Origin of the sequence: Williamsia muralis (assembly GCF_051487485.1) — a bacterium.
Taxonomy (GTDB): Bacteria; Actinomycetota; Actinomycetes; order Mycobacteriales; family Mycobacteriaceae; genus Williamsia; species Williamsia muralis_B.
Genome location: NZ_JAHVCV010000001.1, coordinates 515,278 through 570,565, shown reverse-complemented (window position 1 = coordinate 570,565; position 55,288 = coordinate 515,278). Strand labels below are relative to the sequence as shown.

The 55,288-nt window shown below is 64.0% G+C and carries 62 protein-coding genes and 1 pseudogene (2 of these 63 running past the window's edge); 30 read left to right on the top strand and 33 right to left on the bottom strand.

Features of this window, described 5'->3' with window-relative positions; all coding sequences use genetic code 11:
• The 3 genes in view from KXR83_RS02820 to KXR83_RS02810 are tightly spaced (at most 15 nt apart) and all read right to left on the bottom strand, a layout consistent with a single transcriptional unit that may run on beyond the window.
• A protein-coding gene (locus tag KXR83_RS02820) for an FMN-binding negative transcriptional regulator (RefSeq protein WP_437423493.1) crosses the window boundary here: on the bottom strand, positions 1-432 show its 5' portion. It extends 231 nt beyond the left edge of the window; only the first 432 of its 663 coding nucleotides appear in the window; it begins with the start codon at positions 430-432; its stop codon lies beyond the left edge, outside the window.
• A 15-nt stretch (positions 433-447) separates the two neighbouring features.
• Positions 448-1,170, bottom strand: a complete 723-nt coding sequence (locus KXR83_RS02815) for a B3/B4 domain-containing protein (RefSeq protein ID WP_437423492.1) — start codon at positions 1,168-1,170, stop codon at positions 448-450.
• Positions 1,167-1,769, bottom strand: coding sequence for a helix-turn-helix domain-containing protein (locus tag KXR83_RS02810; protein WP_437423491.1), 603 nt, complete (start codon positions 1,767-1,769; stop codon positions 1,167-1,169). Before KXR83_RS02810 ends, KXR83_RS02815 begins: the two co-directional genes overlap by 4 nt.
• A gap of 79 nt (positions 1,770-1,848) precedes the next feature.
• On the opposite strand from KXR83_RS02810, the gene KXR83_RS02805 reads away from it, so the two are divergent.
• A complete protein-coding gene (locus KXR83_RS02805) occupies positions 1,849-2,406 on the top strand; it encodes a GrpB family protein (RefSeq protein ID WP_437423490.1) in 558 nt (185 codons plus the stop codon).
• Positions 2,382-3,326: pseudogene (locus KXR83_RS02800) on the top strand (DAPG hydrolase family protein). Before KXR83_RS02805 ends, KXR83_RS02800 begins: the two are co-directional and overlap by 25 nt.
• A 16-nt stretch (positions 3,327-3,342) precedes the next feature.
• On the opposite strand, the gene KXR83_RS02795 reads toward KXR83_RS02800, so the two are convergent.
• The gene (locus KXR83_RS02795) at positions 3,343-3,918 is read right to left on the bottom strand and encodes a CGNR zinc finger domain-containing protein (protein WP_437423489.1); all 576 of its coding nucleotides are present in this window, start codon (positions 3,916-3,918) and stop codon (positions 3,343-3,345) included.
• 101 nt (positions 3,919-4,019) lie between these two features.
• On the opposite strand from KXR83_RS02795, the gene KXR83_RS02790 reads away from it, so the two are divergent.
• Positions 4,020-5,186 (top strand): epoxide hydrolase family protein, encoded by a 1,167-nt coding sequence (locus KXR83_RS02790; protein WP_437423488.1) that lies wholly within the window; start codon positions 4,020-4,022, stop codon positions 5,184-5,186.
• Between the two features lie 70 nt (positions 5,187-5,256).
• Here KXR83_RS02790 and zapE read toward each other — a convergent pair whose 3' ends face one another.
• Positions 5,257-6,273: a cell division protein ZapE gene (gene zapE, locus KXR83_RS02785; protein ID WP_317712684.1), complete on the bottom strand. Its 1,017-nt coding sequence runs from the start codon at positions 6,271-6,273 to the stop codon at positions 5,257-5,259.
• Positions 6,274-6,316: 43 nt separating this feature from the next.
• On the opposite strand from zapE, the gene KXR83_RS02780 reads away from it, so the two are divergent.
• The 4 genes from KXR83_RS02780 (at position 6,317) to KXR83_RS02765 (ending at position 8,772) form a co-directional block, all read left to right on the top strand.
• Positions 6,317-6,928 (top strand): class I SAM-dependent methyltransferase, encoded by a 612-nt coding sequence (locus KXR83_RS02780; protein WP_437423487.1) that lies wholly within the window; start codon positions 6,317-6,319, stop codon positions 6,926-6,928.
• 172 nt (positions 6,929-7,100) lie between these two features.
• Positions 7,101-7,715, top strand: coding sequence for an O-methyltransferase (locus KXR83_RS02775; RefSeq protein WP_317712682.1), 615 nt, complete (start codon positions 7,101-7,103; stop codon positions 7,713-7,715).
• Positions 7,716-7,739: 24 nt separating this feature from the next.
• Positions 7,740-8,453, top strand: a complete 714-nt coding sequence (locus tag KXR83_RS02770) for a carbon-nitrogen hydrolase family protein (protein WP_317712681.1) — start codon at positions 7,740-7,742, stop codon at positions 8,451-8,453.
• A gap of 121 nt (positions 8,454-8,574) precedes the next feature.
• Complete coding sequence (locus KXR83_RS02765) at positions 8,575-8,772, top strand: hypothetical protein (RefSeq protein WP_317712680.1); 198 nt, start codon at positions 8,575-8,577, stop codon at positions 8,770-8,772.
• 69 nt (positions 8,773-8,841) lie between these two features.
• On the opposite strand, the gene KXR83_RS02760 is transcribed toward KXR83_RS02765, so the two are convergent.
• Both KXR83_RS02760 and KXR83_RS02755 read right to left on the bottom strand, forming a co-directional pair.
• The gene (locus tag KXR83_RS02760; RefSeq protein ID WP_317712679.1) at positions 8,842-9,300 is read right to left on the bottom strand and encodes a VOC family protein; all 459 of its coding nucleotides are present in this window, start codon (positions 9,298-9,300) and stop codon (positions 8,842-8,844) included.
• A gap of 819 nt (positions 9,301-10,119) precedes the next feature.
• Positions 10,120-10,266: a hypothetical protein gene (locus tag KXR83_RS02755; protein ID WP_437423486.1), complete on the bottom strand. Its 147-nt coding sequence runs from the start codon at positions 10,264-10,266 to the stop codon at positions 10,120-10,122.
• A gap of 153 nt (positions 10,267-10,419) precedes the next feature.
• Here KXR83_RS02755 and arr point away from each other — a divergent pair, with 153 nt between their 5' ends.
• Complete coding sequence (arr, locus tag KXR83_RS02750) at positions 10,420-10,848, top strand: NAD(+)--rifampin ADP-ribosyltransferase (protein ID WP_437423602.1); 429 nt, start codon at positions 10,420-10,422, stop codon at positions 10,846-10,848.
• 16 nt (positions 10,849-10,864) lie between these two features.
• Here the strand turns inward: arr and KXR83_RS02745 are convergent, their stop codons facing one another.
• Positions 10,865-11,356: a hypothetical protein gene (locus KXR83_RS02745; RefSeq protein ID WP_317712677.1), complete on the bottom strand. Its 492-nt coding sequence runs from the start codon at positions 11,354-11,356 to the stop codon at positions 10,865-10,867.
• A gap of 205 nt (positions 11,357-11,561) precedes the next feature.
• Here KXR83_RS02745 and KXR83_RS02740 point away from each other — a divergent pair, with 205 nt between their 5' ends.
• The 3 genes from KXR83_RS02740 (at position 11,562) to KXR83_RS02730 (ending at position 13,299) form a co-directional block, all read left to right on the top strand.
• A complete protein-coding gene (locus KXR83_RS02740) occupies positions 11,562-12,044 on the top strand; it encodes a DUF1877 family protein (protein WP_437423485.1) in 483 nt (160 codons plus the stop codon).
• Between the two features lie 236 nt (positions 12,045-12,280).
• A complete protein-coding gene (locus KXR83_RS02735) occupies positions 12,281-12,664 on the top strand; it encodes a hypothetical protein (RefSeq protein WP_437423484.1) in 384 nt (127 codons plus the stop codon).
• A 176-nt stretch (positions 12,665-12,840) separates the two neighbouring features.
• A complete protein-coding gene (locus tag KXR83_RS02730; RefSeq protein WP_437423483.1) occupies positions 12,841-13,299 on the top strand; it encodes an acetyltransferase in 459 nt (152 codons plus the stop codon).
• Between the two features lie 47 nt (positions 13,300-13,346).
• Here the strand turns inward: KXR83_RS02730 and KXR83_RS02725 are convergent, their stop codons facing one another.
• From KXR83_RS02725 to KXR83_RS02685, 9 genes are all read right to left on the bottom strand, one after another.
• Positions 13,347-14,300: a diguanylate cyclase domain-containing protein gene (locus KXR83_RS02725; protein WP_437423482.1), complete on the bottom strand. Its 954-nt coding sequence runs from the start codon at positions 14,298-14,300 to the stop codon at positions 13,347-13,349.
• Positions 14,301-14,456: 156 nt separating this feature from the next.
• A complete protein-coding gene (locus KXR83_RS02720; protein ID WP_437423481.1) occupies positions 14,457-15,263 on the bottom strand; it encodes an ABC transporter ATP-binding protein in 807 nt (268 codons plus the stop codon).
• The gene (locus KXR83_RS02715) at positions 15,260-16,300 is read right to left on the bottom strand and encodes a FecCD family ABC transporter permease (protein ID WP_437423480.1); all 1,041 of its coding nucleotides are present in this window, start codon (positions 16,298-16,300) and stop codon (positions 15,260-15,262) included. Before KXR83_RS02715 ends, KXR83_RS02720 begins: the two co-directional genes overlap by 4 nt.
• Positions 16,297-17,238 carry a FecCD family ABC transporter permease gene (locus KXR83_RS02710; protein ID WP_437423601.1) on the bottom strand — a complete coding sequence of 314 codons (942 nt, stop codon included), beginning with the start codon at positions 17,236-17,238 and terminating at the stop codon, positions 16,297-16,299. The genes KXR83_RS02715 and KXR83_RS02710 overlap by 4 nt, the downstream gene beginning before the upstream one ends.
• Before the next feature lie 148 nt (positions 17,239-17,386).
• Positions 17,387-18,409 (bottom strand): iron-siderophore ABC transporter substrate-binding protein, encoded by a 1,023-nt coding sequence (locus tag KXR83_RS02705; protein WP_437423479.1) that lies wholly within the window; start codon positions 18,407-18,409, stop codon positions 17,387-17,389.
• A 2,295-nt stretch (positions 18,410-20,704) separates the two neighbouring features.
• Entirely contained in the window at positions 20,705-21,727 is a 1,023-nt protein-coding gene (locus tag KXR83_RS02700; protein WP_437423478.1) for a hypothetical protein, read from the bottom strand.
• Positions 21,728-21,834: 107 nt separating this feature from the next.
• Positions 21,835-22,236 carry a hypothetical protein gene (locus tag KXR83_RS02695; RefSeq protein WP_437423477.1) on the bottom strand — a complete coding sequence of 134 codons (402 nt, stop codon included), beginning with the start codon at positions 22,234-22,236 and terminating at the stop codon, positions 21,835-21,837.
• Between the two features lie 115 nt (positions 22,237-22,351).
• The gene (locus KXR83_RS02690) at positions 22,352-22,792 is read right to left on the bottom strand and encodes a hypothetical protein (RefSeq protein ID WP_437423476.1); all 441 of its coding nucleotides are present in this window, start codon (positions 22,790-22,792) and stop codon (positions 22,352-22,354) included.
• Between the two features lie 249 nt (positions 22,793-23,041).
• Entirely contained in the window at positions 23,042-23,638 is a 597-nt protein-coding gene (locus KXR83_RS02685; RefSeq protein ID WP_437423475.1) for a hypothetical protein, read from the bottom strand.
• Positions 23,639-23,816: 178 nt separating this feature from the next.
• Here KXR83_RS02685 and KXR83_RS02680 point away from each other — a divergent pair, with 178 nt between their 5' ends.
• The 3 genes from KXR83_RS02680 (at position 23,817) to KXR83_RS02670 (ending at position 25,080) form a co-directional block, all read left to right on the top strand.
• Positions 23,817-24,206: a nitroreductase family deazaflavin-dependent oxidoreductase gene (locus tag KXR83_RS02680; protein ID WP_437423474.1), complete on the top strand. Its 390-nt coding sequence runs from the start codon at positions 23,817-23,819 to the stop codon at positions 24,204-24,206.
• A 191-nt stretch (positions 24,207-24,397) separates the two neighbouring features.
• Entirely contained in the window at positions 24,398-24,802 is a 405-nt protein-coding gene (locus KXR83_RS02675) for a VOC family protein (protein ID WP_437423473.1), read from the top strand.
• Positions 24,799-25,080 (top strand): winged helix-turn-helix transcriptional regulator, encoded by a 282-nt coding sequence (locus tag KXR83_RS02670; RefSeq protein WP_437423472.1) that lies wholly within the window; start codon positions 24,799-24,801, stop codon positions 25,078-25,080. The genes KXR83_RS02675 and KXR83_RS02670 overlap by 4 nt, the downstream gene beginning before the upstream one ends.
• Positions 25,081-25,167: 87 nt before the next feature.
• Here the strand turns inward: KXR83_RS02670 and KXR83_RS02665 are convergent, their stop codons facing one another.
• From KXR83_RS02665 to KXR83_RS02640, 6 genes are all read right to left on the bottom strand, one after another.
• Complete coding sequence (locus tag KXR83_RS02665; RefSeq protein WP_437423471.1) at positions 25,168-26,007, bottom strand: helix-turn-helix domain-containing protein; 840 nt, start codon at positions 26,005-26,007, stop codon at positions 25,168-25,170.
• A 58-nt stretch (positions 26,008-26,065) separates the two neighbouring features.
• The gene (locus tag KXR83_RS02660; protein WP_437423470.1) at positions 26,066-27,148 is read right to left on the bottom strand and encodes a winged helix DNA-binding domain-containing protein; all 1,083 of its coding nucleotides are present in this window, start codon (positions 27,146-27,148) and stop codon (positions 26,066-26,068) included.
• Positions 27,145-30,603: an ATP-binding protein gene (locus tag KXR83_RS02655; protein WP_437423469.1), complete on the bottom strand. Its 3,459-nt coding sequence runs from the start codon at positions 30,601-30,603 to the stop codon at positions 27,145-27,147. The genes KXR83_RS02660 and KXR83_RS02655 overlap by 4 nt, the downstream gene beginning before the upstream one ends.
• A complete protein-coding gene (locus KXR83_RS02650; protein ID WP_023955078.1) occupies positions 30,600-31,370 on the bottom strand; it encodes a DUF4194 domain-containing protein in 771 nt (256 codons plus the stop codon). The genes KXR83_RS02655 and KXR83_RS02650 overlap by 4 nt, the downstream gene beginning before the upstream one ends.
• A complete protein-coding gene (locus KXR83_RS02645) occupies positions 31,367-32,893 on the bottom strand; it encodes a DUF3375 family protein (protein ID WP_437423468.1) in 1,527 nt (508 codons plus the stop codon). Before KXR83_RS02645 ends, KXR83_RS02650 begins: the two co-directional genes overlap by 4 nt.
• 161 nt (positions 32,894-33,054) lie before the next feature.
• Complete coding sequence (locus tag KXR83_RS02640; protein WP_437423467.1) at positions 33,055-34,215, bottom strand: iron-containing alcohol dehydrogenase; 1,161 nt, start codon at positions 34,213-34,215, stop codon at positions 33,055-33,057.
• A 307-nt stretch (positions 34,216-34,522) separates the two neighbouring features.
• Between KXR83_RS02640 and KXR83_RS02635 the strand changes: the two genes are divergently transcribed.
• The 5 genes from KXR83_RS02635 (at position 34,523) to KXR83_RS02615 (ending at position 38,531) form a co-directional block, all read left to right on the top strand.
• Positions 34,523-34,687: a hypothetical protein gene (locus KXR83_RS02635; protein WP_157366777.1), complete on the top strand. Its 165-nt coding sequence runs from the start codon at positions 34,523-34,525 to the stop codon at positions 34,685-34,687.
• 224 nt (positions 34,688-34,911) lie between these two features.
• Positions 34,912-35,541: a superoxide dismutase gene (locus KXR83_RS02630; RefSeq protein ID WP_030167355.1), complete on the top strand. Its 630-nt coding sequence runs from the start codon at positions 34,912-34,914 to the stop codon at positions 35,539-35,541.
• 216 nt (positions 35,542-35,757) lie between these two features.
• Positions 35,758-36,315, top strand: coding sequence for a hypothetical protein (locus KXR83_RS02625; protein WP_023955086.1), 558 nt, complete (start codon positions 35,758-35,760; stop codon positions 36,313-36,315).
• 617 nt (positions 36,316-36,932) lie between these two features.
• Positions 36,933-37,712: a TMEM165/GDT1 family protein gene (locus KXR83_RS02620; RefSeq protein ID WP_437423466.1), complete on the top strand. Its 780-nt coding sequence runs from the start codon at positions 36,933-36,935 to the stop codon at positions 37,710-37,712.
• A gap of 57 nt (positions 37,713-37,769) precedes the next feature.
• Positions 37,770-38,531, top strand: a complete 762-nt coding sequence (locus tag KXR83_RS02615; protein WP_437423465.1) for an SDR family oxidoreductase — start codon at positions 37,770-37,772, stop codon at positions 38,529-38,531.
• A gap of 44 nt (positions 38,532-38,575) precedes the next feature.
• On the opposite strand, the gene KXR83_RS02610 is transcribed toward KXR83_RS02615, so the two are convergent.
• The 3 genes from KXR83_RS02610 to KXR83_RS02600 are packed head-to-tail and all read right to left on the bottom strand — an operon-like array spanning position 38,576 to position 40,795.
• Positions 38,576-39,733, bottom strand: a complete 1,158-nt coding sequence (locus KXR83_RS02610) for an MAB_1171c family putative transporter (protein WP_437423464.1) — start codon at positions 39,731-39,733, stop codon at positions 38,576-38,578.
• Positions 39,724-40,236, bottom strand: coding sequence for a hypothetical protein (locus tag KXR83_RS02605; protein WP_437423463.1), 513 nt, complete (start codon positions 40,234-40,236; stop codon positions 39,724-39,726). Before KXR83_RS02605 ends, KXR83_RS02610 begins: the two co-directional genes overlap by 10 nt.
• Before the next feature lie 28 nt (positions 40,237-40,264).
• A complete protein-coding gene (locus KXR83_RS02600; protein WP_247206809.1) occupies positions 40,265-40,795 on the bottom strand; it encodes a helix-turn-helix domain-containing protein in 531 nt (176 codons plus the stop codon).
• Positions 40,796-41,072: 277 nt separating this feature from the next.
• Between KXR83_RS02600 and KXR83_RS02595 the strand changes: the two genes are divergently transcribed.
• Complete coding sequence (locus tag KXR83_RS02595; protein ID WP_437423462.1) at positions 41,073-41,885, top strand: hypothetical protein; 813 nt, start codon at positions 41,073-41,075, stop codon at positions 41,883-41,885.
• A 12-nt stretch (positions 41,886-41,897) separates the two neighbouring features.
• On the opposite strand, the gene KXR83_RS02590 is transcribed toward KXR83_RS02595, so the two are convergent.
• Positions 41,898-43,628, bottom strand: coding sequence for a TM0106 family RecB-like putative nuclease (locus KXR83_RS02590; RefSeq protein WP_437423461.1), 1,731 nt, complete (start codon positions 43,626-43,628; stop codon positions 41,898-41,900).
• 135 nt (positions 43,629-43,763) lie between these two features.
• Here KXR83_RS02590 and KXR83_RS02585 point away from each other — a divergent pair, with 135 nt between their 5' ends.
• The 6 genes from KXR83_RS02585 to KXR83_RS02560 all read left to right on the top strand — a co-directional run bounded on the left by KXR83_RS02585 (position 43,764) and on the right by KXR83_RS02560 (position 47,959).
• Entirely contained in the window at positions 43,764-44,459 is a 696-nt protein-coding gene (locus KXR83_RS02585) for a DUF6474 family protein (RefSeq protein ID WP_437423460.1), read from the top strand.
• Between the two features lie 86 nt (positions 44,460-44,545).
• Positions 44,546-44,938, top strand: coding sequence for a YtxH domain-containing protein (locus tag KXR83_RS02580; protein ID WP_437423459.1), 393 nt, complete (start codon positions 44,546-44,548; stop codon positions 44,936-44,938).
• A gap of 87 nt (positions 44,939-45,025) precedes the next feature.
• The gene (locus tag KXR83_RS02575; RefSeq protein WP_437423458.1) at positions 45,026-45,727 is read left to right on the top strand and encodes a YcnI family copper-binding membrane protein; all 702 of its coding nucleotides are present in this window, start codon (positions 45,026-45,028) and stop codon (positions 45,725-45,727) included.
• A gap of 11 nt (positions 45,728-45,738) precedes the next feature.
• The gene (locus KXR83_RS02570; RefSeq protein ID WP_437423457.1) at positions 45,739-46,251 is read left to right on the top strand and encodes a copper resistance CopC family protein; all 513 of its coding nucleotides are present in this window, start codon (positions 45,739-45,741) and stop codon (positions 46,249-46,251) included.
• A gap of 6 nt (positions 46,252-46,257) precedes the next feature.
• The gene (locus KXR83_RS02565; RefSeq protein ID WP_437423456.1) at positions 46,258-47,184 is read left to right on the top strand and encodes a copper resistance D family protein; all 927 of its coding nucleotides are present in this window, start codon (positions 46,258-46,260) and stop codon (positions 47,182-47,184) included.
• A 151-nt stretch (positions 47,185-47,335) separates the two neighbouring features.
• Positions 47,336-47,959 carry a hypothetical protein gene (locus tag KXR83_RS02560; protein WP_437423455.1) on the top strand — a complete coding sequence of 208 codons (624 nt, stop codon included), beginning with the start codon at positions 47,336-47,338 and terminating at the stop codon, positions 47,957-47,959.
• On the opposite strand, the gene KXR83_RS02555 is transcribed toward KXR83_RS02560, so the two are convergent.
• Entirely contained in the window at positions 47,948-48,613 is a 666-nt protein-coding gene (locus tag KXR83_RS02555) for an NAD(P)H-dependent oxidoreductase (protein WP_437423454.1), read from the bottom strand. The two genes, KXR83_RS02560 and KXR83_RS02555, sit on opposite strands and share 12 nt — an antisense overlap.
• Before the next feature lie 64 nt (positions 48,614-48,677).
• Between KXR83_RS02555 and KXR83_RS02550 the strand changes: the two genes are divergently transcribed.
• On the top strand, positions 48,678-49,091 hold the full coding sequence (locus KXR83_RS02550) for a MerR family transcriptional regulator (RefSeq protein WP_437423453.1): 414 nt from the start codon (positions 48,678-48,680) through the stop codon (positions 49,089-49,091).
• On the opposite strand, the gene KXR83_RS02545 is transcribed toward KXR83_RS02550, so the two are convergent.
• The 3 genes from KXR83_RS02545 to KXR83_RS02535 all read right to left on the bottom strand — a co-directional run bounded on the left by KXR83_RS02545 (position 49,058) and on the right by KXR83_RS02535 (position 52,054).
• On the bottom strand, positions 49,058-49,612 hold the full coding sequence (locus KXR83_RS02545) for a DUF1990 family protein (RefSeq protein WP_437423452.1): 555 nt from the start codon (positions 49,610-49,612) through the stop codon (positions 49,058-49,060). The genes KXR83_RS02550 and KXR83_RS02545 overlap by 34 nt on opposite strands.
• Before the next feature lie 82 nt (positions 49,613-49,694).
• Entirely contained in the window at positions 49,695-51,032 is a 1,338-nt protein-coding gene (locus tag KXR83_RS02540; protein WP_437423451.1) for an APC family permease, read from the bottom strand.
• A 173-nt stretch (positions 51,033-51,205) separates the two neighbouring features.
• Complete coding sequence (locus KXR83_RS02535; RefSeq protein ID WP_437423450.1) at positions 51,206-52,054, bottom strand: SDR family oxidoreductase; 849 nt, start codon at positions 52,052-52,054, stop codon at positions 51,206-51,208.
• A 110-nt stretch (positions 52,055-52,164) separates the two neighbouring features.
• Between KXR83_RS02535 and KXR83_RS02530 the strand changes: the two genes are divergently transcribed.
• The 3 genes from KXR83_RS02530 to KXR83_RS02520 are packed head-to-tail and all read left to right on the top strand — an operon-like array spanning position 52,165 to position 53,267.
• Positions 52,165-52,608, top strand: a complete 444-nt coding sequence (locus KXR83_RS02530; protein ID WP_437423449.1) for a hypothetical protein — start codon at positions 52,165-52,167, stop codon at positions 52,606-52,608.
• Positions 52,609-52,639: 31 nt separating this feature from the next.
• Entirely contained in the window at positions 52,640-52,843 is a 204-nt protein-coding gene (locus tag KXR83_RS02525; protein WP_437423448.1) for a hypothetical protein, read from the top strand.
• Positions 52,836-53,267 carry a DUF309 domain-containing protein gene (locus tag KXR83_RS02520; RefSeq protein WP_437423447.1) on the top strand — a complete coding sequence of 144 codons (432 nt, stop codon included), beginning with the start codon at positions 52,836-52,838 and terminating at the stop codon, positions 53,265-53,267. The genes KXR83_RS02525 and KXR83_RS02520 overlap by 8 nt, the downstream gene beginning before the upstream one ends.
• A gap of 40 nt (positions 53,268-53,307) precedes the next feature.
• On the opposite strand, the gene KXR83_RS02515 is transcribed toward KXR83_RS02520, so the two are convergent.
• Positions 53,308-54,861 carry a succinic semialdehyde dehydrogenase gene (locus tag KXR83_RS02515; protein ID WP_437423446.1) on the bottom strand — a complete coding sequence of 518 codons (1,554 nt, stop codon included), beginning with the start codon at positions 54,859-54,861 and terminating at the stop codon, positions 53,308-53,310.
• 11 nt (positions 54,862-54,872) lie between these two features.
• On the bottom strand, positions 54,873-55,288 hold the 3' portion of the coding sequence (gene rraA, locus KXR83_RS02510) for a ribonuclease E activity regulator RraA (RefSeq protein WP_437423445.1). Its footprint extends 70 nt past the window's final position; the window shows 416 of its 486 coding nt (coding positions 71-486); its start codon lies off the right edge, out of view; its stop codon occupies positions 54,873-54,875.

Here is a 55,288-nt window from a genome sequence, read left to right as displayed (position 1 = left end):
GACGGGTGCGTGCTCGACTTCCGGCTGGAAGTCGTCGAGTTGGGCGGTGAGTATGCGCGCCTTGTCTTCTGGGTCGTCCGTGATCGTCGGCCGGCACACGAACTGCACGGCGGTGTAATAGCTCGTTGGCACGCCATGCTCCACCGGCTGATCCGCAGCGGCGCGCCAGTTGGACGGGATGTAGGCGTAGTCCCCCACCACCGCCAGCCTCACCTCGGCGGCGGCCTGCAGATGCTGCCACACCGGGTTCGGTCGGGCCAGGTGGATGAGCAATTCGTCGCGGCCCGCGGCCGTGAAGTGCGTGGGAACCAGAATCGGCGCCTGCGCGGGATCGAGATTGTTGACCGCAAGAATCCCGAACCGATCGGTTGAAGCGATCCACTGCTGCCATTCGTCAGGATCGGCTGCGGCATCCCAAGGATGAATGAGCATGTCAGCAAACCACTTTCACGTTGTGATCGAGAGAGTTCTGGACGCCACCCGTACATGGGGCCCCAGGAGTTCAAGCTGGGTGATCAGCTCGTCGGTCGCGGCCTGGAGTTGCTCGTCGGCCATGGGATCGAGTGCGTCGAGAATGAACAGAGCCTCGGACGTGCCGTCGGTGAGTTGCGTGCGTTGAGCTTGTCGCCAGTTCCATCTACGGCAGGTGACTCCGGCGCCGTCACACCACACCACTTCTCCGGCAGCCGGATGATCGATGACCGTCTCACCACCGGCCACAGTGTCGAACGATTCCTCACCGGTGGCCCGTAGCAGTCGTGGTGAGCCGCGATATCCGGCCAGATCTTCTCCGCCGAGGGGGATCTGATGGAGTACCGAGATCGCGTTGTACAGGTCCGTCAGCCGATTGACCCTGGGCAGCCCGGTCTCGGCCCGCCGCAAGAGGGCTTCGACACTGTTGCGTGTGCGCTGTGGTTTGGCTCCGAACGCCCGATACGCCTCGCGCCATGCCGCCACGTGTGGGAGATGCTCAACGGGTTGCGCGGCAAGCAGTGTCCGAGCGGCTGCTTCTGCTCTGCGCAGCAGGGCGTCGCCCACTTCATCGCTCGGAGCCGGCGCGAGTCCATCGACGGCAAGCAGCACTGCTCGGTAGTCCGGCCGGAGGTCGAACACTGCGGGATCGACCTCTGCTCCGGCCAGCAGCGGGACAGCCTCATCGAACTCGGTCATCGATCCTTCTCCGTTCTCAGCTGGACACCGACACCCGGTTCGTACACCGCCAGTACGAATCTTGTTGCCTCGGTGCCAGGGTTGACATAGGAGTGTCCGACGTCGCCGGTGAACGTCACCGCATCCCCTACCTCGAGAGTGACTGCGTCATCTCCGATTTCGACAAGGAGTTCGCCTTCACGAACGTGGATGATCTCGGTGGTCCCGGCCGTATGCGGTTCACTGTCGTGGCGTTCGCCCGGAGAAAGCAGCCAGTCCCACAACTCCATGACGTCGGGCGCGCCGGTCCCGGCCACCAGCAGACCGCGGCCACCGAACTGCCCACTCCACAGCTCGGCACCCTCGCCGTCACGAATTACCCTGATCGCCTTGGCGTTCGGGGGTTCGACCAGTGCGGGCAACCCTACCCCCAGCGCGTCGCTGAGCTTGAGGAGTGACCCCACACTCGGATTGGCGTCACCTTGCTCGACACTGACGAGTAAGCGTCTGCTCACGCCGGCTGCCGCTGCCAGCTGATCGAGAGTCCACTGGCGAGAAAGGCGCTCCTGCCTGACTCGCGCGCCGATCGCCGCAGACAGTGTCGACACAGCCACATCCATGCAGTGCACTATATCGCACGGACAGTGCATCCGACGTACTCGCGCTTTTCGGCGCCACCGAGCCTTTTAGTCTTGCCGGATGGCCTTCGAATTGATCGGCGGAATCGAGAAGCGGGCGATAGTCCTGGTCCCGTACAACGATGCCTGGCCCCAGACCTTCGAACGAGAGCGCCGTCGTATTGCGGCCGCGCTCGGTGACGGGGCCCTTCGTATCGATCACATCGGATCGACTTCGATTCCAGGTCTGGTCGCAAAGCCCGTCATCGACATCGATCTGAGCGTCGCCGACCCTGATGACGAGGCGAGCTACCTGCCGGCCCTCGAATCAGCCGGCTATCGTCTTCGCGTGCGTGAGCCCGGGCATCGAATGGTGCGCACGGCAAACCTCGACGTTCACGTTCACATCTGTCGCAGTGGAAGCGATTGGGAACGTCGGCACCTCCTGTTCCGAGATTGGTTGCGCCACGACCCGCGCGACCGCAAAGCCTATGGCGAACTCAAACAGTCCCTGGCTCAGCGCGATTGGCAGGACATGAACGCCTACGCCTCGGCCAAGGGACCCCTCATCGAAGAGATCACCGCGCGGGCCGAGAAGTGGGCCGCGCAGGGCGCATGGCGTGGGCTGGAGAAATCGTGACCATCGCCGACTACCAGGTCACTGACGCCGACCGTCGCCCGTTGCCGCGGTCATACCGAACCGAGCCTCGCCATCTTGGCTATCGGGACGGCGATCTCACGAAACCTTTTGCACACTACCTGGACTCGACGATGAAACCACTTTCGTCGCACGTCGACAAAGCACTGAGAACCGGCCCGGAACCCACGGCCGGAGGCTACGAGGTGGAAGATGTCGCTGAGCATCTGTCGGCGAGGGGATACACACCGGTGGAAACCGGATGGACCCGAACTTCGGCGGGAACTCTTGTGGTGTCGTGCCTGACCGACATGCCCGATGTCACGGCCGACATGTGGGATTGGTGGTTCGGGTGGCATGGCTCTGACAGCGCTCGTTACAAGTTGTGGCACCCTCGCGCCCATGTCTTCGCGGCGTGGGGAGATGATCGCACTTCCCAGCGGCACCTGACGGACACGGAGCGCTACATCGGGAACGTGTCATACGTCGACGAGTACATCGGATCCACCTTGTCGCACTTCGCAATCAGGTTCGTCGAACCAGGCTCGCTGGGTTTTGCCCCCAGCGCAGGTACCACCCACATCTGCGCCCGCATCGGTACAAGCGACTTCCCGGTGGTCGCTGGGTGACTTGTTCACCAGGTCCGCCCCACCGATCGCGGTAGTGAGATGAGGTCCCGATTCTTTCTCGGACGCGCCGAAATCCTGGATGTACCAGCGAGTTCCACATCGCGACCCATGAGCGCCCGATTGCTCACCAATCCGGTGGGTCACCGAGCACTTGCGCCTGTGGTCGCCATGGTCGGACGTAGACGCACCGGCGCACAGCTCGCTCGAAATCTCCTCCGCCACTGCGCCGAAGAGATGAACCACTTGGCTGCGTTCTTACCCAGACTCTTCGCCGAATTCCGCGATGGTTCTTGATCATCGCTCAGGTCCACTAACCCGGCGTCTCGGCGCTTCTGCTCTGGGCGGCCTTCAATCGGGCCTTCTTCTGGCGGTTCCCACACGTGTTCATGTCACACCATCTGCGAGTTCGACTTTGACTGGTGTCGAAGAAGGCCGCCTGACAGGTTTGCGAGGCGCACAAGGCCAACCTCCCGTCGCGTTCGCCTGCGATGATGCTGATCGCGTCGGCGGCGATCACGCCCAGGGCATCTTCGACACGGGAGGGCGAACTGAGTCGCCAGAGGCGATTGCCGTCGGGCGTCAGGATCGCCGCAGCTCTGCCATCGATGCTGCAGTCGTTGATGATCCGGACGGCGGATTTCGGGAGGTCACTCCACACCGCTGCAGCCGTCGCGACGGCGTGAATGGCTTCCCGCAGTTCCCGAGCACGCTCGAGCTGCGCCGCGGTGCATGACTCCACATTCAGACCGTTGATCTGTAACCAGTCGACCAGCCGGTGAGGCGTCGGTATGCGTTCGACGGCTTCACCATGTCGCTCCGACAACGTTCCGGTGAAGCTGGTTGCCAGCACACTCCCGAGGCGGAAGTCAGGAAAACCCACGGACATGGAACCACCTTAGCCGGTTGCGGATGGCGAGCCTCGACTGTTAGAACTGTCTTAGGTGGTTCCAGAACCGTCTTAGACGGTTCCCAACAATTGGAGAACTGATGCACACCGACGAGGTACACGACTTCTGGGCCCATGCACCTGGCTCGGAGCTCGAGGATCTCCGCACCCGCATATCTGCCACGCGGCTCCCAGAAGCCGAGACGGTTCACTCCCCCGCGCCGGATCCCCGCCGATGGGATCAAGGTGTGCCCCTCGCCGACCTCACCGAGGTCCTGAATTACTGGCGCACACAGTACAACTGGCGGTCGTTCGAAACCCGGCTCAACCAGATCGGCCAGTTCCGCACGACGATTGACGGTCTGGGAATTCACTTTCTGCACCGCAGGTCTGCCCGCACCGACGCCACTCCGCTCATCGTGACCCACGGTTGGCCGGGCAGCATTGCTGAGTTCATCGGCGTGGTGGACGAGCTTGCGGATCCGAAAGATGCCGACGCTCCCGCATTTCACGTCGTGGTGCCTTCGCTGCCGGGCTTCGGCTACAGCGACAGGCCCACCGCCACCGGGTGGGGAACCGAAAAGATTGCGGCCGCTTGGGTGGAACTGATGGGTCGGCTCGGTTACGGCAAGTTCCTGGCGCACGGCGGCGACTGGGGAGGTGTGATCACGACCATCCTCGGCGGTCGGTTCCCCGAACAGGTTCTCGGCATCCACACGACGCTCGCGCAAGCGCCGCCCGGACTGACAACCGATGGGCTGACAACGGCCGAACGGTCATGGGCCGAGGAGACCCAGAACTTCTGGGCCCACCGCACGGCGTATGCCAAACAGCAGGCCACCCGCCCGCAATCCATCGGCTATTCGCTCGTCGACTCGCCGGCCGGCCTGCTCGCCTGGATTCTCGACAAGTTCGCCGAATGGACTGACACCGAAGACAGCCCGTTCGAAAGAGTGTCCATCGACAGCGTTCTCGACAACGTCACCCTGTACTGGCTGACTCGCACCGGCGCTTCTGCGGCCCGCATCTACTACGAAAGCCACAACTCTCTGGATCCCGAACTCCGAGTGGACGTTCCCGCAGCGATCACCACGTACCCGGGTGATATCGAAAAGTACCCGCGCGCTTGGGCTCAGGAGCGGTTCCGGCAGATCGTCCGATGGCGTACACCCGAAATCGGCGGGCACTTCCCATCGTTGAAAGTTCCTGACTACTACATCGAAGACTTACAGCAAGGGCTCGCGGCGGTGTTGGCCGCGAACAGGTGAATCGATCCGCAAATTGTTCAGCGGGCCCAGCGTGTGACGGCACAGGGCTGACCAGCGTCGCGGCCGAACATCAGGCCGGTACCTGACGTAGCAGTTGCATGCGACTGGCCAGCCGAAACGCGTCGGGGCGTCGAGTGGCACCTTCGAGGAAGGTCACGAGTTCGTGGGTGGATACGAACTGGACGCACACATCGGCATCCACAAGCACATCAACCAGATTGATAAAACGTTGCTGAGCCTCGAGATCGGAGTCTCGAAGCAAGGGGACGTCGGTGATCGTCCAGGTGGTGAATGCTCGCGCCCATTCCAGGTACTCGATTGTCGATGTCGGGGAATCGCAGATCTGGCTGAAAGAAACCCACAGGTGAGCGGGGCGTGTCGCAAGCACCGGGAAGTGGCGGCCGCGAACTTCCGCCGTTGTGGCCTCGCTGCGTGGTGGAAGCGCCACTGGCGTTCGTGTAGTCCAGGTGCCGGCCGCGAAGCCGACTGCGTGATCAACCCGGAGCGACCGATAGTCGGTAGGGCCCTCTAGATGGAAGAGCTCCATATTCGTCTCGATCAGTTCGATGCCGGGCTCAAAAGTGTGATGCCACACCGGGTTCGGCAACAAGTCCTTTGGTGCATAGTTGGAGGTTGCGAGCACAGTGATTCCACGGCGGAACGCGTTCTCGAGCAACCGTGTCAGCAAACGTGCGTCGCCGGAATCGTGGACGTGCAGCTCATCGAAGAACAGCAACCTGCCCGCGCCGGTCACATCGTCAATTGCCCGGTCCACAGCTTCCCGCTCGGTGCGGTGATCGTGGATGTTGCGATGGAGCTCGTCGAAGAAGCGGTGGAAGTGAATGCGGGTCTTCTGGGTCGTAGGCACTGCTGCGTAGAGCGCGTCGGTCAGCCACGACTTACCCCTGCCGGCGTCGCCATAGATGTACAGGCCACGAGGCGTTGGTTGGCGTCTCTGCTTCTGGTCGGCTGTTGCTGCAACACAAGCGAGTCGGTCGAGCAGTCGCCGCTGGCCGGCGTCCAGAGTGAACCCGGCCCGCGTCGCCGATGCATCAACCGCCGCAACGAGCTGCTGCTCTGAACGCACGTTGGAAGTGTCCCATGTCGGCGCCGCATGCCACAGTGGTGGAGTGGCTCAGGAACAACACCGCCGATGGAACCACAACATCCACTACTACGACATCGCAGTGGCCGCGGCGCCGATGGCCAGAACGGCTCTCGATGTCGGAACCGGCGACGGACTCCTCGCCGCCCGCCTCGCCGAGAACGTCGATGAGGTCACCGGTATCGATTCTGACAGTGAGACGCTGGCCAACACACAGAAGAACACCCCAGCCGATGTCACGTGGATCGCTGGAGACGTACTGACGTATCCACTCCCCGAAGCGCACTACGACCTCGTCACCGCAGTGGCAACCGTCCATCACTTCCCCGACCTGGCGGCAGGACTCGAACGGCTCGCGCGTCTCACAGCTCCAGGCGGCACCCTGGTAGTCATTGGCTGCGCACGCAGTTCGACCGCGCAGGACCACGCCTTGGAACTAGTGGGCGCAGTACAACACCAAGTGCTGTCTCGCAGGCGCGGCTACTGGCAACACAACGCTCCGGTGCGGATGGACTTCCCGCACACCTATACACAGGTCAAAGACATCGCCACACACGCTTTACCAGGCCTGAGCTGGCGCCGCTTACCCCTGTGGCGCTACGCGATCACTTGGCGAAAGCCGAAGCTGGACCTATGAGCAGTACGCCGACAAGCTTGGACAACGACTTTCCCGTGCCGCGCTGTCTCGATCCTCACAGGCGAGTTCGGACACGCACGGTCGGCAAGGGTATGCGCACGCTTGTGCGCGGCTGCTCTTAAAATGAGGTGCCCGAGGCTGCGACGTGCCTCACCGTCCGAGGAAGTGGCACATGAGCTTTGATCGCCTGGAAGAGATCGTCAACGAAGCCCGTGGTCACGGGTGGTTCGTCGAGGGATCCGCGAACGCCGAGCAGCTTGCCTTCCTCAAGACTCTGGCCGCCGGCGAAGGCATGCGCCGAATCGGCGAAATCGGTTTCAACGCGGGGTTCTCGAGCTACGCGTTCCTCAGCGCGAGCCCCCTCGTTCATGTCACGTCGTTCGATCTGGCCGAACATGAGTACGTGTCAATGGCCAAGGAACACATCGACGAGGAGTTCCCGGAGCGCCACACGCTCATCGCCGGCGATTCGCGCCAGACCATTCCGCTGTTCGCCGACTCGGAGACCAACGGCACCTTCGATTTGATCTTCATCGACGGTGGGCACACGTACGAGGTTGCCTCCGCCGACATCTCCAACATGAAGCGCCTGGCCCACGAGGGCACCGTGCTCATCTTCGACGATCTGCTCCCGCACAAGCCGTGGGGCGAGGGGCCCATCCGTGCGTGGCGCGACGCGATCGAAGCCGGAACCGTGCTGCAAACAGGCTTGTTCCAGGATGGTGTCGAGGTCGAGGCGATACGCCCGGACGCAGCTCGAGGCTGGGCAGTCGGGCGATACGCCTGAAGGCCGGGACAGCGCTGTAGACCATTGACGACGAAGAGCCCGACTCTGCGGGTAGCTGCGGCGCAACCGGTCACCAAGACCGGCGACCTCCGCGCGAACGCCCTAGCTCACGCAGACGCCGTCCGGCTTTGCCGCGCACGACTTGTCGTGTTCCCGGAGATGTCTCTGACCGGGTACAGCCTGGAAGCGCAGGCCGTCGACGTCGATGACCCGGCGTTGGATCCACTGGTGGACGCATGCAAGGAGACGGGCTCGATCGCGCTGGCGGGCGCGGCTGTTCCTCACTTGTCCGGACGGGCCATCGGAGTCTTGGCGGTGGCGGGAACCGGCGTCGACGTCGTTTACCGCAAAGTGCACCTCGGAGGCCCCGAGATCGGTGTGTACGTACCGGGAACGACGGTGGCTGTGGTGGAGGTGTCGGGATGGCGTGTCGGCATCGGGATTTGCAAAGACACCCGCATCGACGATCACACCAGCGCCACCCTCGCCTCGGCGATCGATTTGTACGCTGCCGGTCTCGTTCACAGACCACACGAAGTGGTTGAGTTCGGTGTCCGCGCGCGCCGTATCTGCGCCCTGGGCTCGGTTCCAGTGGTGTTCGCGGGTTTCGCAGGTCCGACTGGCGGCGGATACACACAGACTTGCGGAGGGTCTGCCATCTGGGATGCCAACGGCCACTGCGTGATACAGGCTGGCGATCAACCCGGAGCACATGTGAGCACCGAACTCGCTGCGTAAATCAGGGATGCATTCCGACATCGAGCTCACACCCGATCAGTCTGAGAGGTCCCCACATCTCATCCCCAAAGTCATCACTATGTCGGACGCGGGGGAGGCTGGTCGCGGTCACACTATTGGGATGCTCACCAACAAGATGACTATGAACCTCGTAGCCGATGCGGCACTCATGATCGTGGGGCTTGTACTTTTGCTCTTCTTTCGCGACAGCGAGTTCTGGTGGTTCCGTGGCCAGCCGCTGGGTATCGTCCTGCTGATCTTGGGCGTCATCGGTATCGCCACGGCCGTCTGGGAAGCAAAGAAACCTCAGCGTCGTTGACCTGCAGCCTCACGATGCGCGATGGTCACTGCCAAGGCCTCGTAGATGAATCCGCATGTCCTCCAGCGCTCAAATCGAAAGGCGAGGTTCCGTGTACATCTGCGGAGGCCCGTCTCCGAACGACAATCCGGTGAAGTCATCGCTGACGAATTGGCCGGCCACAAACCGCAGGACGGTTCCGTCGGGATCAGGCACATCCAACGCGACGCCGAACGGCCCGCGGTCTTGCACCCCTCCGTGTTCAATTGCATCTTGGTCGCATCGGGCAGCGAACTCATGAACCGCATCGGCAGACTCCAGCTCGAACGCGACGACATCAAATCCGTCCATACGAGGCTTGCCTTCGCAGTGCTCGCGTTCGCGCAGCCCGACAACAACACCCGACTCAGGGTCCGCCAAAGCCACGCCGCGGACGACGCCCTGCTCCTCGAACTCGTGAGCCAACCTCAAATCGAGTAGATCCCGGTACCACCTGGCACTCTTCTCGAGATCGGTGACAGGCAGCTTGATCTGTCGGATTCGGCTCACTCTCATCGATCTCCCCTCATTCACTGGCAGCTGGATCGTCGATGACCTGTGAAGAACCTGATGTTGCGTCGTCACTGCTGCAACCCGACAATCGATGCCTCTGTGCCACAGCAGCTTTGCTCCGCAGCACTGTTCAGGGAGCAATCTGTGGCTAGGGCAGGCACACGCTACCGAAACAGTTCTGCTCTGGCGGATTGGGCGGTGGGGTGGTCGTGTCGATCACGAGAGGGATCAACTGGGCAGTTGGCGGAACAATTTCGTTCGTCACGGGATGCACGATGTTCAGCGGAGGTTCTGTGCCCCAGTATGTGTACCTGGTCACTCCGGTCGAATCGAGACCTTCGCACAACCAAGCGACGTGATAGCTGCCGTCTGGTAGTTCGAACTCGCGAACCACAGACTGCTGCTTGAGCACAGCAATGGCCGCATCCGACTGCACAGCACCGCTTGTTGCGCTGGAGCCAGGCTCGGGCAAGTGCGGATCCTCGTGAACCCCGTAGTTACATCCAACCCCATCTCCAGCAGGGTGGGAGTTCGTGAAAGTCATGGTTACTTTGTTGCCATCCGCAACGGCAGTCACAGTGACGTCATTCGGATTGTTGGCACCCCATGCAACTCCGGATGTGGCCCCGACCGCCACTGTTGCCAATACGCTAGCGCCGGCTAGCACCCCCACAGATATCTTTCGCATAGCTTCTAACCTCGCTCAACTCCCCGACGAACGTGCCCTCGAGTGTGGCGCATCCAGCCACGAAAGGGGTCGGTTTGCACCAATTGAGCTACCACTAACACTCGGACGATAGCGAGCCACTCGCCCGTTCAGAGCGCGACGAGATAGGCGATGACGATGAAAATCGGTACGGCGAAAAGGATTACCAACACTGCGACCACGATGACGAGTGCGACGAGTGCGCCGGTTCCCGCGACCCTACGGCGATTCTCGGAGGAAGGTGGTTTCTCACTCAACTGAACAGTCCCATGGCGCGACACCTGGCTCGATTGTCCGTGCTATCACTTCCCCTTTCATCGTATCGCGGAGACGGGGGCTTGCGGCAAGACCCCGTTTGTCGTGCACAATCGCCCGGCAACCGACACGCGGAGGGGTTCTCGATGGCAGATATGGCGGACACGCCGGAACGTTTTGTGGTGCACGAGTCCGGGGCCTACTTTCACGGCACCAAAGCCGACCTACGGGTTGGGGATCACCTCGTGCCCGGTCATCGCTCCAATTACCGCGACGACCACATCTCGAACTATGTCTACATGACGAAGGTGTTGGACGGCGCGGTGCTGGCAGCGGAGATGGCCGTGGGCGATGGGCCCTGTCGCGTCTACATCGTGGAGCCCGGCGACGACGTCGAGGACGACCCCAACGTCACCGACAAGAAGTTCCCCGGAAATCCAACTCACTCCTATCGGAGCGCCCAGCCGGTCAAGATCATCGGCGAGATGACCGACTGGGTAGGACATTCCCCTGAGTACCTTGGTCAATTTCGCGCCGGCCTGGACGCACTGCGACGCCGCGGAGATGCAGTCCTCTACGACTAGCGGCCGCAACCTCGGTTCAGCCGGGGACGAGCACGTTCACAGTTCCTTGGAAGATCGCCATGAGCGTCAACGGCTTTCCCGTCCCGTACGTCGCGGCGAGCAGGTATCCCATCGCGCACTCCCCCGGTGATGGTTTGGAGTCGGAGCCGCTTCGCCAGAGAGCGGCTACTCGTTGGTGTTCCGCAGCAAGTTTGCCGACCTCGGTGGATTCGGCGCTCCGGTGCCCGCGTATCAGGCAGTGACTTCTTCGGGTCGCCGGCGCAAATACCCAATGCCCGGTAGGGCCGGAGATCTCGATCCGATGCGCTCGACGCCAGGACCCCCTGGACACCAGCAGTTCATACCGAACCTCGTCAAGGGTCAGGTTGTTGCGGCCAGCGTCGCCGTCGATGGAGAAGTTGATCGACGCGGTGGGAATCGACTCGCCACTGACCACAACCCGGCCGTCGTCACCACGATCCAACAAGACCAGACCGTGGTGAGAGTCCACCAATTCCTGAGTAGGCATAGCCCATGCTATGCCGAATGATGTTGGTTCAGCGCGACTTAACTCCACCGTCGCGTCTTCAGGAGTTCAATCGTTCGAACGACGCGAGAACCAACCGAACCCGGTAAAGGCTCCCAACGGGAGCTTCGTCGACAGTCCTCTCAATGACCGACTGTCGCCGCGCCGATGCCGCGATAGTTTGTTGCCCGGAGGAGGAGATACGAACATGGGGCTCATCAGGTCGTACACCCGGTTCAGCGATGCTGAGCTGCACGAGATCTACCTTCAAGATTCGACCGAAGACGTCGTCGGGTTCGTCAATGATCTCCGCGACGCTGACCCGACCATCACGGTGGACATCGACAAGGCTTTCGAGGCTCTGGGTCTCATGTTCAACCGCTCGGGACTACCAGTGAATCCTGTTGTAGGTGAGGGTTCCATGCCCGGCGAGATCAACTTCAGCGAGGGCATCCCCAACTACATGAGTCCCTCGTATGTAGGGGCTACGCGAGACATCCTCGCTCACATGACATTCGACACCTTGCTCGAGTCCACAACGATTGCCGACCTCACCGATCAGCGCGTGCGGCCATTCTTGAACTGGCGCAACGAGAACATCGAGTACTTGAGATCAAAATTCACGATCATGTCCGATTTCATCATCCGCGCGGCCGCCCTAAACAACCACGTGGTCCTGGAACTCGTCTAGCCCTACGGCAGACATCGCGGGCTGATACGACAACGAGCGGGGATTCTTCAACCGGCTGGTCGACTTCAGTGCCCGGGTGAGCGCCGGCACAACCGCAGGCTGACGGAATCAGTTGCGCCGCGCCACAAACGAATCCTCATCTTCACCGAAACGGGGAGTGAAGAGCTGGTGAAGTCGACGTTGATGACTCCCGGGGCCAAATCGACGAACCTAGGGTCAGGTTCATGAAAAGAACCATGACAAAAGCTTCGTTGGCGGCTCTCACCGTCGCTGCGGCCGGTGTGCTCAGCGTGCTGGGAGCTCCTGCTGCGTCGGCCAATTCATTCTCCACCAGCACGCAGGGTGGAACCGCCAGTTACAACGACGGTGACGATCAGTTCTGCGCGTTCGCCTGGAATACCGAAGGTGTCAGGACTGTACGGGTGACGCTGACCGCGGTCAGCCGCTCGGGCCCCGGACACGACTTCACCGAGCGAAACACCTACGCCGGCGGCGGCGCGGGCAACACCTGCCGCAGCCTGGCCACCGCGTACGAGGACACCCAGTACAAGGCCGTGATCCGTGGTTACTGGGGCGAGAAGGGCACCACCGAGACCAAAACGGTCTACTTCTACAGCTGAAGCTGGGCGTACGTCGACGCCACAGTGTTTCTTGAAGATCCGCCGGGGCCGCCATTCGCAACACTGATGCGTTTGGCGGCTTCGTCGTGCGGCCGCTCGCCACGCACGAGCTCTATAACTCCTTGCCCATCGGCATTTGCGCGAACTACTGTGCTCAGTCGTGGACAGAACCAACCATGCCTGAACTGGTAATCAGGCGATCCGAAGAGCGGGATACGGACCGGCTGGTCGAGGTGTGGCGTGCCGCAGTAGAGGCGACCCACCACTTCCTCTCACCTTCCGACGTTGACGGATACGCGCAGCGTCTCGCATCGGAGTTCTTCCCGATGGTCGAACTCGTGGTCGCCGAATTGGGAGGCCGCGTAGTCGGTTTCAGCGGCACTACCGACGGTCGGCTCGAGATGTTGTTCGTCGATCCCACAACACACGGCCGTGGAGTGGGTACAGCCCTGCTGGATCGAGCCCTTCAGGCGCAGGGCACCATCGATGTCGATGTGAATGAACAGAACTCGGACGCAGTCGCCTTCTACAAACGACGCGGATTCGAGCAGACCGGGCGCTCGCCGCTGGATTCGGACGGTCGGCCGTTCCCCCTCCTGCACTTGCGGCGAAACATCGGGAAGGTCACCCGATGACACATGGAGGACAGAAGACCTAAGCGCGTGCGTCTGCCACGCCGATCTCAGCGGCCTCTTTTTGCGTCGTACAGCGCGGCATCCGCCTGCTCGAGGAGGTCGGAAATGGTTGTGGCAGCGGCATCCTCGGTGGCGAAACCGACACTTGCCTCGGGAACCGCAGACCGGAGTCGCTCGACCACGTCTGATGCAGATGTCTGTCCGGTACCAGCGATGAGAAGGGCGAACTCGTCGCCGCCGAGGCGCGCGAGAACGGCGCCTTTCGGGACCACCGAGCTCCACCGCTGGGCATATTCGATGAGTCGTTGATCGCCCACCTGGTGGCCCAGGGAGTCGTTCACGTTCTTGAAGTCGTCGATGTCGAATACCGCGACCGTGATGGTGGCGTGGGCTGACCGTGCGCGCGCGAGTTGTTCGGTGGTCGCGATCTCCCACCCGGCCCTGTTCAGCACACCCGTCAGTGGATCGGTGCACGCGATGGTGACGAGTGACCGTGTCACCAGCCCGAAGGACTCTGCCGCTCCGACAATCGCGATGGCGAAGACGGCGTAGGTGATGCCGAGCTTGTGCGCCGGCCCGATCGCCAGGGCCACGCACGTCGCGGCGGTGAGGAAGATGACCATCATCCACGCGCGCTTGGTCGGATAGAACGCTCGGATGTACATCGCCAGGAACATCACCGCGATCAGGCAGGGGAAGTCGTAGATGATCGAATTGTGGAATGCGATGACCACCGGCGTCGCTACCATCGCCGCAACAAGCGCGGGAGCGAGCCTTGCGTGAGCGAACGCCACGTAGATCAGTGCGCCAACTCCCAAGACAACAGCGATCATGCCGCCGGTGGGGTTCGCGAGCTCGTCACTCCTCGGTGAGATCCGATTCAGAAACACCCCGACGAAGTACAAGAACGTCGTGGCGGCCAGGTAGATGCGGAGCACCCGGACCTTCTGTTCGCGCAACATCTGGCCGGCTGATCCGGACACGAGAGCGAAACGGTTCACGGTGACCCCCAGCCTGTTCGGTTCGTTCCCGCCAGGACGACGTTATCGCGGAAGCGAGTTCGGTGCCCGGGGCACGGGGCACGGGGGCTGCCAGGTCACGGCGGTCAGGTGCAGACCGGGTATCCGCGACAGCTCGGTCAGCGAGCGAACCCCGACTCAGACGGTAATCGTGTGATGTCGACCCAGCGGCAACATCAGCGGCTTCCCCGATGTGGGATCGGTGATGACCTGACTCTCCAGACCGAACACCGCGCGAACGGTGTCCTCGGTGAGAACCTCTGCGGGTTTCCCAGCAGCATGAAGTGTTCCGTCGGCCAGCGCGATCAGGTGGTCGGAGTACCGGGCCGCCATGTTCAGGTCGTGCAAGACCATGACGATGGTGGTGCCGCGTTGCTGATTGAGGTCGGTCAGGAGATCGAGGACTTCGATCTGGTGGCTGACATCGAGAAACGTCGTGGGCTCATCGAGGAGCAATAGATCGGTGTGCTGGGCCAGGGCCATTGCGATCCATACTCTTTGGCGTTGTCCACCGGAGAGTTCGTCGACCGGCCGATCGGCGAGAGCGGCTGTCTCGGTGGCATCGAGAGCCTCTGCAACCGCCGAATCGTCCTCTTTGCTCCACCTCGCGAACATGCCCTGATGTGGATGGCGACCACGTCCCACCAGGTCCGCAACCGTGATGCCCTCGGGCGCGATCGGCGATTGCGGCAACAGCCCGAGCGTGCGGGCCAACTGCTTGGCAGGAGTCCGATGTACCTCTTTGCCGTCGAGCACCACGCGGCCGGTGCGGGGCGCCAGCAACCGCGACATCGACCGCAACAGGGTTGATTTGCCGCAGGCATTCGCCCCGACGATCACCGTGACCTGCCCCGGAGGGATGGCCAGGTCGAGCCTTTCGATCACGTTCCGGTCGCCGTACCCGAGTGTCAGATTCTCGATGGTCAGCGAGTGTGTGGTGGTCACAGTGAGCCGCCTCCGCGGTTGGTGCGGATGATGAGGTAGATGAGATAAGGGGCGCCCATCACGCCGGTGATGACGCCCACCGGGTATCGCGTATCGAGCGCGAACTGACCGACAAAATCCGCCAACAGCACAAGCAATGAACCGACGAGCGCGGACGGGATGAGCAGCGACCCGTTCGGACCCACCAGCCTCGCGGCGATCGGACCCGAGAGGAAAGCGACAAATGCGATCGGGCCCGCCGCTGCCGTGGCGAACGCGATGAGCCCCACCGCGGAGACGATGACGATGAGTCGCGTGCGGTTGACCCGCACCCCGAGTGCTGACGCTGCGTCATCGCCGAGCTGGGTCATCGCGAGATTACGAGTCTGACTCAGCAGGATCGGGGTGAGCACCACCAGGGCGACGAGGACCGGAATCGTCTCGGTCCACGACGTTCCGTTCAGACTCCCGGTCAGCCAACGCGTTGCCTCCTGCAGATCCCACTCGGCAGCCTGGTCCAGGAGGTAGTCGGTGATGCTCAGCAGCATTGCGGCAAAACCGATTCCGATGAGGATCAGCCGGGTGCCCACCACGCCGCTCTTGAACGACAGGACGTAGATGAGCACCGCGACCGCGAGGCTGGAGACGATCGCAAAGATCGAGACCTGGGTGGCCCCGAGGGACAGGGTCACGATTGCGAAGGTGGCCGCGGCGCTTGCACCGGCGCTGATACCGATGATGTCCGGACTGGCCAGCGGGTTGCGCAACATGGTCTGAAAGGCGATGCCGGAGAAGCCGAAACACAGACCCGCGGCGACCGCGAGCACAGCGCGAGGCAGACGCAGTCTGCCCACAGTGAATGTCGCGCCCTGCACCTGTTCGCCAAGAATGACTTTCAGGACGTCGCCCGGTGGGTAGTAAGTGTGCCCCACCATCAGGCTGACCGCGAATCCGATCACGATCAGCACGGCGAGCACAGCGATCACGGCTTGACGCCGACGCCCACGACTTTGCCGGCTCTCGGCGATCGACTCTGCTGTCACAACAGGCACACTCACAACGTGCCCACCTTCTGGCGTCGCACGATGTAGATGAAGAACGGTGCACCGATCAGGGACGTCAGAATCGCCACGTCGATTTCGGCGGGGCGGGCGATGATTCGGCCGAGCACATCGGCGCCGGTCAGCAGCGCAGCGCCGGTGATCGCCGAGAACGGGAGCAGCCACCGGTGGTCCACACCGACGATCAGTCGGCACGCGTGGGGCACCAGCAGTCCGACAAACGCGATCGGACCGGTCACGGCAGTCGAAGCGCCACAAAGGATCACCGCACCAAGTGCCGCACCACCGCGGACCAGGGCAACACGCTCACCGAGCCCGGCGGCCAGATCGTCTCCCAACGCCAATGAGTTGAGACCACGCGCGGACAGCAAGCAGATCAAGAAGCCGACGGCGAGGAACGGCAGCACACGTTCGATGCTGTCGAATGTGCCGCCGCCGACACCGCCCACCCGCCACGACTGCACCACATCGGCAGTGTCGTTGCGGCCCAGCACAAGCGCGGTGACCAGGGAAAGCAAAGCCGCAGATGTCGCGGCGCCCGCCAACGCGAGCTTGAGCGGCGTGGTCCCGCCGCGCCCGAGTGATCCCACGGTGTAGACGAAGATCGCAGCGAGAGCAGCACCGACGATGGCCACCCAGATGAAGCTGGTCGACGACGTGAGCCCGAAGTAGGAAAGACCGATGACCACGGCGAGCGAGGCCCCCATGTTGACGCCCAGGATGCCCGGATCTGCGATCGGGTTTCTGGTCACGCCCTGCATGACCGCGCCCGAGACACCGAGGGCGCCACCGACGATCATCGCCAACAGCGTTCTCGGAATGCGTTTTTCGACAGCAGCCTGCTCGATGCTCCCGTCAGTGCCGTCGAGCGCGCCCATCACATCAGCCCAGCCGACGAACCGCGAACCCACCTTGACCGACAGGATGGCCAACATCACGAGCACTGCGACCGCGATCAGCAGCCACAGTGCTCGCACCCTTCTCGGGCGCCGCACTGCGGCGGCGCCCGAGAGGGCTGGGGAGGGTTCAGCCTTGCGGAGTCCGCTCGGTGTCGCCTGCTTGTCCGTCGTCACGACTTGTGAGTCACTGAACCTTGTCTGAAGCCTGCGCGAGCATCGACAGGTAATCGTCGAGGACCCATGAGATCGACAGCGGCGTCGGGTTGGCGGCAGTGCCCAGAGGGTCGCTGCTCGGCAGGGTGACGATCGCGTCGGAGGCGACAGCCGGCATCTTCGACAGCAGTGGGTCGGCCTTGAGCGCGTTGACGAGGTCGGCGCCGCCGTAGGTGACGATGACGTCCACGTCGTTCAGCGCGTCCACCTGTTCGGCGCTCTGCGACAGCGAGAACTTCTCGGTGCCGGCCGACGCGGTCGCGATGCTCGGCGGGGTCGCCATTCCGAGGTCTTCGAAGAACGCGGCGCGGGTGTCATGCGTTGTGTAAAAGCTGACCTCGCTGAGGTCGGTGGTGTCGACGTGGGTGAGGAACATGACGTTCTTGCCCGCGATCTGGGGATGCTCGGCAGCTGCGTCGGCGATCTCCTTCTCGAGCTGGGAGACGAGTTCTTTGCCCTCGTTCTCCTTGCCGATCGCCTTGCTGTTCAACTCGATGGTCTCGCGCCACGGTGTGCCCCAGGCGGTCACCGGGTACGCGACCACGGGAGCGATCTCGCTGAGGGTGTTGTAATCCTCCTGCGTCAGGCCCGAGTAGCCGGCGAGGATGACGTCGGGCTGCGTGTTCGCGACAGCTTCGAAGTCGACACCGTCGGTCTCGTCGAACAGCACCGGCGTGGGTGCCTTCAGTTCTTGGAGCTTTTCCTCCACCCACGGGAGCACGCCATCGCCGTCGTCGTCACCGAAGTTGGCCGCCGCCATACCGACCGGCACCACTCCGAGCGCCAAGGGCACCTCGTGGTTGGCCCAGTTCACCGTCGCGACGCGTTCGGGCTTCTCGTCGATCGTCGTGGTCCCGAGTGCGTGTTGGATGGTGATCGGCGACCAGTCGCCGTCCCCCGACCCGTTGTCGTCGGACGACGACGAGCACGCTGCGAGCCCGGTGGCCAAAAGCGCGGCCGCAGTCAATGCGACCAATCGTGATGCGCGAGGCATGGTTCCCTTTCGATCGTGATACCCATTCCACCGACCGCGGCGGCGCCGAGGATCGGTCACCGAACGTCCGCGCGTGTTCATGTGTAGACAGCAGCGGGACCTGATCGGAGAACGGATTAGGTTTGCCTAAGTAACGTTAGGGTCCGCTGTGCTGGTTTGCAATCGAGCAAATGTGACACCGTTTGTCGTGAAACGGACATGCAGGGTCGGTCGAGTGGCTCATTTGCCAGAGTTCGGCAATGATCGCCCGCCCGCGCGGCGGATCACGCCATCAACACCTCAACCAACTCGGATTGATCCTGGCAGTGTTCGTTCCCGCTGCCTCACCACTGTCAGCACCCGGACGTCCGAACCGCCGCGCCCGTCACTGTCCGACGCCCGGAGCCAGGTTTGTTCTTCCGTGCCACCCAACACCGGATCGGCCCGCTGGCGACCGCCGATCTGCCCAGCCGTGCGTGCGCACCCTTGGCCGTCCAACACGGTGACTATGGCCTGTTCAAACTCAACGACACCGTCGCAGTGTTGTAGGGGTTCTTGGCCACCTCGAGGTTGATCGACACCAAGCCGGGCGCCAGGGCTTGGTTGAGGTCGTTACGGAGCGCTCGACTTCGGTCTTAACCGGTTGACGCAGCGTCCGCGAAGGCGCACACCGCTGTTACCCGTCCCGGCGTTCGGTATTCGACCCAGGCGGTGTCTCCCGGATGGGAGGATGAAGATCATGCGAATCACCAGGCATTTTCTTGCGGTCATCGCAACGTTGCTAGTCGCTTCGTGCTCGTCGGACGACGGGGCGACTTCCAGTTCGCCGACATCCGGTTCGCCGACATCAACGATCGCCGGGCGTGGGGCGACCATCGGCCAGGTCGGAAAGCCCGTTGAACGCACTGACGGCGCATACAAACTCACACTCGTAAGCGTCGTCGATCCGGGCGATTGCGACACAAACGGCACAGCCGGCTCACCCAGCGACACCGGCGACCGACTACTCGTCGCAACGTTCGTTTTCGAGACGTCGGACATTCCGCTCGATAACGCGTACCTGGCGACCACGGACTTCTATAGCGTCACGGAACAAACCGTCCGGGCGACGCCTAATATCGAGGGGCGATATCAATGTGAGGGCGGTTTCGAAGGGCAGACGGCAACGAACGACCCCTTACCGAACGCAAACATTCTCCGCACCGAAACCTTCCGAGTGCCGATCAAAGCCCAACTGCTTGGATACCGCGATCCCGACACACGGCAGGCGTTCGAGTGGGATATAACAGGGGTTCCCGCGGCCTCGACCCAGGAACCGGCGGTTCCGCCACCGCCCGAGACAGTCCAACCGACCATCGCTACGCAATCACCAGAAAACCCGGACCCAGCGCCAGATCCGGTGGTGATTCCTCCCGCCACGACCGTCGCACCGGACCCCGACAGTTGCATCGAGGGGACAACCCGGTACAGCGAAAACAGCGGGATCACCTACACCTGCAGGGACGGATCATGGCACGAAGGCCCGTATAACTAGTTACAACACTCGTGGGAGGAGCAGCGATAGCTGCCAGGCTCTGACTGCGGTCCACCCAAGCTTCCGGGGTGCACGTGTACCTCACGGTAATTGGTGAATCACTACGGTGGCGGCATGCGTAAGGTGGCAAATTTCGAGAACTATCCGTGGAAGGAACGGAGCGGCACGTCCAGTCATTCTGCCTTGCGCTCGTGCAGGATTCGATTGTCCACATCAGGGCGCAGCTTCCGATGATCGAAGATCTTCGGGACACTGAGCTTCCCAGAGCTGCACGAGCATTCCTACCGCGACTGGGATCCAGACAAGCAGCACGTCGGACTGCTCCAGATCGATTCATGAATAGCGATCTACGGGGTCAACGGGTTCGTCGGGTTCGTCGGGATCCCCCCAAATCGTCATGCCAGGGTACAAGCGCGTCAGGTCGTCAGCCACCATTACAGCGGCGGCAACCTCAGCCACAGTTTCATTCTCTATGAGAACGGGCGGTACACCGATCCAAACATGTTGTCCACGTTGCTCGCTGATGCGAGAAGCCGGATTCGATCATGCGCCGCGGGACCCAGAGGATCAGCAGCACGGCCGCCCAGCAGCCTTCGCTCTGACGGATCGATAGACAAACGTGCGGCTGGGACCGCACACGGTTGCCAGCGCCACCTTCTCAGTCGTTCGCGTTGAGGTGTCGTAGCCCATACTCTAAGTCGAGTCTACTTGACACAACCTCCCCGCGGCCCGGACCTGTTGTCTAGCCGCCATTTTGGAGAGATTTAACCGCCCTCCTGTCGTCAATCGAAGGACCGTGATTCGGTGTCCGGTTTGCCGGTCACGGTCTCGCCTGGGTGGAGTTGCCGTTGTAGAGCGGTGAGGGTTGGTTGCTCTAGCGGGGCGGTGTAGAGCTCGAGTGCCCAGTCGTGGTGCGCGGTGCTCCATGTTTGAAGGGCCGTGGTTCTGAAGTTCAGGTGCCAGGTCGCTGGGACGCGGCGGCGGCGGGCGAGGCGACCGGCAATCGGGCCATCGCTGATTTCAGCGTCGAAGGAACCGTCGTCATCGTGTTGGTGCAGGTGTACGACGGTGAGATTCGCGGTGATTGTCACTGCCAGCGGGCTGGCGGTGACGTGCTGGGCGAACCAAGTTTGGTGATCGTCCTTTTGACGGCCCTGGCTGGGGACGAAGGAAGATTTGAAGTCATCCGCGCCGGGCTGTTGGCGTGGCGGGCGTATGGGCCCGTCCCATTCGAATGTGTTGGGGCTGATGGGTATCCCGGCGGTGAACTCGATGAATCGCACGGCGATGTCGAATCCGTCGTTGCGTTGCTGCAGGATTGCGCCGGTCTGCTGATCGATCACCAGCTGCAAAGGGTGGGGTTTGTGTGTTGGCGGTTTGAGTTCGACCTGCCAGCATGGGCGGCCCAGGTATTCGACGTCTTCGATGGGTCCGCTGGGGGTGGTGAAGTCGTTACCGACCCAGCGTGATGCGGGCTGGGTGACCAGTAGTTCACGTCCTGGGCCGACGTACCCCATCTCTCGGCCGGGGGCTTGCACTGGCAGCTGTTCATGGTGGGCGAAGCGCCACACGGTTTGCCCGTTGAAGATGACCAGGGGTTGGCCCGTCATCGACTCAACCCGAACCTTCGGTTCGTCGCGCCACACTTGGAGATCGTCGACGCCGGCAACGTATAGCGGGATCACTTCACCGCTCACGGCCATCAAGCGCCCTGTATCTATGGGCCCGACCCGGGAGATGATGCCCTGTATCGGTACCTGCGGGCCGTCCACGACCTTCTTGAGAACCTCGATCCACACCGCCACAGATCAACAGTGTCAGACCCGCTGTGCCCGATGTCGGATAATCGTGACCAACGCCGCGACGACCACCTTGCTCCTGCGTCTATTGACCTGGCCGGTTGTGACTACTACTAGCAACCATCGGCGCGGTGGATGGCCACGCTGATCACCGCCGAACCCAGGACGGCGAAGGTGACCGCGACCGCGAACGGAACGGCGGTGAGGAAAAGTCCGAACCCGGGCATGCACAGGTCGACCTCACACTGAAAGTTGTCACCATATTCGTGGATTTGGGATACCGAAAAGACGAGAGCGATCACCCACATGACGGCAAACGGGACAGTCGCGGCCACACTGCGGCCGCAGATGCGCAGCCCGACCGTGCTCAGCAGCAGGATCCCTGCGACCATGGCCGCCATAGAGTGGAAGTCCGCAACAAGACGGGCTTCACCCGTAATTGTCCGCGGCTCAGAACCAAAGTAGTAACCAACCAGCAGCCACGGAACCGTAATGGTCGCGACGACGTGGGCCACCTGCCACACCCGGCGCGGCCTCGTCCCCGAGTGCTCACGGTGGCGGTCCTCCATAGGCGCATCCTGCCACGACGCTGCCCCAGCGAATCGATGGAACGGGTATCGCCGTCGAGAGTTACAGCGCAGGGACGCCTGCGTCGGGGTCGGCAGTGACAATGTCTAAGTCCTGTTGTGCAAGTAGCCGATTGATCGTGTGGGCGCTTGCTCCGACGCCAGCCCAATGCTGGTCGACGTCCGACGCAATGCACCAGGCGTGATCGGCCGGCCACACGAATGCTGCCGGGTTGTATCCGGTTTCGCGGACACCCCACTGCCCGAAGTCAGCCAGAGGGCCGTGGAATAGGTAGTAGGTCCGGTTGGGAATGTGCACCCGGGCGCTCTGCCGCATGAGGTCGGAGGTATCTGGCCACCCGTTCCAGATCGCGAAGTAGCAGTCGTCTGGGGTGCTGGTAGCAGGATGCAAGAGTTCGCAGAGTCTTCCGACTTTGACCTGGTCGTTTGAGGGCCCATCAGGTTGGTCGTCGGTGTCATCGTCGTCGCCAATCGAATCAGGCATGAAGCGCAAGCGAGCATACGCATCGAAACCTGCCGGCCCGAACACAGCGAGGTCGTACTACTCGAGGAGGGAGTTGACGATCCAGGCAGCCGGGCCTGGGGTCGCGCACGGGTTCAGTACCACAGATCCATGACACCACATCGGCCGGCGACCGCCCTCGGCAGCACGTTGTCGGGCCCCTTTGACATAGTCAAAGTTTCGTCGAGATCAAGTTCGCCACAGCGTGTTTCGAAAAACCGTCCAATACGATTAGCTCGTTGTGTCGAGGTCAAGTAGTAGTAGTTCTTGGCGCAATTGGCCTGGCTCGCGCTCGTGCGGTCGGTAGGTGTGAAGTTGCAACGGGGGCTGGGCGAGTTCGTAAAACCATTCGGTGCCCGCGATGGGCTGGAGGCCCGTCCATTGCCGGCTGGGGTCGGGGTTGTCGATGTTCATTGAGGGTCGGTGATCGAGGATGATCGAGACCAGTTGCATTCGTGTCACGGTCGCTGCGGTCACTGGGCGAGGTGGCCGGCCTCGGCGGTCCGGGTCTTCGTGGCCGGCCCGGCCAGTGATGTGCAGAGCACCAGACAGGGTGATGTTCTCGGGCACCGAACCATAGACGCGACAGTCGATCTGCACCTCACCAGCGGTTGCAATCGCCGGCAGTATCGGCTGCTTCTGGCCGAGTATTGGGTTGGTTGTTTGGTCATGTCGGGCCTGCAGCGCGCCGTCGAGGCGCCAGTCTGGGCGCAGACCGGCCCACAGGTCAGCAGAACTTGAGTTCCAGGAGAGGTGCCAATGTCCGTGCTCGCCGAGCTGAGGCGTCGGCTGTTGACGCTTGTAGTTGAAGATCGCGGGGAGAATCATCAACCGCCAGTATGCGTCATAGTGCAACGGCCCGACCAGCCGGTTTCGACGTCACACCCAGTAGCTTCCCGGCCCAGTGTCGGACGAGCTTGCGCCATCGTTGTCTACGCGAAATAAGTTGTGGCGCAGCAAGACACGTATCGTGAGACATGCCCATCTTCCAAACGCGAGGACAACGATGACTACCGACGTACGTGACCGCGTCACCAAGTTTGTTCAACGCCGCCTGGTGAACCCGCTGGCAACACGATTGCCGAGCCACACGCTCCTGGAGACAACCGGACGCAAGTCGGGTCAACCCCGCCGCACGCCCTTGGACGGCAGCCGCGTCGGCAACCAATTCTGGTTCGTCTCCGAATTCGGCGAAAACGCGCAGTACGTCAAGAACATCAAGGCGAACCCCGCCGTCAGGGTGCGACTCCGAGGGCGATGGCACAACGGCACAGCTCACCTCATGCCCGACGATGATCCCCGCGCCCGGTTGCGCCAGTTGCCGAGAGCCAACAGCTTCGCGGTTCGTACGTTCGGGACCAGCCTGCTCACGATCTGCGTCGACCTGACCAATTGACGCAACCCTCAGCGTGCCGCCTGCCGCGGACTATTCGCCACTCCCCCGCCGACTCCCGCGCTATGACTGCCGCTGGGTTCGCCCTCCCAACGGGATTCAGCCAAAACGTAAGCGCTCCAGCAACACAGCTCAATGAGAGCGCGTGGCTGAAGCCCTTGACGGCTCACTTGCATTTTGCAAGTATGGTTCTTATGAGCCTCTTCATCACCTGCCCCGTCGAGAACGTCGAGCGCACGACCGCCTTCTACACAGCCCTCGGATGGACCCTCAATACTGAGATGTCCGACCACAACGTGTCGTGCTTCGCGATTGCTCCCGAGCAGTACGTCATGCTCGGCAGCCGCGAGATGTACGCCGGCGTAGGCGGCGTCGAGGAGCTGGTCGGCGGACCCCAGACCCCCTCGAAGGTCACGGTTTCGTTCGACCTCGACAGTCGCCAGGCGGTGGACGATCTCGTGGAGCGCGCCGCCGCGGCCGGCGGGCGGATCGGTGACACCGACGACTACCCCTTCATGTATCAGCGCCAGTTCGACGATCTCGACGGCTACCACTACTCGCCGTTCTGGATGAAGCCGGACGCCGATTCGGCCACGTGAGCGACCTCGCCGCTGCCCTCGACATCGTCGGAGCACGGTGGGCCCTGCTCATCGTGGAGCGGCTGCTGGACGGGCCACAGCGGTACGGCGATCTGCAGCGCGACCTCGGCGTCCCGACGAACATGCTCGCGACCCGCCTACGTGAACTCGAAGCGGCCGGCGTACTGACCCGTCTGCCCCTCCGGCACAACACCCGGGCCTATGCGCTGACCGATCGCGGACTTGCGTTGCGCGAAGCGATTGATGCGCTAGGGCGCTGGGGCAAGAAGGAAGCGTAAACGGTTTCGCGGCAACGTGATCCACGCCGCGACCCCCGCCGCACCCGTCCGATCGTCGACTGACGTACCCATAAAATTAGGGTTTTGTCAGTTAGCCCGAAATCGCCCCGGGCTCATCCCAGTGACCCGCCGAAAGGCCGTGCCGAATGCACTCGCCGACCGGTAACCGACGCAATAGGCGACCTCGTCGATCGCCTCGCCTCGGGCCAGTAGCTCGATGGCGTGCTGGGCTCGCGCCGTCGCGATCCATCGACTGAACCCCACACCGGTTTCGGCGTGGAAGACCCTGGTGATGGTGCGGGTGCTGACACCGAGTCGAACAGCCCACTGCGCCAGCGTGGTCGAGTCGCTGGGGTCCGCCCGAATCGCCGCGACGATCGGCGACAGCAGCGCCGCCGTCGGCACTCGCAGCGACACCTCGTGCCTCGCCGGAGCCAGCACGTCGAGCACCATTGCCTCTGTCGCCGTCCGCGAGGCGGGGTCGAGCCCGTCGACCGTCAGCCGATCGAGCAGCAACAACAGCAACGTGGACATCTCCACCGCCACCGGCTCGGACGAGATCGACGGAGCTGCACGGAAACTGAACTGCGCCGCGCGCAAGGTGATGCCCTCCGGTGTCCATCCCGAATGTCGTACGCCCGCCGGCACCCACAGACCCACAGACGGCGTGATCGCCCAGATCCGCGGCCCGATGGTGGCCGTCGACGCTCCCCGCTCCGTCCAGAGCAACTCGTGCGTGGGATGGGAGTGCTCCTCCCAGAAGGTGTTACGCGCCATCACCTCGTAGTTGCCTGCGATCACAAACGGGACGTCGATGGCACCAGCCTCGTAAACCGGGAGCATTCGTTTGTCGACCGTTTCCGCAACCGGGACGTCGGTATTCCGACGTCCCTTCGCCGTACCGGGCGGCAGATCCTGGATGGTCATGGCAGCCGGGCCAGGTGTAGGTCTGCGCGAAGTAGACCGCAAGTGCGGCGTGAGGCGTTCATGAGTTACAGAACTCGATCAGCTGATCGCGCTCGCGGTCGACTGCGCGGCGATCCGCTGCGGACACCTTCAGCAGGTACTCGACCTCCACCGTGATTCGCTTGCCGTCCTTGCGGGGACTCCAGGTACCCGCCACTCGACCGTCGACGAGAACAAACCCGGGGGAACGGCCGTTGGGGGTCGTCGTCTTCTTGAACACCTCGTCGTCAATCACTCGTCGCCGATCGGCGCCTTGGGCCAGCACGATGTTGTCGAAGGGCGCAACCAGACGGACGGGGGCGTCGACCCCCTCGTCGGCCGGCGCCAGTCCTTCGATGTCGAAGAGTTCCTCGCCGTCGGGCCCCTGCAGCTTCGCGAGCTCCCAGTCCGCTTCCATCGCCTCGACGATCGGGCGCAGACCGGTTATCCCCGACCAGGTCTGGATGCCGTTGATCGATGCCGGGCCGAACCCGCGCAGGTAGAGCCGGACCAGATCGGCGATGGCCTCGTCACCGGTCACGGCAGGGTCGCCGGCCCCGCACCAGTCGTCGAACAGTTGATAGGTCGTGGTCGCAGAACCTCGCCACGTGCCCCGCGGGGGCACCTGAACCAACGACTCCAGGCAGCGCACCACTGTCACCAGCGACGACGCGTCTGCTGCCGGCCAGCGCTCCGACAACGCCGCCTTGAGATCCTTGACGGTCATCTGGTTGCCGCGCAACAACTCTCGCCCGTAGTCCACCACCTCAGTGGGATCGGCATCACCGATCAGCTTGTAGTGGTTCGACCGCAACACCTTGTCCATCAGAGGCTGGGTGAGCGGGCGGATCCATCGCGCATCCTCGCTGTCGATGAGGAAGACGGTGCTGCGCAGCAGAGCAATTCGCACCACCTCGCGTTCATCGATCAGCTGATCGAGATCAGCCGGGTCGAAGTCGGCAATTCGAGACCACAGCCCATAAAACGCGGATTTCGGATCTTGCGACTGCAGTCCGACGCAGCGGTCGAGCACCTCGAGGACGTCTTCGTCCACTCTTTCGAGCAGATGCTGGCGCTGCAGGAGGGTGCGGTTCCATTGCCGCATCGACAAGGTTGTGCTCATGATTCGCGTCTGCCCGACGACGCCCGCGCCTTCGCCAATTCGCCGAACGTGGCCGCGCGTGCATCCGATCGGGCGCCCGTATCGCCGATCTGCTTGTCCACCAGGATGACCTGACCGATGAACGGCTCCACGATGCCCACCATGCGAATCGGAGCGGCGATGATCAGCTGGAACCCGAACTGTTCGAATGCGCGGAGTGACTGCGAACTGAACGTCTCGTCGGACTTGCTGAACGCCTCGTCGAGCATGAGTGGCGCAAATCCCGGGCGATGGTCCTCGCCGTGGCTCAGCGAAAAGCTCAGGGCCGCAGCCAGGCAGAACGCCACCAGCTTCTCCTGCTCGCCGCCGGAGTTCGATGCGGTGTTGCGGTAGGTGTGCACAGGCGGATCGTCCGGCGCGGCATCGAAACTCAGCTCTTTGCCATAGAAAGTGTAGCTGTTGCGGACGTCGAGCACGTTGTCACACCAGCGGCGGTTCTCCGCGTCGGTGCCGGTGAGCCGGGCCACGAGTCCGCGGATCCGATAGAACTGCCGCGCCAAGACCGCGCCGTCACCCGATTTGGCCGCAGGCGCGTCGCGGATCATCGCGTCGACGATCTTGCCGAACTCCCGCGACTCGTCAGTGGGATTGTGCAGCTGCGCGATCTGCAGGTAGGTGCCCTCGTTGAAGTCGACCCTGCGCAGGCCGATGTTGACCTCGGCGATGCCCTGTGTGATGCGCTTGTTGGTGTCGCCGATCTCCTTGTACAAGTTGGAGACCGAGTGACTGATGTCGGTGGTGATGAGCTGCCGGAAGCGTTGCTGTGTCGACGCCAGACCGTGCTCGACCAGGCTCTGATGAATCGAGACAAGATCGGACGCGTACTCCACCGTTGCGCTCAAGTTCGACGCGGCCTCGGGCCATTCCCGCAGGAAGGCGTCGGCGGCGCGGACAATACGGTTCTCGGCGCCGTCACGTTCGGCATTCGCCTTACCCACAACGGCTTCGAGCGTATTGCGAAGATCAGACCGCACCTCGCCGTAGTTGTCCAGGGTCAGTGTCTTGCCGCCGTCGGCGAGCGTCTCGGCGAGTACCTCGGCGAGATACTCGCGGTCGGAATCGTCGAGTTTGGTGCCCTCGTTCTTGACCTGCTCGAACTCGGCGAACCATCGATCCCAGTCCGAGCCGATGTGTCCTAGTTGATCGCCCAGCGCACCCACCCGAGCGACGGCCTCTCGCCAGTCGGCCCGGGCGATCTCCACCTGCTCCTCGAGTTCGGCGAGATCCACCCGGTTTTCACGAACGCGGTCGATGCGGGCGTTGAGTTCGTCGGCATCGCGTCGCGACGACCACCAGTTCAACTCCGCCCACGACGCATAACCGGTCAGAGCATCGGCGTTCTTCGCGCGTTCGCGGTTCTGCTCCAACAGGTCCCGCTTGTCCTGAGCCGCCTGCCGCGCCTGCTGATACCGGAGTTCGAGGTCGGCCTTGAGCTCTTCGAGAGCCGTGCGCTTGCCGTCGGTGTTGGAGCCGAGGATCCACTGTGTGCGGTCGGAAACCGAACGCCGGTCGTCCTTGCGGAAACGGTCGCGGCCGGACTTCACCAGTCCCTGCGGAGTGACCGCGAGTGTGTGCTCGTCGAGCTGCGAGGGCAGATCAACGCAGATGTGTTCGGCGCTGTGGGCGACCACTGTGGCCAGCCACGCTCCGGCCGGGTGCTTCCGGTCGACGATCAGTTTCTCGGCGAGCGAACCGCGAACCGGATCGGCAGCAACCGCTGAATCCTCCTGATAAACACGGTATTCGAGCACCCCGCCGATATTGGTCCGGTTGACGAACTCACCGATGGTGGTGCGGTGCCGAGCCGGCACCAGCATGCTCATGCCCAGTCCGCGCAGCACTCGTTCGGCGGCCCCGGCCCAGTGGTCCTTGGCGGCGGGATCGACGTCGATGAGTTCGGCTGCGAACGGCAATTCGGCGGGCGCGACCCCGGTGGCCTGCGCGATGCCGTCGCGTTGTGCCAGTACTTCGCGTGGCAGCAGCGACCGCCGGGTGTTCAAGCTCGCCAGCTCGTCCACAACCGCCTCGAACTCGCGCCTGGCATCGGTCTCGGCCGCGAAGAAGCTGTGTGCCGTGGTGGCCAATCTGTCGGCGGCTTCTCTTGCAGCCCTGGCGATCTCCGGGGCACGCATCCGCAGGGCGGAGAACTCGTCCTGGGTTTCGGGGGTCTGCTCCCCCAGTCCGCCCACCAACGTCGCATACCGTTCGTAGGCGCGGTTCCGGGCCGTCACCTGCGCCTCGAAGGATTTGAGCTCCGATTCCAGAGTGGTCAGTTCGCCCTTCTCGGCGGTCAATTGGTCGCGCAGCGAGCTGTGGCGCTCCTCGCGTTCGTCCGCGAGGTTCTCCCAATTGGCCACCTCGTTGTCCAACCGCATCCGGTCGGCGTCGATCTGATCCAGACGCTGCTGCAGGAGCGTCAGCCGATGCTCGCGCATGAACGCCCTCATCGGAGGACCCAGCAGCGTGCCCGCGCGTGAGGTGGATTCTTCAGCGCTGCAGTATGTTTCCCACGCCGCTGGGATCGGCCGGAGGACCTGTTCCTGTGCGTTGGCGCGGGCTGCGGCCTGATACGCCTCGTCGAGTTGAGTGAAGTTCTCCACCAGCCGTTCGGCTTTGGCGTAAGTGTCGGGCCGGTCGAGCATGTACGTCCGGATGAACAGGTTGAGGTCACCGACGTTCTTCATGGCCTTCGCCTTGCCCATCAGAGACAGGGCTGCCGACGACTGGCCGATTCCCACACGTCGCCTCAGCGCCTCCTGGTAGGCGCTCTGCACATCGAAACACTCCACGGTCGGATTGGCCGACCGGTACCGGCGGATGTCGAATCCGTTCTGCGCCCAGCTGTTCAGGCCGAGCAAGTCGAAATGACCGTCATGCAGCTGGTACCACGACCGCAGTGAACTGCCGTCGGTGCCCGACCCCGGGAACCACTTGATCGCCACCGCGGTGGTGGCAGACCCGGCGCCGTTGTCGTAGGTCGCCGCGATCGCCGACCAGGTGGCGCCATCGGCCCGCAGGTACTGCACCTGCGATTGATTGAACCGGTCGTCGTTCTCCGCCCACGCGCCGCGCACGTAGTCGGCCATCGACCGGGCCGCCTTCTTCGCGCCCTTCGCGGACAGATCGGCCGACGCGTTGAACACCTGATCGTAGGTGGGCAGCAGCACCACCGAATGGCCGTCCATCATCGATGACTTGCCCGACCCGGACGGCCCGGTGAGCATCACGCCCCGCTCGTCGATCGGATAGTCCTTGTACCCGTCGAACGTTCCCCAATTGACCAATTGCAGTCTGGTCAAGCGGAATTGGCCGATGTTGAGGGTGCGCTTGCCCGCGGGGGCGGCCATTGGCGATGGCGTATCACGGTCAACCGGTCGAGATCCGCCGGCTGTGTCCACTTCCAGGATCTCGGTCATGACGTGCGCTCCTGGTCATCGAGTTCGGTGAGGTCGGTGCCCTCTTCGGTGTGCTCACCGGCGAGCCTGCGGTAGGCCTCTGTGTAGGCGGCCACCTGTTCGGGCCCGAGGAGCGAAGCGATCACGCCGTGCACCACAAACCGGTCCGTTCCCGGCAACGCTCGAATGATCTTTCGTGATTCGAGCTGATTGATGGCCGCATCGATCCGCTTGATGAAGCCCGCCTCGTCGGTGTCGGACACCGGCTTGTAGGTGAGCATGTGGTCGATGATCTCGCCCCGTTCGGTGACCACCGATTCATCGGCACTGGTCAAGTACTTCTGTCGCAGGAACAGCGCAAGGACCGAGGCAGCCAGGGTGAGTGTCTGCGCGCGCAAGATGTTCCGCTGCCGCGGGTCGTTCTCCGACACCTGGCGGGTGAACGCGTACTTGTGCTCGCGGTTGATCTCCAGCTGGAGATTCAGCTCCGACAGGCGAGACCGAATGATCTCCTCGTGCACCTCGATGGTCTTCCAGTTACGAGACCGCGCCGATACGTGTGCGGCGGCCACCAACTCCTGCAGCGCGTAACAAACCGGCGCAGGCAGAGCCGAGGTATCACCGTCGAACCGGGCATCGATCCGCGCCTCACTGATCGTCCCGACCGGCTCGGATCCGTCGAATGCGAAGTGTGACAGGTCGACCGACGGTTCAGTGATCGCTTCGGGTGAGTCGACGAAAAGATCGTCGCCTTCCTGGACCACCACATCATCTTCTGGTGTGCTCACCGGGTCGCACCTCGGACAGGCTCGGCTGGTTCATCGAGCAAGTGCATCACCTCGTGTGGCTGAGCGGTTATCGGATCGGGCAGCATGTGTGTGAATCGAACTGCGGGCAAACGGATCTCGCGCATCCCGCGAGCGGTGTGAGCGAGCACGGTGACCTCGTCCCGGCCGTGTTCTGCCGCGCCATGGCGCTGCGCCAGCGACCAGATGCCGATCACATCACCGGTACGGGCTTTGGGCAGCAACGCCAGCACATCGTCGATCTCGGCGGGACCGTCGACCACGGCCTCGTTCACCGCGTCGGTCAGTGCATGCCAATCGATCGATTCGGCGCCCACCAGGTCGGCCGGGTCGATGTTGATCTCACCCACGGTGTCGGCAACCGCCCCAGGCGAATCCACGATCCCGTCGTGAAAGATCAACGCGCCCACCGAATTGGACACCGCGGCGCTCATCGGTACCGCGATGCCCAGGTCCTTACCCGGACCGGCGTGCACGAACGCAGCGGCCGCGGCACGCTGCGCATCGGCGATCTGGCTGCGCAGAGCGCGATAGTGCAGGAAGTCGCCGTCTTTCACGAAGGTGTTGATGCGCCGGTAGACCTGACCACGCACCTCGTCCACCGATTGCACCTCATCCCACATCCGGTCGATGAAACCGGTGAGTGTGTCGAGGATGTCGTGCGGAAGATTTGGGATGCCGTCGGCAATCTGCCGGATGCTCGACTCGAGATCGTCGCGCAACCGGTGATCCGCGATCAGCGTGTAGAAGGTGTCGAAGGCTTTGCCCTCGTCGGAGTCCGCCAGCGCGTCATGGCCATCGAACATCCGGTTGAGCACATCGGCGTGCGAACCGTGCTCGGCATCGAGGCCACTGGTGAGCAGGGCGCGGGAGTTCTCGCGCATCTTCTCGCCGTATCCGATGATGTCGGCGGGCATCCGCTCGGCCAGCGACGTCACCATCCGGATGTCGTCGAGCACCCGCCTTGAATCCACCGCTGGGATGGCGCCCGCTGCGAGTTCTTCCCGCCGCCTGGTGAGCTCCGCGATCTTCTGATCGATGTCGCGGATGTGCTCGCCGGGATCCGGGTTGATCGACACAGCGATGTTCGACAGCCGCGACATCACCAGTTCGAGGACGGTCTCGGTGGCCACCGTGCGGTTCCGGCGTACTGCCTGAACCTGCGCGATGGCCTGGGTTGCACCGCGGGTGAGCTGGTAGCGCTCTCGCTGGGAGTCGGCGTGCAGGGTGCGGGCGAGATAACCGGCCCGCACCCAGCGGTCCAACAGGTCATCGGCCGTGGGCAGTTCCCAGCCTCGCTCGGTCCAGTGCGCGGCCAAGTCCGCCAGGTCACGATCGATACCCGCCGCGAGATGGTCGCCGTCCACCTGCCCGTCGGCCAGACGCGCAGCCATGATCGCGAGATAGGGCACTGCGTTCCGGGACCTCAGCAGTCGCAGGGTGACATCGCTGTCCGCGTTGTCCCCGTAGGCGGCGTAGAGCTGCGCCGCTGTCGGGCGTGCCATCGGACCACCTCACTTATTCCTGCCATGGCGAGCTCACCCACCGACCTGCTGCCCGCAGCTCGGCGCTCATGACGGGCGGCACGGCCCGTCTGGTTGCCCGCAGCGATGATAGTTGGCCGACGGCGCACTGTCGGTCCGCGGTCGTGCCTACCCGGTGTCGATCAGCGGTAGATCTCGGCGTAGATGGCTTCGATCTCTCCCGCGTCCGGAACTCGCGGGTTGTTGGCGGGCGACCCCGACTCCAGAGCCTGCTCGGCCATCAGTGCGGACAGTCCGAACCAGCGGTCGCGGTCGATGCCACATTCGCCCGGAGTGGGAACCGCGAGGTCGCGACACAGATCGACGATGGCATCGACCAGGCGTTCGGCGGCCAACTCGTCCGAGGTGCCCGAATCTGCGCACCCGAACGCGCGAGCGCAATCGGCGTATCGCGAGATCGCAGCCGACAGGGAGAACCGGGTGACCGCGGGGAACAGCATGGCATTCGATAGTCCGTGCGCGAGATGGAAGTGCGCCCCGATGGGTCGGCTCATCCCGTGGACCAGGGCCACGCTCGAGTTCGAGAACGCGATCCCCGCCTGCGTGGAGGCCAGCATCATCGCTTCCCGGGCCTCGCGATCGGAGCCGTCGGTGTAGGCCCTGCGCAGGTTCCGGCCGATGGTCGCGATCGCCGAAAGACTGAATCCGTCGGAAAACGGGCTGTTCTTCCGGCTGACGTAGGCCTCGACCGCATGAGTGAGCGCATCGATACCCGTGTCGGCGGTGAGACGCGGCGGCATAGTCATGGTGAGCTCAAAGTCGACGATCGCGGCCACCGGCAGGAACGCCCGGCCGATGCACAACATCTTCTCGTCGCTGTCACTGTCGGTGATGATCGTGAACTGGGTGGCCTCCGAACCACTGCCTGCCGTGGTCGGCACGGCGACAACCGGGAGGCCGGCGCGGTCGTTTCGCACGGGCGCCTTGTAGTCACGCATCGTGCCGCCTTCGACGGCGAGCAAAGCGAGAGCTTTTGCGGTGTCCATCGGACTGCCCCCGCCGAATCCGACCAGGAGGTCGGCACCGTGGTCGCGCACTGCGCGGAGCCCAGCGTCGAGCGAGGCCGTCGTGGGGTCTGGCACGGTTCCGTCGAAGTACACCGCATCGAGGCCGGCCTCGATCAGTGCGCTGATCAGCTGATCAACCCGCCCGCCGCCTGCAAGGTAGCCATCGGTGATCACCATCGGCCGCCGCGATCCCAATCCGGTCACCACGTCGACCAGCTGATCGAGTGCGCCCGCCCCGATTCGCATCTCGCGCGGTAGACCGATTGTGCTGACCAATGGCTGAATCCTTTCGGCACGGGGTGTTTCAGTCACCCACTGTGGAATGCGGACGTCGGCGACCGCTTTGTACGACCACCCTATTGCGGCGACGCCCATCCCGACCTGCAGATCGCCGACAGCGGCCCGTCGGACCTGGTCAAACGACCCACATCGGCCTGTAGCGGTCCAACCGCGCGCTCGATGCCGGTCCCGATCCACCGCAGCTTGAGTACTGCGCCCATACGTGTTTAGCTGTGCACCACCGGGGTATGTGATCGTTATCACTGACGACCCGCGGGACCACGAGTTGACGAGGGGAGATCGGGTGGCAGCCTCGACCGACAGCGGCAGCGGCGTACCGGTTTTCGATCGCCGGCCCCGGTCATGGCCAGGCGCCGAGCCCATCAATGTCGGAGCACGATGCATCACCACCGGCATCAGCGTGCTCGCTCTGTTCCTTCTTTTGCTCGCCCTGATTTTTGTCGCGTAACCGCCACTTCAGCCGACTATGGTCGACCGCAAATGCGGCACCCCGGCACCTGTGAAACCCCCCAGCACAACCCCCGCAAACCTCAACCGGGCTTGAGGCGCATTGCTCACGTCCTATTGCACAACCCAATCTCCTGAGCAAGGGTGGAAGTTGCACTCGAGGGATAGATCCCAGAGGACATCAATAAGGGGGCACGCGTGTCCCCACATAGTGAGAGGAACAATGTGTCTGAATACACCTTGCCGGATCTGGACTACGACTACGCAGCTCTCGAGCCGCATATCTCCGGCAGGATCATGGAGCTGCACCACAGCAAGCATCACGCCACCTATGTGAAGGGCGTGAACACCGCATTGGAGAAGTTGGCGGCTGCGCGCGAAGACGGCACCATCGCCGACAAGGTCTTCCAGCTGTCGGCCAACCTGGCCTTCCACCTCGGCGGCCACACGAACCACTCGATCTTCTGGAAGAACCTGTCGCCCAACGGTGGCGACAAGCCCGAAGGCGAACTGGCCGCGGCAATCGATGACCAGTTCGGCGGGTTCGACAAGTTCCAGGCGCACTTCACCGCTGCGGCAACCACTTTGCAGGGCAGCGGCTGGGCGATCCTCGGATACGACACCATCGAGGGCAAGCTCGTCATCCAGCAGCTCACCGACCAGCACGGCAACACCTCGGTGGGCCTGATCCCCGTGGTCATGCTCGACATGTGGGAGCACGCCTTCTACCTCGACTACCAGAACGTCAAGCCTGACTACGTCAAGGCATGGTGGAACGTCGTCAACTGGGCAGACGCCGCGGAGCGTTTTGCCAAGGCACAGGCACAGGGCTCCGGCCTGATCGTGCCCGCATAAGCACTTTCGTACAGCCCTTTTCGCAGGCGGCGGTCACCCCACTCGGGTGGCCGCCGTCGGCGTCTTCGGCCTTAGAGGGAAACTTCCTGTTAACCGCCGCGATTAGCACTCGAGTCGGGTTGTGTGCCAATCGTTTACCGGGCATGCTGCGAATAGAGTTCGACACTTGGTCAAAGGCGACCTGAGCAGAGGAACTTCCGGCAACAGGAGGTAACCATGAGCGAGGACGCCACCGGCCATGAAATGTCGCGGTCCGGGTCGATACCCATCGGACTGACCCCGTTCCACCGCCACGGGGAGCTACGCGGAATCCTGATCTCGGGCCGCTGGCCCGACACCACCCTGGAGTGGACACAGACCCTCGTCGCATCGGTGCGCATCGCCTGCCGTCCGGGATTTCTCCGCACCACCACCGTGTTCAGCGTCATCGAGGACAAACCAGAGGTGTGCGACCCCGACACCGTCGGGTTGATGCTCGCCGTCGGCAGCGTGATCGACAACAACTTCACCGAGGCCGGCCCGTTCCACACGCCGCCGCCCGCGTTGTTCATGCTGCATCCCCCGTCCGAGACTCGACCGTCCCTGCCGGAATGTTCGGACGTTGCCTCGGGGTGCGTGCTGCTGCCAGGACTCCCCGAACTCGGCCTCGAACACCGCGCGGGCTGGGCCGAGGCCGAAGCCGACGGCACCGTGGTGACCCTGCGCAACCAGGTAGGTCTGGATCTAGGAACCGACCCTGATACCGCTGTCCTGGCGATGCTCCTCGCTGCTTGAGGGGTTGTGTGCTGGTCGGGAAACCGGCCGATGCTCGGTCTACAGGGCGAGCAAATCCGAGTTTCCTGAGCGGTAGACCTGGCCCGCTCACGAAACCGGCCGACGCTCGCACTACAGACCGAGCAAACGCGAGTTGCGCGAGCGGTGAACCCCGCCCGCTCGGGAAACCGGGAGCCGCTCGGTCTGCGGAGCGAGCGACGCCAAGTTGCACGAGCAGTAGACCTGGCCCGCCCACGAAACCGGCCGACGCTCGGACTACGGGGCGAGCAAACGCAAGTTGCGCGAGCCGGCGGCTGGGCCCGCTCGGGAAACCGGGCGGCGCTCGGTCTGCAGAGCGAGCAAACGCGAGTTGCGCGAGCCGGCGGCCGGGCCCGCTCGGGAATCTGGCAGCCGCTCGGACTACAGACCGAGCAAATCCCAGCCACCCGAGCGGCCAAACCAGCCCCCGCCCACCTATGTCCGCACGTCACAGCCTCGCGGCGAACCTTCCGCGAATCACCGGGTAAGGGAACCCTAATGTTCGGGTACCCAAACTTTTGAAAAAGGGCTCCCTACCTGCATAAATGCGGCCATTCGATCAGTTGCAAACCGTCGTGAGCGGCGCTTACGTTGGTCTGGTGATATCCGCACTCCTGGTCAGCTTCGGCGTGATCTTCGTGGCCGAACTCGGCGACAAGTCCCAGCTGATGGCGATGACGTACGCCATCCGTTACCGCTGGTGGGTTGTCCTGCTCGGCATCACGGTGGCTACCACCGCCGTGCATGCGGTCTCTGTTCTCTTCGGACACGTACTCGGTCTCTCGATCCCCACCGACCTGATGACAATCGTCGGCGGACTGGCGATGTTGCTGTTCGGCTTCTGGACCCTGCGCGGCGACAGCCTCGACACCGACGAGTCCGACAAGGCCGACCGGGTGAAGAAGTCGGTGCTGTTCGCGGTGATCGGATCGTTCTTCCTCGCCGAACTCGGCGACAAGACCATGCTCGCCACCATCACCCTGGCCACCGACCACAACTGGGTGGGTGTCTGGATCGGATCGACCGTTGGCATGGTCGCCGCCGACGCCCTGGCCATCGCCGTCGGCGCGGTCCTCGGCCGCAAGCTCCCCGAGAAGGCAATCGCATACGGCGCGGCTGCACTCTTCTTCGTCTTCGCCGCGTGGCTCACCACCGACGGCCTGGTGACCGCCAACAACTTCATCGTCACGATGGCCACCATTACCGCCGTCGCCATGATCGTCAGCGCCGGCACCTGGTATGTCCACAGTCACCGCGAGCAGAACCGGGCGGCCGAACGCGAACGACTCCTCGCCGAGCCCGAACCGGAAGCCGGCCTTCCCGGTGAGCACCCCGTCGGCCTCGTAGCCGAGCGACCTGTCGCCACAGCCACTGACTAGGGTGATCCCAGCGGGCTGAACAACCCCCGCGGACACTTTTTAGAAGGGACGGCATCAGTGGAGATCTCAGGATCAGCGGTATTGGTCACCGGAGGAGCATCGGGACTGGGCGCGGCAACAGCAAAGCGCTTCGCCGATGCCGGGGCGGTTGTGTTCGGGCTCGACCTGCAGCCTTCGATCGACAAGGCGACCGCGGTGGACGGCGTCACCCTCCTGGCGGCTGACGTGACCAGCGAAGCCGATGTCGAGGCAGCGCTCGACACCATCGCCGAATCCGGCGCCCCGCTCCGCGTCGCTGTGAACTGTGCCGGTGTCGGCTGGGCCAGCCGCATCCTGACGAAGAAGGGCCCCCACGAGCTCGACCTGTTCAAGAAGGTCATCGAGATCAACCTGGTCGGCACCTTCAACGTGATGCGTTTGGCCGCCAACCGGATGCAGAGCCAGGAAGTGGTGGACGAGAACGACCAGCGCGGCGTCATCATCAACACCGCGTCGGTCGCGGCATTCGAGGGACAGATCGGGCAGATCGCCTACACCGCATCCAAGGGCGGCGTGCACGCCATGACGATCACCGCTGCCCGCGACCTCGCGCAGGTGGGCGTGCGGGTCAACACGATTGCCCCGGGCACCATCAACACCCCGATGCTCGACGGCATCACCCCGGAGTTCAAGAAGACGCTCGAAGCCGGTATCCCATTCCCCAAGCGCCTCGGCGATCCGAGCGACTACGCCAAGCTGGCCGCGTTCATCGTCGACCACGACTACCTCAACGGTGAGACGATCCGCATGGACGGCGCGCTGCGGATGGCTCCGCGCTGACCGCAAACGTCACCACCAACTGAACACTCGGACCGGACCGGCCTTCAGCCGGTCCGGTTCTGTTTTTGCCGCGACGACACCGAGTTCTGCCGCGACGGACCGGAGCTGCGCGACAGTTCCCGGGATATCCGGAGAAGCGGTGCGGCGTCGCTGTCGAGGTCGTCGCCGGCGCCCGCGAGCACCTGCCGAACCGCCCCGGCTGAACCGCCGAGGTCGACGTAGGTTTGCACCGCGTCACGCAGCGCGGTGGCCTGGGCTGCCGATTCGAGCTCGTCGAAGTCGTCGGGCAGATAAGGGCTGAGCTGCAGGAGCGCGTCACGGATCTCGACCACCCGCCGCTGGAAGAGCCAGATGATCGAACCGTCGAATGCACCCTGCGGCGGCGACGGCAACACCACCCCCGGTAGTGCCGAGGTGGTTAGAGCCCATAGCGGCTCGAGTTCCCGGTACTGACTGCGGTGCCGGCGATCGTGGAGGAACGACATCACTCGCGCGCGCACCAGCGGGTAGCAAATGCCGGCGAGGAACAGCACCGCCCCCAGGCCAGCCAGTACGGCGGCGACGTTCAGCAGCACATCCAGGTGGGCCACATGCAGTCCGGCGGTGACGACATAAAGCGTCTGTATCAGCGCCGCGACCCCTAGCAACCCCAGCCCCGTCGACAGAATGATCAGGGAATGGCGGAGATATCCCTCGGCATGACGTACGTATCGCCCGATCGACACCACGCAGGCCGCCATCCCATACGCCACGTAGCAATCGGCGATCACGAAGAACAGCGCGTATCCGACATGGTGCACAGTCCAGTCGGACATGTGCTCGGTACGGACCGGCACGGGCGTGGCCAGCATCGCCACGTTGAGGCCGATCAGGGTGACCACCAGCGGGATTGCTTCCACGCCGGCACGCCGCTGCCGCTGTTCCTCGGTTGTCCCGTACAGAAAGACGACGACCAACGCGGCGACACCGATCGCGAGTAGGCAATAGATCGACAACCGGTCCGCGCCTGGGAAGAAGTCGTCGTTGAGCCACCGCCGTACGCGGGGGTTACTGACCACAAAGGCGAGAGTTGTCGCCGAGATGGCGACGGTCATCGCGACCGGCTGCAGACCGGCGGCTTCCCTGCGGAGGCGGTCGATACGCCAGCACAGTGCGAGGGCGAACAACGCCAACGCGATGGCGTTGACTACCCCTACAACCATCCGTTGTGCCCCCCGAGGATGCTTTGGATTCCCCGTAATCCATCATGGCCGGCCGTCTTTCCGACGCCCTGGGTGGCTTTTGCCGCCCATTCTCCTATCAGTGTTGCCAAAAACTCCGCTTCCCATTCACGTTCATCCGAATAGCACGTCCGACTCAGTGCATCGTCGGTGTTCTCGCCACCTGCCGGACTACTGATGAGCCGGTTCTCGACCTGGTCGATCAACTGGTGACCTGCGATGAGGTGGCCGAACTCGTGGATGATGATCTGATCGCGGTGGAGCTTGGTGGTGGCAGCCTGACAGAAGAAATAGTCCGCGTCGGCCGCCACCAACCAGACTCCATTCGGCATTCCGGCCGGCATCGGGTGCGCAACGATCTTGATCGGCCGACCACGCCGCGCGCCGTACAGATCGCAGAGTTGTTCAGCGTCGAGAGGCAGATCCAGGTCGAGACCGCCGAGTTCGCGGCGGCACAATGCCCGTAGTTCGCGCTCGGATCGCATGCTCCATCTTAAGACGGAGCCCCCGCGATCAGTCTGCGGCTTCGTGCCTTTCGACCACTCGAAGTCCTGAATGGCCATGCCCCAATTCGGGTTCGGCCGACTTGAGCAGGTCGGGCGGGTCGGCGGGCAGACCCTGCTGAACTCGGAGGACCTTGATGAGTTCGTTGACCACGGTGACCGAGTCACTCGACAGGCCGGCCAGCCGGAACGCGGCGAGCTGGACATTGCTGTCGGCCTGAAGCCGCATCAGGTCGATCTGGTCGCGGGTGCGCTGGGCGGCCCGATCTTCCAGGAAGTAGTGGACGTCGACGCCGAATGCCGCCGAGATGCCCTCGACTGTGCGGAACGACGGCGACTTGGCCTTACCCGACCGGAGCTGGCTCAAATAGGACTCACCGAGACGAAAGCCCAGTTCAGTGGAGCGATTGGCGATGGCTTTGGCGCTATAAGCACGACCGTTGGGGCCCGGGACCGTTCGGAACAGCTCTTCCAGACGTCGCGCGAACAGACCGGGATCGAATGCGTTCTCGGTGTCTGCTTGGTCCATGTTGTCGGTCATGCCACGCTCCACGCGCATTCTCCGTGTGCCTCCCAGTGAGGGCCGATCACCGAACGGAGACCAGCCAGAAGTATGAAATTCACTACTCCGCACGCCGTGTTTGCCATATGGTAGCTTACAGCCTTGAGGCAGCCAAACAGCTTCACGCTGCGCGGAGTCGGTCTTCGGTACTTCACTTTCGGACTCGTTCGACGCTGATCGAGCCCACCTGAATAAACCGTGAAGATGCCGAAAATTCAATAGCCCGCCCCTGGTGATTTCCGGACTGGAGGAGTCGATGCCGAAGCATCGCGTGATGCGCCCGACCACGGTGTGGTTCTCGGTGCTCGTCGCGTCGCTGGGGTTGGTGGTCGGCGGCATTCTCCTCGCCCTGACCTCGCCGTCCGCAGCTGCTGATCCCGAAGTCCCGCCCGAGGTCACTGTGACGTCCCGGCCCGGCTCCGACACGACTCCACCGGTGAACTCCGGAAACGGCAACGCCGACCACACTCCGGGAGTGAAGAGCACCGAGACATCCCGGGTGCCGGCTCGATCCGCCACCGGCCCTACACCTGACCTCGGTCAAGGCGACGGCAACAGTGGTAACGGCAACAACGGGAACGGGAACGGCAACACCGGTGCCCCCGGGAACAACGGCAACAACGGTACCGACGACGGTCTCCCCACGGCCCCGACCGCCGAACTACCCGGAATCGAATTGCCGGCCATCACGATTCCGAATCTTCCGATCCCGGGCCTGCCGATCCCCGGTATGCCGGCACCGGACGCATCAACCTCCCCGGTGCCTGGCTCCCCGACACCTGGCTCTCCGACACCTGGCTCTCCGGCGCCGAGTACCGGGACGCCCGAACTGACCCCAGGTGACTCCGAATCGGCTGTCCCACAGGGCGACCCGCTGTCCGACCCGAGCAACCCGCCCGCTGCCACACCAACCGCGTCGTCCTGCCTGATGGGCGCCGGGACCGGTGGCGGCTGCGCGGGCGCCGAGGTGGCTCGCGATCTGTCGCCTGCCGGACTGCTCGTCTTGGGTTCGGTCGCCTTGTTCGGTAGCGGCGCATTCCTCGAGTCGCTGCGCAACGGCCGCGGCTGACTTCTCACTTCTTCAGCGGGCGGCGGGATCAATCCGGGGCGTAGGCACCTCATCGTGCCCGGGCGCGGCATCAGGGACGGGCACGCCAGCAGGCACGGGTAGATCCGAACCCAGCGGTACCTGTTGAGCTGCGGTGGTTGTCATCCACTCGCGCAACGCCTTTGTCGCGCGCACATCGTCCTCGTTGTACTCGAGCAATCTCACCCGCTGGCTCTGATCCACCTCTTCGCCGTCGCGGCCCACTGCCCGCCGATACCACTGCATCGACGCCTCACCACCGGCTTCGTCGTCGCGCCAGTGGAAGCCCGCGTGAGGCGCCACCTTCTTGAGTCCTTTGCCCTCGGGGCTGAGGAAGTTCCCGCTGACGGCCTCGTAGATGTCGACCCAGTGCGGTGAGTTGATGAACTCCTGCACGGTTTCACGACTCGGCACACCGGGCGATCCCGCGAACCTGTCAGCCGACCCGAGGAGCCAACGATTCTCGGCCTGCTGCGAATAACAGTAGGCCGCAAAGGTTTTGCCCTCACTCAGGGATTTGTCGCGTTCGTCGATCAGCCACTGCCAGAACTCGGCGAACGAGCGGGCCTCGTCCTGGGTGGGCAGCGGTTGCCAGGTGACGAACGGGCGGTATCTGACCTCTCGGGCGGGATCGGTGTTGTCGGTGAGCAACGTGCCCCAGAGGTAGGCGCCGTCGTCCTGGTAGCTCTCCATGTCGACGTCGACCTCCACGTCGGCCCGCGCCACCTGCACCTCCGGCATTCGCCGGATCAGCGTCACCTGTGCCAGCCAGGCACGCGCCAACAGGACCGAATCAGCGAGGCTGTTGCCCGGCCATCCGTCGGGCACGGGACCGTCATAAGCGGCCAGTTCGTCCACCGTGCGCACGCCCACCGTCGCGAGCAGTTGGGTCAGATTGCCGTTGACCACCAGGCTCACGTCGCGTGCCTCGTGCAGTTCCGGCCCACACATGGACCACCACGCGCAGTTGCGGCACTCCCCGATCCGCGACGGCGCCGTTGATATCCGGCCCGCGGCGATGCCGGCCCGACGCTCCAGAAGCGCGTCGTACCGGACCAGCGTGTCGGTGAGGTCGAGGACCACCATGCAATCGGTGTCGAGGCCGATCACCGCGCCGACCGGTTTGCCCGACCCCGGGTCGACTCCTGCGACCCCGAGCGCCTCGAGCATCCGGTACAGCTGCGCCAGCCGAACGGTGTCCCGCGAGTTGCCGCGAACCTTGCGCGTCTCGTCGAGCATCGGCTGCCAACTCCACACCGGGCTGGTCACCGCGCCCGATCCGGGGTCGGAGGCCTTGTGATTCACCACGATGACGGGCACGTAACCCGACGTCCGTTGCGGATTGTCCATTCGGATCAGCAGTTCCGCCCACCCGCGGCGGCCGCCGGCCACGTCGTCGGGCAGGGACGCGCCCCAGATCCATCGGGCACCCGAGGCGATGGCCGCCATGGTTCGCTCGGCCCGCTGTCGACTGCCGCCGCCGCTGCCCACGTCGGCCCAGCCGCTGAGTTCGATCGAATGGACCGCATGGAGCATGTCGCGCACACGTTCACGGTGCTCGGTCGCCGCTTCTTTGCGCAGCGTCACCGCGGGGTCTTCGGCGACCTTCTCTGAGCCGGGGAATCGGGAATCGAGGGCAAGCCGATGTTCGCAGCCGCTCAGATCCCTGGGACTGAGCAGCGGCGGTCTTGTCGGGCCGGATGGCACCGATGAACGAGTTGCCATCCACACCATCCTCTCCTCACCGATCTGGGGCACCTGCCGTACCCCCGCTATGTAATGCTTGTACCGCAACTGCAGGACAATTTCGTCAACCGCCGACGGCGATGCTCGACCAAGCTAACGAGAGGTCCCCAACGCATGGGTTTGTTCAGTTCCGGACGCAAGAGCCGGGCACAGCGCAAAGCTGAGGCCAAGGCCCTCAAGGCGAAGGCCAAGCTCGAAGCCCGCCTCGAAGACAAGTCCGGGCGCAAGTTCGCCAAGGAAGAGCTCAAGCAGCAGCGCAAGCTCGCCAAGAAAGCGCGCAAGGCGCAGGCCAAGTCTGACAAGAGAGCACTGAAGATCGCCGACAAGACGAACTCGGCGAGCGTCAAGATCGCGCAGGCCAACGCCAAGGCGGTCGCCGATGGCAAGGTTCTCTCGCCCGCTCGGGTGAAGCGATATCTGCAGGTCGCCAAGGTGCTGTCGCCGATCCTGGTGCCCATCGCCTACCGCGCCAGCACTGCCGCCCGCGAGCAGATCAGCCGGATCCAGGCCGATCGCGCAGGTGTCCCTGTTGCCGAGCTGAACAAGTACAGCGGCCACGGCGCCGCTCTGTCGGCCCGCATCGCCGGTGCCAACTCCTCGTTGCAGACCCTCACCGCCAAGCATCCGTCGGACGCCGAGACCAAGACCTTCGCGTCCACGATGAACCAGCGTCTGTCGGACCTGTCCACCGCCGTTTCGGCAGCCGAACACATGCCCGCCGCACGGCGCCGCAGTGCGCACGCCGCCATCAGCCGTGAGCTGGCCGCCATCGACGCCGACCTGCTGGCCCGCCTCGGAGTGCGTCCCTGACCGCTCTGGCCATCCTCCTGACCGCCCCGGCGCTGGCAATTGCTGCCCACGGGGCGGCTTCAGGCGTTTTTCCTGACTCCGCGGGAATGTTGCTGCTCCTGCTGGTCGGAGTCGTCGCGGCCACCCTGTGTCGTCGACTGAACTCCCCGCTCGCTCTGCTCGCGGTTCTGACCGGCGCCCAGATCGCCGGGCACATGCTCCTCTCGGCCACCGCAGACCCGATGGCCCATGCGCACGGGTCGCAGACGCTGATGTTGGTGACCCACCTGATCGCGATTCCGGTGTGCGCGCTACTCATCGCCGGCGGCACCTCGCTGTACGGGGTGATCACGTCGGTCCTGGCTGTCGTGCGCCGTCTCCTGGGCGACCCGGTTGCCGAACTCGGGAGTTCGAATCTTCCTCCCTCACCACATCTACGACCTCTGGTCGGGGTGTTCGCTCCTGGCGGGACAGGGGTTCGGGGTCCACCGGCGAATTGATCTTCGCCCACACCCTTCATCCGCCCGAGCCCGTAGATCGACACGGTCACCCGGGTGGGTTTCACCCATCTCCGTTAGGAAACATCCATGTCTTTGTTCAAGCGACGCTTCCGTCTTCTCGGTGCGTCACTCGCCGCCGTCACGATGGTCGGTGGCCTGAGTCTGCTGGGCGCCGGTTCGGCCTCGGCTCACGTCACTGCGGCCGGTGACGGTCTCACCCAGGGTGGCTACGGCGTCATCACCTTCCGGGTCCCCAACGAGTCGGACACCGCCAGCACGGTCGCGCTGACCGTCGCCCTTCCCAACCTGACCTCCGCCCGCACCGAGCCGTTGCCCGGTTGGACCGCCGAGGTGAAGAAGGACCCGGCGACCGAAGCGGCCACTGAGGTGACGTGGAAGGTCGCCGACGGCAACCCCGGAATCCGCCCCGGCGAGTTCCTCCAGTTCCGGGTGTCCGGTGGGCCCCTGCCGGAGCAGGCGACGGTCACGATGCCCGCAACGCAGACGTACTCCGACGGCGAGGTGGTCCGCTGGGACCAGCCGGCCGTCGAGGGTCAGCCCGAGCCCGACAAGCCCGCGCCCACGGTGACGCTCGGCGCCGCAACCGCCGACGGTCACGCCGATACGGCGACTCACGAGGAAGACACCCAGACCGCCTCGGAGAACTCGGCGTCCTCGGACACCGACAGCACCGACGACACCGCGCGCTGGCTGGCCGGTGCCGGAATCTTGCTGGGCGCGTTGGGTATCGGTGTCGCAATCGGCGCCCTGGCGCGTAAACGCCAATGAGACGAGATTCCATGCGGCGTCTGACCTTCTCCATCGTCGCGCTGATGATGACCGTTCTGGCGGCTGTGGTCTGGGCACCGACGGCGTCGGCTCATTCGGCGCTGATCGGATCTGATCCGGCCGATGGCGCGCCGCTGGCGGCCGGTCCGGCGGCGGTCACACTCACCTTCAACGAGCCGGTGCAAAAGAATTACGCCGTGCTGAAGGTGGTCGGGCCGGACGAGCATTACTGGCAGGACGGCGAACCGACGGTCACCGGCCGTACGGTCACCGTCCCGGTGCGCGAGTTGGGGCCGACCGGCACGTACCTGATCAACTACCGGATCACGTCGGCCGACGGCCATCCGGTGGAAGGTCAGCTCGATTTCGAGCTCACCGTCGCTGGCTCGGGAACTCCGGGCCCTGCGGTGGACGCCGACGATTCCTCGTCATCGGGAATCCCGGTGTGGCCGTTCATCGTGGGCGGTGTCGTGGTGTTCGGTGCCGGCCTGGCGTTTGCATTGCGTCCCCAGCGGAAGAAGTAGCGAACAGTGACGACCGCGGGCGCGGTGCGGCGCGAGTGGTTGCTCGTCTCCGTGCCCGCGGTCTGGCTGGGCTTGTTGCTGGCCTGGGCGCTCGCGCGTCCCGCCGGTCCTGAAGCCGAATCAATTGCTGGGGCCGTCGCCCTACTCGCCGGGATGACCGTGCTCGGGCTCTCCACCGTCAAGCTCCTCGGCGGCGAAGGGCTCACCCAACCGGTGCTGCGTCTGGCATCGGTGCTCGCTGCGGTGTGGGCGGTGTCGCTACTGGTCGGTGCCTGGCTGGGTGCCGCCGAACGGACGGGGCTCGCACCGCACGAGGTGGGCATCAACGACTTCTTCCGGGTCAGCGGCACCACCGCCGGTCTGATCGCAGCGATGTGCGCGCTGGCGGTCACCTTGTTCTGCGCGGTCTGGATCCGGTATCCGAGTCTGATCGCGCCCGAAGCCGTCGGCGCCCTCGCCGCGTTGGGTCTGTTGATCGGACCAGTCACCGGGCACTTGGGACAGCTGACCGGTGGAGCATTGCTCATCGCCGTGCATGTACTCGCGGCGAGCTGGTGGTGCGGTTCTCTCGCGGCTCTTGCCCTCACCGTCCGCGGCCGAAAGGGCTGGGCAACCGTGCTGCCCGTTTTCTCGCGCTACGCGCAGTGGCTGGTGCTGGCACTGATTGTCAGCGGTGTGGTCGCTGCCGTGCTGGAGTTGGATTCGATCAGCGAGGTCTGGTCCACGGGTTACGGCCGGATCCTGCTTGCGAAGTCGGTGGGCATGGTGGCGTTGCTTGCGGTGGCTGCCGATCAACGGCGGCGGTGGCTGCCTGCGGCCAACAACCATCGCAGTTCCGAACAGGCGTCGCTGCGGCGCGCGATCGTCGAGGTGCTGCTGATGGCGGTTGTCATCGGACTGGCCGCCGGGCTCGGGACCACCGCACCCAGCTGAGCCGAACCCGCCGGAACCGGGCATGATTGACGACGGCGCAGCCACGTACACGTGACGTCGCCCCGCGTCTTCGTGCCGGCCTGGGTCAGAACCTCCGGGCCGAATCGAGACACGGTGATCAGTCCGCCCGTCTTCGAAGGAGCTGAGCCGTATGGCCGACCCGGACTCCCAGCCCGACTCCGATCAGTCGGGCGAGCGCCCCGTCCCGCCGGCCAAGAAGTCGGCTGCGAAAAAGGCTCCGGAGAAAAAGGCCGCCGCCAAGAAGACCGCCGCCAAGAAGGCGGCGAAAAAAGCCGCCCCCAAGAAGGACGTTGCGAAGAAGACTGCTGCCAAGAAGGCCCCCGCGAAAAAGGCTGCGCCCGGCAACACTCCACCCAAGAAGGCGTCTGCGCCGAGTAGGTCTGACGCCGGCACACCCAATCACGCCAACGCCGAACACGTCGTATCGAAGAAGGCACCCGCCAAAAAGCCTCCGGTCAGCAAGGGTCCTGGCAAGCCTGGCAACACGGCTCCACCCAAATCGACCCCGGCACAGTCGGCGGCTCCCCCGTCTCCCAAGACTGCTCCCGCCCCGGCTGCGGCACCGGAACCCAGACACCCGGAACCTTCGGCGCCCACTCCGGACGAGGATCAGCAGGCCCGGTTCACAGCTCTCAAACGCACGGAACCCCTGCCTCTGCCTGAGCCGTCGACAACAGGCCCGGTGCTCAAAATCGGCAGCGCCGTGGTTTTCTTGGCGCTCATCTTCCTGGCGATCCGGCGGCTACGTCGATAGCCCGAGAGACGAAAGCTGTTGTGGTGATGCCGATTCGAGTTGCCCGACCACACTCGCCGCTATCTTGGCGCCGATGACCTCGGCCTGAGCGATCCGTTCACGCCGAACGTCCGGGTCGTCGGAATCTGCGTCGTAGAGGTAGTCGATCGACGACGCCTCTATGCGCGAGTAGTCCGCGATCCCATGGATCAACTGCAGCGTCATCGCCTCTTTGTATCCGTGTCGCTGATGCGTCCCTTCATCTATTCCGCCGATCGCCACAAGATGGAGGCCCTTGATGGCGCTCGGGGCGTCGGCGACTCGATCGTCATAGGCGAAGCCGCGTGTGAAGACTCGGTCGATCCAGCCCTTGGCGAGCGCCGGCAGCGACCACCAATAGACCGGGAAAACCAACACCACCGCCGCGGCAGATCGCAACATCTGCTGCTGCTCCGCGACGTCCGCGGGGACCCCGGCGAGACCTCGGAAGTGTGCGAGATCGTCACTGTTGAAGGCGGGGTCGAATCCCGACGCCGCCAGGTCGTATGTTGTGGCAGTGAGGTTTTCGCCGGCGATGCTCTCTTGCATCGCTCGGGCCACATTCCAGGTGACCGATTGGGTGTCGGGGTGGACAACCACCAGGATGACATCGGACTGCTGATCTGCGTTGCTCATACCGGCGACGGTAAACTATGACATCAGTGTCAAGGTCAAGGTTCACATCCGAGAAGAGGCATCGATGCACATCAGCGACTTGAGTGACATCACGGGCGCTAGCTCCCGCATGCTCAGGCACTACGAAAAAGCCGGTTTGCTGACGCCGACGCGTGATCCGAACGGTTACCGGCGGTACCGGAAAGAAGACGTGCAGACCGTCGAAGACATCCGATGCCTCTTGGCGTCAGGACTGTCGTTGTCGGAGTCCGCTTTCATCCTTCGCGTCGCGTGCGCCGACCCCGACGAGGCGACCGACGAGGAACGCCGTGAAGCCCTACGACAACTCGACGAGCGCGAACATCAGCTGGCCGACGCGATGCGTCGTCTCCGGGCACAGAGAGCCGGGATCGCCGAGCTGCGAACGCATGTGCGCGATGCCATGAAAGCTTCGAACTCGCCGGATCAGCTCTCTGGATTGTCCAGCGCACGAAGATAACGCTTCGTCACCAGGCGTTGACCGAGCCTCCCGACGGGTCCGCCCGCCCGGGCAAGGACCGAGTGTGGGCGTGAGAAGGCCGCGACCACCAGCACCACACTGTCGTCGGCTCGGTGCTCGACGCAGAACAGCTCCTCACCTGCTTCTGGGTGACCGGGCAGGGTGCCGTAGGCGAAACCGCAGCGATCGGGCTCGTCGAGCACGTACACAACTCGCACCGGCGCCTTCAGTCTGGCCGCACCCACTCCGAGCCCGACCAGTCCGATGGTCCCTTCGCTGACTTTCGCGTCCGGACTGGTCACCGTCAGGCCGGCGCCGAGTTGCACCTGCCACCTCAGAACAGCATCGCCGAGTTCGCGGAACACTGCAGCGCCCGATCCCACGGTTCTTTCTCGTCGAAGGTGGTGGTAACCGGACGGCATACCGGTCTTGGTCGCACCGACCTCCGGGTAGGTGAACTCCGCCGCCCGCAAACGTCCCGCGGTGTCCGAATCCATAGGCCGGACAGATGGTTTGCTCATCTGTGGAGCCTATCCGCCGGAATTTGGCTGTGGAGACTGCATCTCGACTTTGTCGATGCTGCCCACACCGCGAGACGAGGTGTCACGCGGCACGTCGACGAACCCAGACGGCCGCGAAATGAAGTGCGATACCCACCGCAAGAAGGAGCCCGCCATACATCCAGACCTCACCGCTCTGCTGGGTCAGCAGCAGCACGCACGACGCGACACCCAGGATCGGAATGACCGTCGGTACCCGAAAGTGCTTGTGGTCGACAGGATCCCGACGAAGCACCAGCACAGCGATGTTTGTGGAGATGAAGACGAACAACAGCAGCAGCACCACCGTCTCGGCCAATGTCGACAGGTCGCCGGTGAGTGTGAGCAGCATCGCCACCAACGTCGTCGCCACGATCGCCGCCCACGGGGTGCGCCGGTTGGGCAGCACCTTCGCCAGTGCGCTCGGAAGAAGTCTGTGTTCGGCCATACCGAAGGTGAGGCGGCTGGCCATGATCATCGTGAGCAGTGCGCCGTTGGCCACGGCCACCAGTGCGATCAAGCTGAAGACCCAGTCGGGGATGCCGACACCGGACTCCCCGACAACGGCCAGCAGCGGTCCCGACGACTCGGACAACACGCTCGCGGGCAGGGCGATCGAGCTGGCGAGTCCAACCAGCACGTAGACGAGCCCGGCTGTTGCCAACGACCCGAAGAGGGCCGAGGGGTACACGCGACTGGGATTGCGGATCTCTTCGGCGACATTGGCCGAGGTCTCGAATCCGACAAAGGAGTAGTAGGCGATGATGGCACCGCTGAGGATGGCCATCGCGGGGGTTGAGCCGTCCGGGAACTCGGTCACCCGGGACACATCGCCTCGACCTTCACCGAGCATCACCCCGACCACTGCGATGACGATGACCAGTCCGCTGACCTCGATGATCGTCATGACCACGTTGCTCTTCACCGACTCGCTGATGCCCCGTGCGTTCAGGCAGGCAACCAGCGCCAGGAACACCAGCGCAGCTGGGACGGTCGGCACATCGATGAAGGTCTTGAGGTATTCACCGGAGAAGGCCAGTGCCAGTCCGGCTGCGCTCGTGACCCCTGCCGCCAGCATGCAGAAACCCACGAGGAACGAGACGATCGGCTGCTTGAAGGCCCGCTCGGCGAAGATCGCTGCGCCGCCGGCCTGCGGATATTTGGTGACCAACTCGGCATAAGAACCGGCGGTGAGCAGGGCCAGCAGAAGCGCGACGATCAGCGGCGCCCACAGTGCGCCACCCACCTCCTCGGACAGCACTCCCATCAGGGCGTAGATACCGGCTCCGAGCACGTCACCCAAGATGAACAAGAACAGCAGCGGTCCGGTGATCTTCCGCTTCAGTTTGGATGCGGGCTCATCGCCTGTTGCCTGTGTTCCGGTTTCGGCATCAGCCGTCATTCGCATCTCCTGGTGCACCCGAGAATGTGCCGGCCGACGTTGCTCGAGGGCCAGCTGTTTCTACAACGTTTGTTCCAGGTAGGCATAGCCTGCGAGCGACGATCGAAAACCTTCGGCAAACCACAGAGGTGCCGGCAAGCGTTCCCGCCAGGATCGTCAGCGTTTGTGCACGGTCACGCCGAGCCGACGATGAAGTCACGCAATGTCATCGGCGGCCGGCCCGTGATGGTCTCCACAGTGTCGGTCACCGTTGCCAGTTCACCCGCGGCAATCGCGGTGTAGGTGGACACCCAGGCGTCCAACTGCCAGTCCGGCGCCCCATACGATTTCCGCGACTCGTAGGCTTCGTCGATTGTCTCGTTGTGGAATGTGACTGTGCGACCGCTGGTTTCGGTGATGATCCGCGCCACGTCGTCGAAGGTGAGTGATTCGCGGCCGGTGAGGTCGTACGTCTCACCCAGGTGTGACGCCGGATCGGAGAGAACCGCGGTCGCCACTCGCGCGACGTCGGCACGCGCCACCGCACCCACCGCGCCGTCGCCGGCCGGGCCACGGATCACGCCGTCGGCGCCGGCGAGGCTCGGCAGGAAATCGATGTAGAAGCTGTCACGCAAGAACGTGAACTGCACACCCGACGCACGGATGTGCTCCTCCGTTGCCCAATGATCGCGCGCGAGAGTGAAAGTCGCATCGGGTGCCGCATTCAGGAATGACGTGTAGACGATGTGTTGCACACCGGCCCGGACAGCCGCATCGACGAACGTGCGGTGTTGGTCCAACCGGTCTGCGCTCTCCGAGGCCGACACCATGAACAAGGTGTCGACGTCCGCGAGTGCGGCGACCGCGGCGTCGTGGTCGCCGTAGCTCGTCTCCGCGACCGCTGCCCCGGGCAACACTGGCGCCCGGCCGCGCGAACGGACCACCAACCGCAGAGCTGTCCCGGCCTCCGACAGGGCACGCGCGACCAATCCGCCGACGTTGCCGGTGGCCCCCGCGACCGCGATGGATGGATGTTGGGTCACTGGATTCTCCCGTCGTGGTGGACTCGCTGCACCGAGCACGTGCTGTTGCTGCGGCACGTTGTCCTCGATGATGGCACTGCGAACGCCTCCGAACGATGGGACCCCGCAGCATGACCACAGCACAAGCCACCGCGACAGCCAGCGTCTTCATCTGGCTGGGAATGGTCCTGGCCATCTCCTTCCTGGAGGCCCCGCTGAAGTTCCGCGCTCCCGGGGTGGATCTGAAGACGGGACTGGGCATCGGGCGGCTGGTGTTCCGGGCGCTGAACACCGTCGAGGCGATCCTTGCGGTTGTGTTGGCGATCGCGATGGTGATCGGCGACGTCCCGTACCGAGTGCTGATCCCATGCCTGTGTGCGATCGCCATCCTCGCGTTTCAGGTCATTGTGGTCCGGCCGCCGCTCACCCGTCGGTCGGATCGGGTGATCGCCGGCGAGCAGGCGCCGCGGTCGCACGCACATCACGTGTACATCGGCGCCGAAGTGCTCAAAGTGGCCGCGCTCGTCGCTGCCGGGATCCTTCTGCTGTCCCAGAGTTGGTATGTGACGGGATAGTTTTGACACCGACCGCCGGAAGGGAGGAATCGTGGAAGAGAACGTGATCGAGTCGCTGATCCGGTGGACCGATTCAGGTGCCGTCTGGCGCGTGACGTCCCGGACCGCCTCTGCCGTGACCATCTCGATGTGCACCTGCGACGGTGGCGAGGAAGTGCAGCGCCTGCGATCGGACGATCCCGCGGTCCTCGCCTGGCTGGGCGGCAGGACGAGCAACGAGGTGGACGATGCCTGAGCGTCGCGACCGCGACCCCGACGGCCGCGCACGGCAGGCCCGGCCGCGGGACGAGCTGGGCAGGCCCCTGCCGTACGGCGCCGAGGGTGTCGAACCGGTCTCCGAAGATCCGTTGCCACCCGACGAAACCATCGCGCTGGCACGCCAACTCATCGACGCGGGACGACCGTTCGCAGCACACGAGGTGTTCGAGGTCCGCTGGAAGACGTGTCCGCCCGACGAACGGGAACTGTGGCAGGGGCTGGCCCAGATCTGTGTCGGCCTGACGCATCATCTGCGCGGGAATCCCAGGGGCGCCGAACGTCTCGTCGAACGCGGGGCCGGTCGGCTTCTGCGCTACAGCCTGGTCGACGCGACGCCGTACGGCCTCGATCTGGACGCCGTCATCGCGTGCGCGGAGCAACAGGTTCAGGACACACGATGAGTGATGCCGGCCGCGCGGAATCCGCGGCCGGCACCGTCGGTCAACGACCGGGCAAGAACTTCAGCGACTTCACGAACGCCGGAACGGTCCGCAAGAAGAGGCCCTGCGGCACGCCCTTGATGCCACCCAGACCGATCACCCGCTGCTCCGCAATCGTCTGGGGCTCGGTGTATTTGAGAAGCCCTTCGGCGCCGTGACGGCGGCCGACGCCCGACTTGCCCATACCGCCCATCGGAGCCGCAGTGGAACCCCACGCCGCTGCGTAGCCCTCGTTCAGGTTGACCGTGCCGGCGCGCAGCTCTGCGGCGATCTTGCGGCCTTCATCCGATGATCCGGCGAAAACGCTTGCGTTGAGCCCATATTCGGTGTTGTTGGCCTCTTTGATGGCCTCGTCCACGGAGTCCACCGGATAGATGGCGACAACCGGCCCGAAGGTCTCACCGGCAAACGATTCCATCCCGTCGGCAACCCCGGACAGAACGGTCGGCTCGAAGAAGAAGGGTCCGAGTTCGGGACGGCGGTGTCCGCCGGCGAGGATCACGGCGCCCTTGGACTTGGCGTCCTCGACGTGCCGTTCGGCGGTGTCGACCTGGTCCGCCGAGGCCAACGACCCCATCTCCGTGGAGAAGTCGTAGGACTTGCCCACCTTCATCGCCGACACCCGCTGCGCGAACTTGGCGGAGAACTCATCGGCGATCGGCTTCTCGACGTAGATGCGCTCAATCGAGATGCAGAGCTGTCCCGAGTTCGAGAAGCAGGCGCGCACTGCACCTTCGACAGCGTTGTCGATGTCGGCGGTCTTGGTGATGATCATCGGGTTCTTGCCACCGAGTTCGGCCGAGAACCCGATGAGGCGACGGCCGGCCTGCTCGGCGAGCTGCGCGCCGGTTTCGGAAGACCCCGTGAACATGAGGTAGTCGGCCTGAGCCAAGATCTCTTGTCCCACAACAGAGCCCGGTCCGGGCACCACGGCGAACAGATCCTTCGGCAGGCCTGCCTGGTAGAGCAGCTCGACCACGGCGAGGGCGCAGTACGGCGTCTGGCTGTCGGGCTTGAGCACCACCGCATTACCGGCCATCAGGGCGGCGACCCCATCGGAGGCAGCCAGGGTCATCGGGTAGTTCCACGGCGAGATCACACCGACGACACCCTTGGGCTGATACCGAACGCGGGTGTCGGTGGCCAGGGGCAGCATCCCCTTGACCTTGCTCGCCGCAAGCAACCGCGGGCCGGTCTTGGCGTAGTGCCGGGCGGTCATCGCCACGTCCAGCACTTCCTCCTGGGCGTAGGCGCGCGCTTTACCGGTCTCGGCCTGCGCCATGTCCGCCAGCGCATCCTTGTTCTTGAGCACCAGGGCCGCGAAGTCGATCAGGATCTTGGCACGGTCACGCGGCCAGAGTTTGGCCCACTCGACCTGTGCGACGCGCGCCCGCTCGAACGCTGCCCGCACGTCGTCGGCGGTGCCGACCGGAATGGTGGTCATCTCCTCGCCCGTGAACGCCTCGAGAACCGGGCGCGTGGAACGGGCGTCCGGGTCGTCGATGGCGATGAGCCCCCGCAAACGGTCGAACGTGGCTGTATCTGGCTTGCCCATGATCATGTCTCCTATTCGGCCGCGACGAGCACGATGCCGTCGTCGTCGCTGTATGCCAGGTCGCCGGGATTGAAGGTGAGGCCGCCCAGTTCAACAGGGACGTCACGCTCGCCGGCTCCGGTCTTGGTGGACTTGCGCGGGTTGGTCCCGAGAGCCTTGATACCGATGTCGATGCCGGCGAGCAGCTTCGAGTCGCGGACCGCACCGTTCACGATGATCCCGCTCCAGCCGTTGGATCGGCCGAGTTCGGCGATCACGTCGCCGACAAGGGCGGTGTGCACCGACCCGGCACCGTCGACGACGAGCACTCCGCCGTCACCGGGTTCGCCGAGCACCTGCTTCAGCAGGGCATTGTCCTGGAGGCACCGAACCGTGGTGACCCGGCCGACGAACTCCCGGCGCTTTCCGAACTGCGTGAACTGGAGGT

Bases quoted from the DNA above. Each gene is read 5' to 3' on its own strand.
- KXR83_RS02675 (WP_437423473.1), top strand. From the start codon at position 24,398: ATGAGCCTCTTCATCACCTGCCCCGTCGAGAACGTCGAGCGCACGACC.
- KXR83_RS02600 (WP_247206809.1), bottom strand. From the start codon at position 40,795: ATGACCGACAACATGGACCAAGCAGACACCGAGAACGCATTCGATCCC.
- KXR83_RS02575 (WP_437423458.1), top strand. From the start codon at position 45,026: ATGTCTTTGTTCAAGCGACGCTTCCGTCTTCTCGGTGCGTCACTCGCC.
- KXR83_RS02790 (WP_437423488.1), top strand. From the start codon at position 4,020: ATGCACACCGACGAGGTACACGACTTCTGGGCCCATGCACCTGGCTCG.
- KXR83_RS02610 (WP_437423464.1), bottom strand. From the start codon at position 39,733: ATGGTTGTAGGGGTAGTCAACGCCATCGCGTTGGCGTTGTTCGCCCTC.
- KXR83_RS02645 (WP_437423468.1), bottom strand. From the start codon at position 32,893: ATGGCACGCCCGACAGCGGCGCAGCTCTACGCCGCCTACGGGGACAAC.
- KXR83_RS02810 (WP_437423491.1), bottom strand. From the start codon at position 1,769: ATGGATGTGGCTGTGTCGACACTGTCTGCGGCGATCGGCGCGCGAGTC.
- KXR83_RS02560 (WP_437423455.1), top strand. From the start codon at position 47,336: ATGGCCGACCCGGACTCCCAGCCCGACTCCGATCAGTCGGGCGAGCGC.
- KXR83_RS02805 (WP_437423490.1), top strand. From the start codon at position 1,849: ATGGCCTTCGAATTGATCGGCGGAATCGAGAAGCGGGCGATAGTCCTG.
- KXR83_RS02540 (WP_437423451.1), bottom strand. From the start codon at position 51,032: ATGACGGCTGATGCCGAAACCGGAACACAGGCAACAGGCGATGAGCCC.
- KXR83_RS02795 (WP_437423489.1), bottom strand. From the start codon at position 3,918: ATGTCCGTGGGTTTTCCTGACTTCCGCCTCGGGAGTGTGCTGGCAACC.
- KXR83_RS02545 (WP_437423452.1), bottom strand. From the start codon at position 49,612: ATGAGCAAACCATCTGTCCGGCCTATGGATTCGGACACCGCGGGACGT.
- KXR83_RS02590 (WP_437423461.1), bottom strand. From the start codon at position 43,628: ATGGCAACTCGTTCATCGGTGCCATCCGGCCCGACAAGACCGCCGCTG.
- KXR83_RS02555 (WP_437423454.1), bottom strand. From the start codon at position 48,613: ATGAGCAACGCAGATCAGCAGTCCGATGTCATCCTGGTGGTTGTCCAC.
- arr (WP_437423602.1), top strand. From the start codon at position 10,420: ATGGCGGACACGCCGGAACGTTTTGTGGTGCACGAGTCCGGGGCCTAC.
- KXR83_RS02815 (WP_437423492.1), bottom strand. From the start codon at position 1,170: ATGACCGAGTTCGATGAGGCTGTCCCGCTGCTGGCCGGAGCAGAGGTC.
- KXR83_RS02690 (WP_437423476.1), bottom strand. From the start codon at position 22,792: ATGCCTGATTCGATTGGCGACGACGATGACACCGACGACCAACCTGAT.
- KXR83_RS02685 (WP_437423475.1), bottom strand. From the start codon at position 23,638: ATGATTCTCCCCGCGATCTTCAACTACAAGCGTCAACAGCCGACGCCT.
- KXR83_RS02570 (WP_437423457.1), top strand. From the start codon at position 45,739: ATGCGGCGTCTGACCTTCTCCATCGTCGCGCTGATGATGACCGTTCTG.
- KXR83_RS02735 (WP_437423484.1), top strand. From the start codon at position 12,281: ATGACAAAAGCTTCGTTGGCGGCTCTCACCGTCGCTGCGGCCGGTGTG.
- KXR83_RS02660 (WP_437423470.1), bottom strand. From the start codon at position 27,148: ATGAGCACAACCTTGTCGATGCGGCAATGGAACCGCACCCTCCTGCAG.
- KXR83_RS02730 (WP_437423483.1), top strand. From the start codon at position 12,841: ATGCCTGAACTGGTAATCAGGCGATCCGAAGAGCGGGATACGGACCGG.
- KXR83_RS02625 (WP_023955086.1), top strand. From the start codon at position 35,758: ATGAGCGAGGACGCCACCGGCCATGAAATGTCGCGGTCCGGGTCGATA.
- KXR83_RS02680 (WP_437423474.1), top strand. From the start codon at position 23,817: ATGACTACCGACGTACGTGACCGCGTCACCAAGTTTGTTCAACGCCGC.
- KXR83_RS02775 (WP_317712682.1), top strand. From the start codon at position 7,101: ATGAGCTTTGATCGCCTGGAAGAGATCGTCAACGAAGCCCGTGGTCAC.
- KXR83_RS02580 (WP_437423459.1), top strand. From the start codon at position 44,546: ATGTTGCTGCTCCTGCTGGTCGGAGTCGTCGCGGCCACCCTGTGTCGT.
- KXR83_RS02705 (WP_437423479.1), bottom strand. From the start codon at position 18,409: ATGCCTCGCGCATCACGATTGGTCGCATTGACTGCGGCCGCGCTTTTG.
- KXR83_RS02740 (WP_437423485.1), top strand. From the start codon at position 11,562: ATGGGGCTCATCAGGTCGTACACCCGGTTCAGCGATGCTGAGCTGCAC.
- KXR83_RS02710 (WP_437423601.1), bottom strand. From the start codon at position 17,238: ATGTTGGCCATCCTGTCGGTCAAGGTGGGTTCGCGGTTCGTCGGCTGG.
- KXR83_RS02655 (WP_437423469.1), bottom strand. From the start codon at position 30,603: ATGACCGAGATCCTGGAAGTGGACACAGCCGGCGGATCTCGACCGGTT.
- KXR83_RS02515 (WP_437423446.1), bottom strand. From the start codon at position 54,861: ATGGGCAAGCCAGATACAGCCACGTTCGACCGTTTGCGGGGGCTCATC.
- KXR83_RS02530 (WP_437423449.1), top strand. From the start codon at position 52,165: ATGACCACAGCACAAGCCACCGCGACAGCCAGCGTCTTCATCTGGCTG.
- KXR83_RS02550 (WP_437423453.1), top strand. From the start codon at position 48,678: ATGCACATCAGCGACTTGAGTGACATCACGGGCGCTAGCTCCCGCATG.
- KXR83_RS02520 (WP_437423447.1), top strand. From the start codon at position 52,836: ATGCCTGAGCGTCGCGACCGCGACCCCGACGGCCGCGCACGGCAGGCC.
- KXR83_RS02585 (WP_437423460.1), top strand. From the start codon at position 43,764: ATGGGTTTGTTCAGTTCCGGACGCAAGAGCCGGGCACAGCGCAAAGCT.
- KXR83_RS02605 (WP_437423463.1), bottom strand. From the start codon at position 40,236: ATGCGATCCGAGCGCGAACTACGGGCATTGTGCCGCCGCGAACTCGGC.
- KXR83_RS02665 (WP_437423471.1), bottom strand. From the start codon at position 26,007: ATGACCATCCAGGATCTGCCGCCCGGTACGGCGAAGGGACGTCGGAAT.
- KXR83_RS02595 (WP_437423462.1), top strand. From the start codon at position 41,073: ATGCCGAAGCATCGCGTGATGCGCCCGACCACGGTGTGGTTCTCGGTG.
- KXR83_RS02765 (WP_317712680.1), top strand. From the start codon at position 8,575: ATGCTCACCAACAAGATGACTATGAACCTCGTAGCCGATGCGGCACTC.
- KXR83_RS02745 (WP_317712677.1), bottom strand. From the start codon at position 11,356: ATGCCTACTCAGGAATTGGTGGACTCTCACCACGGTCTGGTCTTGTTG.